Raw genomic sequence first — 57,671 nt, 5'->3', positions numbered from 1 at the left:
ATAAAAAGCCGTTCATCCAGTTAACGGACGACACGGCTTCTTATGATGGTTGGCAATTACAGGTTGGTGTCTCACCGTTAACATCGACGGACGGGAAGGACCAACTGACGGGCGCGCAAATTGAGGTTGGTGGCAGTAACGTGATCAACCAGACCGGTGATAACTCAACGCCCGCCCCAACAGCGCTAAACGTGACCATTCCGACGAATAATCAGAGTGCCACCATTTTTACTGCCCCGGCGGGTACCGGGATGTCGACCTGGCAGGACTACTTTTCCGCCAGTGACACAAAATTACGAATTTATGGCGGCACGGCGAAAGCAAACGTGCATTACACCGGGACGGTTCAGTGGTATCTCATTAATGGTGAAGGAGGGTAACTTATGAAGAAGAAATGGGTGGGTGTCTTAACGTTATTGTTAAGCATTTTCTTGGTTGGGACCCTTCAAGCACATGCGGATGACAATCAGGTCGGTTTCAGCGTGTCACCAGTGTTACCAAGCAACCAATACGATAATCAGGCGAGCTTCTTTAAATTACAGGTTAAACCAAACGAGAAGCAGTCACTATCGTTAGTGATCGCAAATAACACGGATCAGGAAGCCCAGTACACGGTGACGCCAACGTCCGCCACGACAAATGAGAACGGGGCGATCGATTACTCGGCAACGAGCAAAAAACAAACTGCGGACCAAACGACCCCCATGCACACGTTACTATCGGCAAAGCAGACTGTGACGGTGCCAGCGCGGGATAGCAAACGGGTCACGTTTACCTTGTCCACACCGAAAAAACAGTTTGCTGGGGTTATCCTTGGCGGTTTTTTAGTGGAACAGGTGGATCAAAAGAATGCGGATCAAAACAAACAGGACGGCCAATTGAGCCTAACCAATAAGTATGCCTATGTGATTGGTGTCGAAATTCGGGAATCAGCTAAAGCGGTCAAACACGACGTTTCGTTAGGTGCGGTTAAGGCTAGTACCGTGAACGCCCACACAGTCATCCAGACGAACATCGAAAACAAGCAACCAGAAGTGTTAAAGAATCTGACTGTGACCACGACCGTGACGAAGCAAAATGGGAAGGACAAGGTGTCTGCTAAGAAGGAAGCGTTGGCATTAGCACCACAGTCGACAATGAAGCTCGGGACGCAGTACAACGATAAAAAGTTAGCCGCCGGGAAGTATCAGGCAACCGTGACGGTTAAACAGGGCAACCAAACGCTGCTGAACGAAAAGCGTGATTTTACCGTTTCAAAGGACGAAGTTAACCGCGCTAAAAATCAGGCAGTTGCGAGTGAAAGTGTCTCAATGCCGTGGTATAGCTGGTTGATCATTGGATTGCTCGCGGTGGTGATCATCGCGCTTGGAATCATCATTTGGCAGTTGTTTAAGAATAAACGAAAGTGAGGAAGGTCATGCAAAATCACCGGCACCGAAGTCTGTCCATCATCTTGATCCTGCTGATTCTGTTGGCAACGTTCAACTGGCCAGCGCGGGTGATTGTGCATGCGACGGACGCAACGCCAACAGAAACAACAACCGAACCAGCGGCACCAACGGCTGACTTTACCTTAGCGGCAAAAAATGCGGATGGACAAGCCGTTACGTCAACAGATGAACTTGCTGGTGAGAGCACGGTAACGTTAACGGGAACGCTCAAGGTGACAACGGAAAAGGATGCAGACGCCGTTACCATTGTGTTGCCAAGCATTACGGGTGGTCAGTACAAAACGGTCAAGGTGTTGCAAAATAATCATGAAGTTGTTGCAAAGTCGTTTGATGGGAATAACGAGAAAGAGATCAAGCTCAATTCTGATAAGTTAGCGGCGGGGGCCACCACCGTCGAAGTTCAGGCAACGTTACAGCTTCCAAAAAGTGTGGATAAACAACAAAAGCTTGCCGTTGAATGGCAAGCTAAGGGGTTTGATCAAGAGTTCAATACGAATCAACTGACATTAACGGTTGCGCCGGCAGACGAGAAAGAGACAACCGAAACGTCATCATCTAATGGTGATGACCAGGAAAAGACACCAACGTCAGATGAGAAGAAAACCACGGACGATAACGAAACAACAACCAAACGTGATTTAGAACGGGCAGATAGTGACTTTATCGTCACCAAGATGAATCAGCAAGATGTAAATTATGCAGCAACGGCCTCCCATCCGGCAATTGTTCAAACGGTGAAATACCTTCAGACTACCAACACGTTGTCCGGGACGGTGACGACGAACCTAAAAACAATTACTGCAACGGTAAACGGCACCCCAGTTGCAATCCAGGCGGATGCGGGCAAGTGGTCGTTAACACTGACGCCAGACCAACTGAGTACGACGGACTATAACAGTGTTTTGCTCCGAACAGTGGATAACAGTGGAAATCAGCGCCAGATTGCCTTGAGTGGGCCAGTGGGGATGATCACCCTGGTTGATAAGTCTGAAAACATGCGCTTTAACAGCATTTCACTGGGAAGCTCATCCAAATTGGCTGGGCGGATGCAGTCCACACCGATTCTAGGATCGAACAATACGTGGAATTTATCGGTCGTTAGTAATAACGCCCAGGGTCTAAACTGGCAACTTGCGGTAGCGTCCACTCCGTTTGTCGATTCATCAACAGGTCGGACGTTAGACGCCACACCAGTTTATCTACAAACGGATACGTTCGCGACGTTAACAACAACCCCACAAGTGGTGGAAACGCACACGGTCGTTTCCGATAAAGAAACCTACGTGTTGACTAATTCATCGGAAAAAGGGAACTGGGATAAAAACTATCGCGGCGTTGACCTCCTGATCTATCCAGATAACTATTCTGGAACGTATACAGGAACGGTCACATATAACCTGATTGTTGGCGCATAAGGCGTTAATTAGGCGTATTTGGCAGCATAGAGGGCGGTAATTTGATGAGCCAGATTGGTGTAATCCTTTTGGGTCCCATAATTTGAAATGTAGTAGTGGGGACATTGGTGATGAAACGTTGGCACCGAGTGATCAATAAGCATGAGATCGAATTGTTGGTGCCGTGAGTTGGGCAAAAAGACAACGTCGATCCCTGACGAAATTGCGTGGCGGATTTGCTGCGCAATGTTACCATCAAGCGACATTGGGAACGTAAAGTCGATCCCGACCGTAATGTAATGATCTGGATGATGAATGAGATCCGCTGATAACCGGGTGTAACTGGCACGGATGTAGGTCGCTTCACGACTATACGGAACGCCCAGAAGCTTTGTTGCTTGACGAATAACGGGTTCTGTTAGAAACGGTTGATCAAGCAGATTTTTGTGGGCCTCGAAATAGTAGTGGAGGTAGAGCTTGTCCATGATGAAAATGTAACCCGGCAAAACGCGGGCCTGAAAGTGGGTCTTCGTAATGTTTTGGTGAAGCCAGTGATCCTGATTGTCTGAGGTCAGGTGGGACAGGGTCATTTCACTGAGCATGAAGGTGTTCGTCTTCTTGATTCGTGGTTCAAGTGCTTCGATAATGGTGACCATGCGGGTCAGGAGGTCATCATTACTGGTAAAAAGGTCGTCAGTGAAACAGTGACATAGTAACGCGTTGACTTCAAAGGGGAGCGCGTCTTCCCGTTGGTAAAAAAGGGACCGCTTTAAGAGAATGGTGAGGTCGTCAAATTCAGCGAGGGCGCTAAAGTCAGGCGTTGTTTTGTCTGGCGACTGGTTTGCCTTCGTGCGTGTTAACGAGAGCTGGAGCCAAACAATTAGTTGCTGTTCCTGAATGGGCGTTAGGGTAACGTGGAAAAGCCGCTGAAACGCCACGATAAAATCGTTAATGTTGGCTGAAGGTACAGGGAGCGCGCGTCGATTTTCAGGAATTAAATGGGTCATGAATTCAAAGGCAAAGTGACGAATTTGAAGTTCTGAGCCCTCGAGGCGCCCCTGCTGAAAGGATAAATTGAATTCGGCCAGTAAGTCATTAAGATCCGCCAGCCGGCGTTTGATACTGGCATCGCTCACCAATAGCTCAGTGCCTAATTGGGTGATGGTCAGTGTCGGTGCGTGGTACAGGTGCATGATGATTTGAAAGAGATCGGAACGGTGGATAAGCGGGTATAAAAAATCCGCAATGGTACACTGGCCGTTAAGGTTCAACTCAACGGAGCGCGGATTAACCTTGAAATAGATTGCTTCATGATGGTCATCAGCATCAATGAACTGCTGTGTTTCATTTAATAACGCCGCTAATGATGATGCATTGATCTTTAAGTGGTCCGCTAACTCGGCTTTTCGGACGGGGCCATTTTGCGCGTTGACGCGGTTGATGAGTTTAAAAATCAAAGTGTCATGCGGGGTCAATAATTGTTCTCTAAACATGGGTTAATATCCTTATCAGGGTCGAAGGGGATGAACTGGCCGTCTTATTGTCAACGGGGTTGACAGTTCGAGTAATAATCGTATCTTAGTTCATCCATGCCTACTTTGACAAATTTTAGGGCCAGGTACTGGCAAACTATTGGATGGAACAGTAAATGGTTTTTAATTAGATAGTTTAATGTTTTATGTGTCAAGAAGAAGAACTAATTTAAGAAAGTTAATTTTATTATTGCTTCTGGTTAATTGTGGCAATGGTTGATCCATTAACGTTTGTCTTCAATTAAAGGAGTAGCAACGGATCGGGTGGCAAAATTAACGGTTGCTTGATTATGGAAAAGCCGTTACGATGACACCATTGTTATAGTCATGCCAAAGACTGTTGACATGACATCAATTAGTGTTGAAGGTCACCGGTAAGCGTGGATTATCTCCTACGCTTTGTTGAGGGTTGTATCGCCGTGTAAACACACGGGCGAGCTTTTCCCTAATGAATTTCACTTACTTGTTCAAAGCCAATGACATTTAGGTGACCACCTCATGCTAACGATTGACCGTGGGCCGTGGCTGACGGTTTTTTGTTAGGATAACAAGCCAATTAAAATAACGGACGGATCGTCGAGAAGTCACTCTCGATAATCCGTCCGTTATTTTTGGTCTTGAAAATTAAGCTTCTTTGACGATTGTCATGGTATTACGTTCACGAGCCTTTTCTAAAATTTGAAGCAACTCGCCTTGATAATCTTCAAAGTCATCAAAGAGATCAATGGCTGAGGGCTTAAATTTTTTGACGGCAAAGACCCAGTTAACTAGGTCAGCCTCATCTTCTGTGAGTTCAATGGTCCATTTTTCCATCAATGGGTTCCTCCGGTAAGCCAACGTCACGTTGGGATAAAACCTGTGGTTAGTTGCCATGTGTGCATGGTTAAGATTAGCAGATTATGTAGGGCTCAAATAAATTGTGCACTTGTTAATCGTTTACATCATTATAATACCACCAATGAAAGCGACAATCACTTGATAACCGAATGAATTGAATGATTTAATTTAAAAACTACTGATTGGTTTGGCTAATTACGACAGGTTGTTTACAACTAGAATGTCCGTCATGTCAGCATTTTAATGGATAAACAAGAGTGATGAATTTGATTGGTCTATGGGATAAAAAGTTTTTCACTAAAAATGTGATTTAGTGGATAATCCATTAAAAAGTTAACGAATGGGACCGTGCTTTATTTTTTATAAAATATTTTATAAAAAAAAACAGTATCTTTCGTAAAGGTGAGAAAGCACGCAACACCCAATGGCGTATGGTTTGGGTAATTTATTGGATGATAAATGTTTTTGAAAAATGAACGGAGGGGCGGATTATGAAAACGGTTAGCCACGAGCAACCTGTGTATAAGACGGATTTTCCGGTGGGGATTCTTTTACACAAGGGTCAGTTACACCGGGTTGTTGATCCGCATTGGCACAATTCAGTGGAGATGACCTATGTGCTTAAAGGCACGCCCGGCATTGCCCGCATTGGTGAGCAAACATACCAATTAGCGACAGAAATGATGATTCTCATTAATTCCAATGTGATTCATAGCTTTGATACGTACATTACACCGAATGATGAAATACTGACGCTGCTATTTCCGTTAGAGTGGTTGGTGAGCGAACGGGTTCCCCGAAATGAGATTCGGTTCATGGATCAGCCGGTAAGTTTGGTCGGCAGTGACTACGCCCGAATTCGGCAGTGTTTACAAAACATTGCGAGTCAGGAGCGGCAGGGTGAAACGACAACGGTTGCGTCGATCAAGATGTTGCAAGACTTGCATGACATTGCCAGTCAGATTTTACGCCGCTTTTTGATCCTGACAAAACGCGAGGATGATGTCACGGTTCTTCCGGAGGATATTCAACAGATCCAGGCGGAGTTACGCCAACGCTATGCTGAACGGATCGATCTCCAGGCGTTTAGTAATGCCCATAATTTGTCGCCACAATATTTTTCAAAATACTTTCGTTCGTTTGCCGGCGTTTCACCCAGGGAGTACCTCATTTCGGTGCGGTTAGAGCAGGCGGAGAAACTATTGCGAACGACGACGTTAACGGTTAACGAAGTGGCGGAGCAAACGGGGTTTGGATCGGCCAAGAATTTCTTCACCCTGTTTAAAAAGCACTATGAACAAACGCCATCACAGTACCGCCGGGCTCGAAATGAACTCCGGTGACTGGCAATGGTGACATTACGATAAAGCGACTGCTTCTTCAACTTGTTGAGGGAGGCAGTCTTTTTTATGAAGCGATTTTTTGAAGAACTTAACGTTCGGGAACGATTCACTGGTTGCAAATCTTCAATTATTTAAGTTAAAAAACCGGATTAATTCAGTAAGTGAATGGATTTTAACCTAGACCAATTATCGTTATACTCGTATCGAAAACGTTTTCATAAACGATTAAGGAGATGAAATCATGAAGGCAACGGGAAAGTGGCGCCAACGGATTTTCTATGGTGCTACGGATATGGCGGGAAACTTTATCTGGCAAATTGTTGGACTGTACTTGCTGTATTACTACACGTCGGTTTTAGGTCTGACCGCAGCATTTGTTGGGACCTTGTTCATGGTTGTTCGGTTTATCGATGCGTTTGATGGGATGTTTTTCGGGTTTCTAATTGACCATACCAGTACAAAACATGGGCAGGCCCGACCGTACTTTATCTGGTTCGGGATTCCGCTTGGGGTGTTATCAGCAGCGCTGTTTATCAACCCAACGTTTGCCGGCAATAAGGTCTTCGAAATGGTGTGGGTGAGTGTGATCTACACGTTGTTTAGCCTGACCTACTCAGGGGCAAACACACCAATTACGGCCATCCTGCCTAATTTATCAAAGGATCCGGGCGAGCGGGCTAATCTAGCCAGTGCCCGGTTAGTGATGACAAACATCGGGGCCACACTGATGGGCGCCGCAACACTACCGATGGTCAAGTGGCTCGGCGGATCGAATACCAGCCGCACTGGTTGGCAGTTGTGGGGCATCATCGTTGGAATCGGGATTGCGGTTTTGTTCACGCTGGCATTCTTAAATCTGCATGAACAAGTGCCTAAAGTGACGGATGCGGAACCAGGAAAGCAAAAGTTATCAATCGGTCAGTCGCTGAAGGGAGCGGCGGCAAACCGGCCGTGGGTCATTCTCAGTGTGAGCTGCATTCTGGTTCAAACGTTTTGGGTCGTTCGGATGACGACGGAAATTTATTACCTTCAGTTTATTTATAACCGGGTGGATCTAACGAGTTTGTTTGTTAGTTTAAACATCATCGCAGTCATTGGGAACGTGCTGGCACCGATCTTGAGCAAGCGATTCCAGAACCGCCACATCATGGCAGGGGCGTTGGTACTGATGATCATTGGTGAAGGCGTCTTGCCTCTTGGGGTGAAGACCCAAAGTCTAGTGATCCTGTTTGGTGGGAACATTCTGTCCATGATTGCCATGGGCATCATCTTCACCATTATCTTCGTGATGGTGTCCGACACCGTAGAGTATTCGCGGTTGCGGTTGGGAATCAATGAGCCAGGGTTCCTGTCATCAGTACCGATGGTGGGTGCAAAGCTTGGTATGGGACTAGGTGGTGGAATTGCCGGATGGGTTCTGTCATTTGGTGGATTTGCCTCCAAGGCGAAGATTCAGTCGGCGGGTGCCATGCATGCGATTAATCTCGACTTTGTCTGGCTACCAATCATTTTGGCGTTTGTCATCATCATCTTGTTGCAGTTCTACCATTTAAATGAAAAGAAGTTGCCTAACGCTGAATCCGTTGGGGAAGAAGTCGCTTCAGTAACAACAGCAGTAACCGGTGAAGAGATGGAGGGGTAATCCATGCAAATCAAGCAGGTTTCACTCATGAAAACGGGGGCCACAATCAAAATCTATGTCCCAGATCAAGTGGCGGATTTTAACATGACCCGCCGCCGTCCCGTCGTCATCATTATTCCTGGCGGTGGTTTTGAATATCAGTCTGACCGTGAAAAAGAGATGGTTGCGCTGAATTACTTAGCGAAGGGGTTTGTCGCCGTAACGCTGGGATATCGGCTGCTAGAGGACGGGCCCATTTACCCAACGGTGTTGACTCAGGTGGGTAACGCTGTGTTGTATTTGAAACGGCATGCTGGCTCACTAGGAATTTCTTCGAACCACATCTTGTTGGCTGGGTTTTCAGCTGGTGGTCACGTTGCGGCTATGTATGCTGACCGGTGGTGGGCGGAGGAAACGATCGCCCCACTGGAATTGGCGGCTAATGAGGACGTGAAGGTGAGCGCCATTGCGCTAGGTTATCCGGTGATCGGATTGCGCTTAGGCTGGCCAACCGACGCAGGTGTCGCAACAAAAATCCGGGGGGATTTAGAAAACGTCGAAGCTGATGAACTGGTTAATCAAAAGAACCCACCCACGTTTATCTGGGCAACCCAAACGGATGAATTGGTGCCGGTCGTGAACACCATTAAATATGTAGAAGCGCTTAATCAGGCGGGGATTCCGGTTGAAAGCGTGATTTACAATCAGGGGCCACATGGTCTCTCACTGGCAACAGCACAGTCCGCCTTTCCCAAGAACTTTGATCGTGGCCGGCCAACGTTTGGTCATGATTACGTGGTGCCACAAGTGGCCACCTGGTTTGAAAGCGAGCTCCAGTGGCTCACTGAATTATGGCATCTGGATGACTTTTGGCTGGGACAGTAACGAATGGAGGGGCACGAGTTGAGGACAGAAGGGGACATGATTTTAACATTGGCGGAGGTTACCCAACGGGAGCCAAACTACCTAGCGAGTATTTTTACCCTTGCGAACGGCCGGGTGGGGGTGCAGGCCCAAAGCCCGGTGGGGGAACCGATAAATCAGGGGACATTAGTGAACGGCTTTTACGAAATAAGCCCAATTGTGTATGGTGAAACGGCTGTTGGGTACCCAAAAGATCATCAAACCATCGTGAATTTACCGAACCTGCGGCAACTCAGCTTAAAGACCAGTGAAAACCATCCGTTCATAACGGCACATTTGACGAACGCAAAGCTTAATCTCCAAACTGGGGAGCTGATGGAGTGGTATGACGCTGTGACAGCGTTTGATGAAATGATTAAGCTCAAACTTGTGACGGTAATGGATCATGAGGCGGAAACGACGTATGCGATGAAGCTCGTGTTGTCGGCCGGCACCTACCATGGGGATGTGGTGGTGGATAAACGGTTGGATTATCTGACCGCAGAAAAACAGGTGGCGTCGACGGATCCGCGCCAATCACGACACTTATCAACGTTAACGACCCAAAAGCGGTGGTTGGCGGCTGATAGGGAACAGTTGGCCGTGGTGGCCACGCTAAGTGAGCGCTCCGTTTTGCTACAACAATCTGTGCATGATGGCGCGCACCTTCATGGGCAGCGGGTCAACGTAGCGAAACCGGCAACGCTCGTGTACACCACACAAATTTCAGAAGTGGGCGGTAGCCAACCACCGAAAATAACGCGCCAACCTGGGAGCTACGATGAGGTGGCTGCCGCCGCGAAACGCTATTGGGAACAGGTGTGGACGACAGCGACCGTAACGGTAGGCGGCGCACCAGCACTGAACCGGACCATCCACTATGATCTGTTTCAGCTGAATCAAGCGGCACCACGGGGAGGCCAGACAAGTATTCCGGCTAAGGGCCTGACGGGGAGCGGCTATGAGGGCCACTACTTCTGGGACACGGAAATGTACATGTTGCCGTACTTCATTCACACGCAGCCAGCGGTCGCTAAAGACTTGTTGATGTACCGTTACGGGTTGTTGAAAACAGCCCGGCACCGGGCACGGGAACTTGGGGTAACGGCGGGCGCTTTGTTTTCGTGGCGAACCATTGGTGGCGAGGAAACATCAGCCTTTTTCCCGGCCGGAACGGCGCAGTATCACATCAACGCAGCCATTGCGCTGTCAGTGTGGCGCTACTATGAAGGAACAAATGACTTGGGATTTTTGGAAACGGCGGGTTTTGAAATGGTGTTGGAAACGGCCCGGTTTTGGCGTGAATTTGGTTCGTGGGCAACGACCCATGGACACCGCCAGTTTGAATTGTGGACGGTGACCGGTCCGGATGAATACACAGCCATGGTCAATAATAACTACTATACAAACCGGTGTGCGAAAGAGAATTTGCGCCTGGTTCACCAGATTGCGCGGCTCATAACGGAGCGTGGCCACCATAATCTGGCGGACTACGGCACGGACTGGGGGGAAGTGAACGAACTCCTGGCAATTGCGAACGCGATGTACTTACCGTACGACCAGCAGCGAAAAATTAACGCCCAGGATGACGATTTCTTGGATAAACCACGCTGGCCGGTGAAAACGATGGCGACCAATCAACGGCCCCTCCTTCGGTATTACCACCCCTTAGTGATCTATCGCTATCAGGTTGCTAAGCAAGCGGATACGCTGATGGCCGAATACCTGTTTGAAGGTGATGTTTCGCTGGCACAATTGCAACGTGAGTTTACCTATTATGAAGGGGTGACAACCCATGATTCATCGTTGTCACGCTCAATTTTTGGCATCATTGCAGCCCGGCTGGGTGACCGAAAGGAGGTGATGACGTACTTGAAACACACGGCCCAACTGGATTTGGCGAATCTGCAACATAACACGGCGGATGGGTTGCACGAAGCTAATTTTGGCGGCACATGGTTAATGTTAACGAACGGATTGGCTGGTTTGACCGTCACGAATGGGGTGGTTACCATTCAAAACCGGCTCCCAACGGAATTAACGGATCTGACGTTTCGGCTGCAAGCGGGGGCGTCACTGTTAGAAATTCAACTAACACATGAAGCAACAACGGCGGTTTTATTAGCGGGGCCCTCGTGTTGGGTGAACTTGGACGGAACAAAACGGTTGATGAGTGAACCGGTAGTCGTTGAACAAAGTGCATAACGGAAAGAGATACAGGTCAAACACGACGGAAGTCTAGGAGAGGATGATTAAAAATGATGAAAAATGTGACAGAATCAGCTGAAATGGTGAACCGGTTATACCAATACCGTGACGTTTACCTAACGACCATTAAACAGCTGCATCGTTTCGATGTTGGCTTTGCTGAAATTGCTGCTCTAGAAGGACTGCGCGAGGAATGTGGCACATCGGAAATTGGTGAACATTATCAACTAAGTAAGAGCATGTTATCAGCAACGCTGACAAATCTCTTACTAGCGGGCTTGATTGCCCCCGTCCAGGTGATTCATGGTGATCGGCGACTGAAGCACTATCAAGTTACGACTGCGGGTGAAAAGATGTTGGACCAGTGTCTTGGCGTGGTTAATAAAACGATGGTCATGGCCGAGGAACAACTGAATGCGTTAGCCGCCGAGGAAGATCAGCATCATTAAAAACGGTGATTTAAAACTAAAAAAGCAATCGGACTCATTATGAAATGAGTCCGATTGCTTTTTTATGGTGTTACTTAACGACGGTGACCGTTTTGCTTGATTGCCGAATGACGTAATCCGTCACGGAACCAAGAAGGTTTCCCGTCAGGCTATGGGTTCCAAGGGCCCCCATAACGACTTGTTGAACGTCCGCTTCTGACGCAGATTGAACCAACTGTTGCTTGGTGTTGCCTTGAAGGACCTGAATATCAACGTCCGTTTCGGCAAGGCCCTGTTCAGTCACTAACTGGGTCAGGTACCGCTTTGTGTTGTCGATTAGTGAGTGGTTACTTTCGTTGATCTCACCATTCATGGTTACATTACGTGTAATAATGTCGTTTGCTGTGACACTGATGTTGTACGGATTAGAAGTGGAATGAACCACGCTAATGAGGCGAATGCGTAGCTGATCAAGCTTAGCAAGTTTGACCGCGTAGGCTAAAACATCCGTTGCGGTTTGTGAGGTGTCGACAGCAACAAGTAAGTAATTTTCCATGGTAGTATCCTTCTTTGAATTAAATTATGGGATTTGTAAAGCCATAACGCAATGGGTTAGAATGATCGAACGATTTGGGCGATCCCAAAAAACATCAGGTAAAAGGCCAGCAAGAACGTTGCGGTTGATAACGCAAAGGCTGGGCTGAATAAAAGGGCAAACCCAATGATGACACCAAGGATGGCCAATGAAACGCTGAGCCAGTAGTAACTCTTGTCGTTACCACGCATAAAGCGTGTTGCCCAAAGTTCGAAGAGTGAATCTAAAATGAACCAAATGGCTAGTGTGAGCCACATATAAATTGCACCAAAACTAGGAACAAATAAGATCAAAAGACCAAAAATAAGGTCAAAAATCCCACCCCAGAGCCAACCGGTGGGGTTAAAGTTGAAGGTCCGTCGCAACGTTTGCCGTTCAACTAACTTGAAGATCCCTTCAAGCAGCGCGAGGATTCCAATCAGGACGATGAAAGCCCGTAACGTTCCGAGTGGATTACGCAAAACAACGAGTGAAGCAATGACGGCAAGAATCCCAACAATTAGTGAAAAGGGGTCAAATCGTTTTCGTTCATACATAGACAATGATCCTTTCGAGTAATAAATTAACGCCGTTAGCCATTGTTGTCAGGACAATGGTAGCGTTGTACTTAATGTTCACTTTCATTATATGACTTATTTTGACGGGCGCCTATCAATAACCCAGTGAGACGCGCGTTTATGAAAATTCACTTTGGAGCGTTTTAATAATTTTCAGCTGGCATAGCCAAATGAGGTCAAAACGAAAAGGCGATAATGATTATCCTATTTAATGGTAGAAATAAATCAAAAAATTGACGCTTGCTATGCTCAAAAGTGGCCTATACCGGTGGTTTGCCATGATTTATTGATTAACAGTGGCCGTTGCACTCGTTAGCTGGATAAACGCGTTTTTTCTAAGAACGATTTAATCTTAACGGTTTAAAGCAAAATAGATGCGCGCTGAGGAAAAATTAATGTATTAATTTTAACTTAATGCTAGAATTCTGCCTTTGGCAACTTAAACACTGATCCATCAAGGGTTGCGGCGGAACGATTTGAAGCACGCTAATTAATTCTGTGATTTAACAAACGATTAACCCACTAAATCAAATAAAAAATTTCAGTAACTAAACTATTTAGAGAAACCCTGTAAGCAAAAGGGTTTAGAGAAATTAAATTGTACACATCTGTTGTTTTTCCAAAAAAACCTTGCTATTATTTAGTCATCAAAAACAGCAAGTAAGAAAGCTTGACATCTTGCTGGCAGATATAAAGACAAGAAAGCATAGGGGATATTTACAATGAAAAACGTAATTGGTAAGGTACTTATGACTTCAGCCGTTTTGGCTTCCATGGTTGTTCCAGCAATCTCAGCATCAGCTGACGACACTGCTAACTTAACGGGGAGCACGAATGCATCGGCCACGTTCACACCCGGAACGACAACCGTTAACCCTGTTGACCCAACGGATCCGACTAAGCCAGGAACTGACGAAAACAACGGTGCTAAGCCTGGTAGTGGTTTGTCATTGATTTATGTAACGAACGGTTTGGACTTTGGTTCACACCAAGTTGATGTGGTTAACAAGAATGATTACGACGCAAGCACTTCAAAGACGTTGTGGAATGGTAAGGCTGTCGTTCAAGTTGCTGATTCTCGTGGGACGAACGCTGGTTGGAACCTCTCTGTTGCAGCTGACCAATTTGCAACGACGAGCGGTGACAAGTTGACTGGGGCAACGTTGACGTTACCTGGTGCGGCTAGTCAAATCACGACCAACACTGGGACTAGTAACGGGGTCACTTCTTCAGCCTTGTCAGGCTACGCATTAGATAACTCATCCGCAACTGTTATGAATGCCACTGATGGTAATGGGTCAGGGATCACGATCGACCAAATGGACCCATCTGCCATCAAGTTGACTGTTCCAGCCAACGTTGCTAAGGCTGAAGCTTACTCAACAACGATGAACTGGACTTTGTCTGCTACAGCGGTCAAGTAGAGTTCGATCCAAATAATCGCATAGTTCGCGTGATATAATAATCACAAATAGAAGGCCGAGTTCACGCTCGGCTTTTTCTATACTGAACAGATTAACTTTGGGACGATTTGGAGGAATGGATTCATGTCGAAACGGACAGTAGGGTCTTGGTTAACGGTCATCATTGCGATTACGGTGATTTTCTTTGGCGGTGTTACTAGCGGGCACGCGGCAGATAAAACAAACAATGTTGGGTATAGTGTCAAAGCTGAGTTGCCGGATAATCAGATCCATAAAGATAATACATTTTATGATCTCAAGATGACGCCGGGACAAGAAGAAACACTGAAGGCCACAATCTATAACTTAACGAATAAGGACATCACGGTATCAACGGCCATTCATACGGCGTATACCAATAGCAACGGGGTCATTGAATACGTTAAGACAACGAAGACGTATGATTCAACGCTAAAATACAAAATGAGCGACCTGACGAAATTACAGGGACCAGCAACTGTCACAGTTCCTGCTAATGGCCATAAGGAAGTCACGGCGCAAGTGACCATGCCCAAAGATGATAAGTTTAAGGGTGTTATTCTCGGTGGTTGGTACTTTAAACGAACCGATCAAACGGCAACTGGGAACGTTAAAGGCAGTATGAACATCCAGAATGAATACTCATATGTCATTGGGATGAAGTACACCGTAGATAAAGAGGTGGACCCCACGATGGCCATGGGTTCGGTCTCTGCAGGGATGACAAACGCCCATAAGGGGGTCTTCCCGACCATCCGGAATACCAGTGCCAGAATCATCCCGAACATGACGGTTAAATCAAAAATCATTAACAAGCAAACGGGAAAGACAGTGAAGACGCTGACCAAAAAGAATGTGCAAATGGCGCCTAACTCTGGTTACCGGATTCAAATGTTATATAACCAAGATACATTGCAGCCAGGTAAGTACAAGGTTGACATTACGGCTAAAAATGCCGACCACGCTTGGCACTTTACAAAGGACTTTACAATTAGCCAACAAGAAGCCAAGACTTACAACAAGAAGGATGTTAACAACAAAGGAATCAGTATTTGGTGGTTCATTATCGGTGGTGCATTAGGAATGCTGATCTTAGTGCTCCTCGGAATTTGGATTTTCTTCTTGATTCGCAACCGCGGCAAAAAGTCACGGAAACATTAGCCGTTAGCTAAGTCTTTGGCAACTTAAGGTGAGTGGACTTAAGTGGTGATTAAGATGAAAGCAAACAAAGTGGTACTATTAATAAGTACAAGTCTGGTGCTTGCACTTCTAGGGGCACAGATACAATCGGTTCATGCAGATAATGATGGACAAACAACGGCACGCGTTTCGTTTTACGAAACACCCGAGTCGGTTAAAGCAGCAATGGGGGATGGCAACGTTGAAATCCCTGGTGGAACGGTGGCCACCGTCCAAACAAGCACAACACCAGCAGGACATTCGTTTTTTAGCGGCCGCGTTGTGAATGGTGAACTTCCCGAAACGGGTCAAAAGGCAACCGTTCACGCGTGGATCATGATCGAGCTGATAATTATGGGCCTGTTGGCCTTTGCGGTATGGCAGAACCACCGTCCTGATGATGACGAAATTGACGAGCTGTAACAGACCTTGAATGCTTAAAGTAAATAGCGAGCGACAGACCGGCGTTTAAACCGGTTTGCCGCTCGTTGTTGTTAAGAGAACATTTTAATCGTTAAATGTTTTGATAAATCGAAGACTGAATGAGTCAATCGTTGGATTAAGTATGATCATCGTCATTACTTCTAAAACGTGCCTAATGTTGTTATGGCAAAAAAAAGAGTGTGATGAGCGAGGAACAGCTGATTTAGACGGAAAGGAGCGTAAAATGAACCTTTTTTTTAAGGAAAACCGACAATTATGCAAAAATTTTATTATTAATCTGTGGTGGACTTTTGCTAATGTTACTGCAAATGATAACAACGGCGAGCGCGGATGATGCCCGTGATACGCAGTATAGTCCGATTACATCTGGACTAACAACGAACGTTAATAAGCAGATTTTTTCAAGCTCACAAACATCATCCACGAATCCGGTGGGAACGATGACGTGGCCGACAATTACGGGGGTTACGGCGAACTATGCTGTCGATGGCCAGATTACGATGCGGACCAGTATGGTCAACATGACAACGACAGGGACGTTTTCTGCCGGGACCTATAAAAGTGGAATTTTTAGTACATCGCCGTATTCCATTAGTTCTGCGAGACCGGCTTTGTTTATTCCGAGCTTAACGAGTAGTGGTCAAGGTGACCAAATGAACAGCGGGACCGTTTCTTCAATTAACTTTAACACCACAACAGGTATTGTGTTATGGATGCAGATCCTTGGTACCGGCCCTTACTACCTTGGGGTGACAACTAACATTACGTACCCAAGTAAGCGGAGTGCAGATTTCTTTGCGTTTGGGCAGATTAACAAGGCAATCTTGTACCCATTAGCCCCATCGGTGACAACAACGGTTGGCTCAGGAGTCAAGGATACAGATACGACGATCACCGGGAAGGGAACCTTCGAAGGGGACGTTATTACAAGCGATGTCAGCAGTGCCACGGCCACGGTCAACAGTGATTTAACTTACACCTTGAATGTTGGTAGCTTAAAGGGTAAATCTGATGTAACTGTTACTGAAACGGGGACGAAGGGCGTAGATACGCCAGGGACTAAAAAGGTTTCTGTTACGCACGTCCCAGATCTTTCCGTCAGCACCACGACCAATGCGTTAACGTTAAGTCCGGATGATTACACGAGTGTTAGTGCGATGTCTGACACTGACGCAGTGGCTTGGCTTGTTAAACAGGCTGGCATTACAGCGGTTGATAAAAATAATGATAACAGCAGTGACGGGATTACCTTTGCATCCAGTCAAACGGGGATTGGGGCCAAGATTGCGGCTCTAGGGATCGGCGACAGCATGACGATCCCAATTCACGCGGTGTTGGGTTCAACAAATTCGGCTGACGTGGCAATTGTCGTGACACGTTCGGCAGGGATGATAACCTTTGAGACGGTCTCAGATGCGGTTGACTTTGGAACGACAGAAGTCCCGAATAAACCGACGACACTGCCACTGGCGACCCCGCTAGCGTTAGATGTTTCTGACACACGTGCTACTGGTAGCCGTTGGGGATTAATGGCGAGTGCGTCATCACTATCTAATGAGGATGGTAAGGAATTGCCAGGAGGGATCGTGTTTAATGACGGGAGTTCATCAACACCCTTGACGGATGAAACAACAACGATTGCAACAGGAACAAAGGCAGCGGGTCAGAATACATTTAATATCGCAAGTAGTTGGTCTGGTTCGAAAGGAATTTTCTTACAGGTTAGCCCAGGTGTTTACGCGGGTTCCGAGTATTTTGGTACAATTCGTTGGATATTAAATGAGTCACCAGAAGAATAAAGAACATCATGTTGCGGAAGGTAGGTGACTTCCATAACATGATGTTTTTTTGTGGACTGTTAGGGTGCAATCCAATAGGATAAAATTGCTTATAAATTGGTAATATCGTATGATATTAATAAGTAATAATCGGAATTTTAATTATGCTAAATGACAAATTTGTGCGTCAATGATGACTCATGTCCCCATGAAGGTGAGGAAGTGAAGATGAAAGCGAGCAAACGAGATGTTCAGTTAATAATGAAGAGTACGGTTGTTTTAGTGGTTATGTTGCTGATAGTCGTGACACGCAGTACGATCCGGTAACGAGCGGCGCCGCTTTTTCGAATGCGCGGGTGATTTCCTCCGGCGGATCAGTTGGGACGGTTAAGTATCCAACTGAAAGTAATCTGAAGGCAAACTATGTTGTTAATGGTCAGGTTACGAAGCGGACAACGAGTTTTCAAATGACGTTGGGTGATACTTTTTCAACGGGTTCAAAGTTTATATTTGCGTCGGCCTATAGCTTTACAACTGGGATTCAGGCAAGCTCTGGCGCGCTCTTTCCGATTACAAATGGGAATACCATTAATTTCAACGCGAGTTCGCCAACCACATTCACGCTTAATCAGGCAACGTTTAACAACGCTGGTTTTCCAATTTACCTTGGATTAGGGATTAAACTGTCTTCAACGAATAAGAGCGATTACTTTAGTTTTGTAAAAATTGACAATACCGTTCTCTACCCGCTCCAGCCAACCGTGGCGAACACTACAGACACGGGGATTAGCACAACTGACACAACGATTACCGGGAAGGGGACGTTTGCCGGGGATACGATCACAAGTGACGCGAGCAGTGCCACGACAACGGTTAACAGCGATTTGAGTTATACGCTAAACGTCGGCAGTGCTTTGAAAGATAAAACGAGTGTTAAGGTGACTGAAAGCCCTAAGAGTGGAAATACGACTGATACAGCAGGAAGCGCAACGGTGGCTGTAAAATATGTCCCTAAACTAGCCATCAGTAGCACGACGAATGATGTAACGTTGCAGCCGAGTGATTATGAAAACGTCAGTGGCATGTCTGATAGTGACGCAGTGGCCTGGCTGGTCAAGCAAGCTGGCATTACGGCGGTTGATCAAAACAACAATAATAGTAGTGCAGGGATTGCGTTTGCTTCAAAGACAACGGGTATCGGCGCCGCAATTAAGGGGTTAGCGGAAGGTGATCATCTGACGATCCCCATTTACGCAACGTTGGATTCAGCGACTTCCAGTGAGGTGAACATTACGGTAACCCGGTTTGCTGGCATGCTTTCCTTTGGCACCGTTTCTGAAGCGGTTGATTACGGGACGGATTCAATTCCGACAACGACGAAGGTTCTGGCACCAACGGTCACACCAACAGTTGAAGTGACGGATACCCGGAGCGCTGGTAGTGGTTGGGCGGTTACGGCCTCAGCGTCCGAACTGGTTGATGAAGGCACCAATAGGATCCTTTCCGGTGGGCTGGTGTACAACGACGGCACAACGGACACGCCACTGACCGATAACGATGTTGTTGTCGCAACCAGTGCTGATAAGGGCGGGCAAACAACCGTTAACATTGCAAGCGGGTGGTCAAGCACAAAGGGAATCTTATTGCAGGTGAACCCCAATGTGTACGTAGGGACTTACAGGGGGATTATTTCATGGACATTAAACGATGTGCCTTAATACGAACCAAATAACCGCATTACTAATGATGATGAAAGTCACCGTCAGTAATGCGGTTATTTAGTCCTCATGGCTTGCGTCAACGATGCTGTTGATGCAAACAAGTGCTTCAGCCAGAATCCGTTGACCAGATGGTGTTAGGTGGTACTCTTTGAATCGGCGATCTGTTTGTCTCAGCGGGCCGTTTGGTGCGATGAACCGCTGGGCCAGTAAATGGGTAGTGGCTGTGGAAATTGCGCCCCGGGTCAACCGCTGTTCATCAGCGATCTCGTTACCGCGGAGGTGCTTTTGGAAGCATTCAAGGCAAAACACTTCGGTTAGGCTAAGGTGATAATCGTGCAAGCGTTCAATCACCTGTTGCTCCAAAATCCGGTTAGCCGCCAACTGTTCAAGTGCCTTTATTGACGGTTGTTCATTTGACACAATCATAAACAACACCTCGTAATTCCTAGTGAGTTCGTTTAAAGATAAAGGGTAATGGGATAAAAAATGGGCGGCGCGTGCGCCTTTGTGGCGATAAAAACCACCCTCCCGGAAAGCAATCGACATCGATCCGAGGGGGCGGCCTAACCTAATGTGTTTGATGGGTCCGACAAGCACGACGAACAAACATCGTCTCTTAAGTGATGGGCATCGCCTCCTCTCGGTGGCGATCATGAAGCGGTGAAACATCCAGTTGTAAACCTGAATCGACACTTAGTGAGGTATTGCCGGTGGTGTGAATCCAACCGTGTCATCCATAAACTGGGAAAGTTCGGTGATTGAATTGCGGACAATTCATTGTCGATTCGTCTACGAGCATAACAGATTATCTGTTCAAAATTATGTCATCATTATTAGTTAATAATCCTTATTTGACAAGGAAGGTCAAGACAACAGAATGATTAAGTTGAAAAATAAATGATGTCGGCGCGAATAACGGGTAACCATTAGTACCACCTTTGATTCACGCGAAGCTTATCCTAACGATAATATGGCAATATTGGGGTTGATTGCAAAGAAAATGAATGAGAAATAAGCGAAAATTAAGGGGGTTACTGATTTTTAATGTTTGGAACGGTCGCAACAATTAAGCGAATTAATTCATGAAGCGGAGCAATATTGTACACGCTTACGATAAGAAACGTGTTAAACTTAAACAAGTAATTATTTCTCTGATGGGGGAGTAGTTGGAATAATTAGTGTTTTTATTTAACTAATTGCTTTACTAAATTACTTGTTCACTAAAGAGACAGTGAACACCTGTTAACGAGGTTGGATAGCATATGAATAAAGAGGATTTGCTAGAACCGTTTGAACGCCGACAGATTAGGATTCTTCAGTACGTTTACCGGAATAATGGGCGTGCTCAAATCGGCGACATTGCGAAAGAAATGCGCTTCTCCAGCCGCCGGTTATTGATGGATGATCTGCAATCAATTAAAAACGTCTTGGAAGAAAACCTAAAAAAGTACCGGGTTTTGTTTGAATGGGACGATAACACCGTCACATTTGAAATTAATGGTCGGGTTAGTTTAAAGACACTTATTTTCCCGTATTACTTGCAAACAGCTAAAATTCGGCTCATTGAGCATCTGGTTTTGGATAACAATTTAACGAACATTCAGCTGGCACGCGAATTGAACCTTAGTGTCGCCACGTTGTATCGAAAGATTGGGGAATTGAACGAACTGTTTGAAGTCTTCAATGTGACGATCACCCACTTTGAACTAACTGGTGATGAGGTAAACGTGCAACTTTTGCTGTTTGAGTTGTTGTGGAACGTTTGCCCGAAAGATCAGTTTATTTATAAACGGTATTTGCTAAAAAATACACGTGCCGCACAAGCCGTGCGCCGATTAACGGATGATCCGCATTACCAGAACCTTCAGTTATCTGTGGATGCACCGCGCAAGCTGTACACGTGGTTATTGATCATCCGGACGCGCCGCCGGAACGCCTCACAGTCACAAGACCTGGAGGGGTGGTCCACGCCGTATGCCATTATGACGAGTCATTTAATGCGGGACAATTCGCAGTTTGAACAACTGTGGTCATTAATGGATCAAACTGCGTTACTACCACCATCAGAGACGTTAAATCGGCGAATCAAGCAACACTTTTTGATGTTTTGCTTAGCTCACGAGATCTTCTCGTCTAAATCCAACTTTTGGACGCCACTCTTAACGGCGCCGGCTGATGAGGACCAACTTGTGGCAATGACCCACCAAATTCAGGAACGCTACATGACGTCACTGTTGAAAAAGCAAAGTGTCGAAACAAAACAGTACACGTTGAAGTACTTGTACCATGTGTTGGTGAATGTCGTTGTTTTCCCAGGGCACGTTAACCTGCTACGACCGGCCACCACGCGGCGGTACTATGAACGCTTACAAAACGAACAGATTATTCATTGGGCTCAGGATCTGTCTGAAAAGATTGCAGCGTTGGTGAAGGAACAGTTTGAAATCGACGTTAATTTGGATTACTTAGTTCAATTAATGGTGGTGTTACAGCTGAACGCGCGGCATTTGTTTGCGACACACTTGCGGGTTGCCGTCGATCCAGGAATTGGCGCGATGTGGCTCCAGCCGTTTATTCAGGCGTGCCAGAGCTTTTTGAACCAAACACTTCAGGCGACGGTGGAAGTATTCCAGCCCCACCGACACTACGATTTATACTTATCCGATCATTTTTCGGACCGGCCGATTGAACAGGCTGACCGAACCTACATCTTAACGGATTTGGGGTCAGAGGCTGACTTTAAAAAGATCGTTGCACTCCTGCAAGCCCTTTAAGACGTGTGATTAAATGAAACCGCTCTCTTAATGAGCTGGATATAAAAAAGCTTGTGGCGAAATAATGCCACAAGCTTTTTTGCGTTGCCTAGCTTAACGCGTATTTGTTAATGGCCGCAGCCACGCCGTCCTCGCTATTAGGTAAGGTGATTGCCTGTGCGGCAGCCTTGACATCGTCAATGGCATTGCCCATTGCAACACCCAATCCGGCGGCAGTGATCATTGAAAGGTCGTTGCCCTGATCGCCGATCGCCATAACGTCAGCCATGTCGATGTGTAAGTCCTTTGCCAAACCAGTAATGGCGTTCCCCTTTGAAGCAGATTTATTCATGGCCTCGAGGAAGAAGGGTTCGCTTTGAACAAAGTAAAATTTGTCCGTGAAGGCTTGAGGGAGGTTGGCTGCTGCCCGGGAAATAATCGCCGGGTCGTCAATAAACATGCACTTAGAAACGACCAAATCTTCGGGCATTTCAGCCACGCTCCGGTACCGAATTGGCATTTTAACTAAGAAAGATTCGGCAATCGTGTAGGGGCTGATGTCCTTGTTGGCCGTGTAAATGTAGTCGTTTGTTTCAGTGTGGAAATGGGCGCCAAATTGTTCAGCCAATGCTTCTAATTCACGGTAGTCAGTGTAGGTTAAGGTGTGGTGTACTAAGACGTCACCACTAGTAGTTTGGGCTAGCGCGCCGTTAAACGTCACGACGTACTGATCAGCACCAATGAGGCCAAGCTGGTCGAGGTAATCCTTAACGCCGGTTAGTGGTCGACCGGTACAGAGGACAACCTTGATGCCAGCGTCACGGGCGGCTTGAACAGCGGTAATGGTTGCCGCCGCGAGTTCGTTTTTTTCATTCAAAAGGGTTCCATCAATGTCGATTGCAATGAGTTTAATTGTCATGGGTCGCTCCTTTAGGGTCAATAAGTTGATCGTTCATAATGTAGCTTTGAAATTCGGTGTAGATGGGACTAAAAAGGTCATTTTCCGCGTTGACGGTGAGCATTTCCCGCGGGAAGAAGAAACGCTGGTCGCCCAATTCGCGGTCGGTAATTGCTGCCACAATGGGACTTAGTGCGGATAGTTCGCTGGTCGTCCCGTCATGATTCATGAGTAAAATTTCTGCGGCGGCCTTGTGGGATTGCCGGTTATTGGCGTTATACGGAAGGTCATAACTGTCGTTTGTGGCGGTGTAATACGTGACGTTATAGCCTGCCGTTTCGATTTGCTCCCGCAACGGTGCCAAGAGTGGCGCTGTCGTGGCAGTGTATTCAATGGACTTGAACGGCCGCCGGTTCAAAAAGCGGTTTGCGAGGTCAGCTAAGACAACGTCATCACTGTCCGCCCAGTGAAGAAAGTAGGTGTTAAGCACGCCGTCATCCAGCTTTAAATAATCCGTCAGCGTCCAGGTGTGGTTGAAAAAAGGTTCCAATAATAGTGGTCGAAACGCTTCTTGCGTCACTGGCTGATTATCGTAGCGCTCCTTTGCGCGTAACAAGAGGTGGTCTAAGATGACTTCCATGGCCCGGGAAACGGGGTGGAAGTACACCTGTTGATACATTTGGAAGCGACTTAGAATGTAGTCTTCGACCGCGTGCATCCCGTCAATATCAAACGCGATCCCACCTTTGAATGGGCGAATCACCCGTAAAATCCGGGTTAAGTCAAAGCGCCCGTAGTCGGCCCCTGTGAAGTAGGCGTCGCGCAGGAGGTAGTCCATCCGGTCAGCGTCTAACTGGCTGGAAATGATCTGAACGACCTGCGGATTGGGATACGTATGTTGAATGACGCTGGCCACCTGCTGGGGAAAGTCAGGGCTGACCTTCCGCAAAACGGCGTTAACTTCCGTGGTCGGGGAGGTCAAAATCTGTGCAGTGATGGCCTCGTGATCAGTGTGGAAAATGTGTTCAAACGTATGCGAGTATGCGCCGTGACCAATGTCATGAAGCAGGGCCGCACAGAGTGTCACCAACCGTTCGTTGTCATCCCACAAGCCGTCGCCTGGTTCAACGGATGGATAATCATGCTGAAAGGTGTCACAGATGCGTTGCGCAATGGCGTAGACACCCAGTGAATGGCCAAACCGACTATGTTCAGCGCCGTGGAAGACTTCTTCGGTCACACCAAGTTGTTTGACCCGGCGAAGCCGCTGAAATTCCTTTGTGTCAATTAAGTCCAAAATAACCTGTGATGACACGGCGATGTAGCTGTGAACAGGGTCGCGAAAGACACGTTCGCGCGGTAATGATTGGTAGCGGTAATCCATATGGTCCTCCTGGTGACAAAGGTGACGTAACGATAAGTGGTCTTTAAGGGTGCATTGGTGTTGCTGGTTGGTGCTGAAGCAAACGCTGCTGTTCAAAATCAAACTGTGCCGCGTATGTTGGCTCCTGCATCAGCGTTGCGAGGTGTTGCTCAGCTAGCTGGGTACCCGATTGTTTGGCAGCATCAATGAACCGTTGCCGGGCTGCTTCAATGGTCAATGTTTCGGGTAACAAGTCCCCGACGTTCATCATCGTGCCGGGGTCCACGTCAGGAAAGTTCCACCGATTTTGTTCATTACCAAGGCCAGCTTCATAAAAATCATGAATCAGCTGGGCCCGGTCAATTTGACTGCCGTTGACGCTAAGGTATAACATCACGACAATGCCCCCGTTCCGGCGGCGTTGTGACATGCCGGCAATTTTGTGGCCGTTGACACTGAGGTCGTAGGTTCCTGGACAGTATGAGCGGCTAATTTCACCAGCGACGATCGGTAGTTCTGGAAACGCGCGGTCAACCAGTAATTTCATTTGGTCGTAGGCGGCGTCCACCCCTAATTTAACGAGGCTGGGTGGGAAAAAGAGGCTGATGTTGAGCACGCCCTGATCGGCAACGACGGCTAAGCCACCGGAATTGCGGACAAAGCCCGTGTATCCGTGATCAGTTAACACCGTTGTGGCGTCATCCAAGTGGGGGAGATCCGCATCGCGGAGCCCTAAGATAACGTTATGATCTAAGCGCCAGAAGTGAAGCAATGGTTGGTTTTCATGTTCAATTAAACTTAGTAAGGCGTTCATGTGGGCAAATGTTGCGAGTCCGTCTGCCTGATTGAAGTGTTGGGATAGGAGCATGGTGGTTGGCGCAAGGCTAAGCGCGTCCGTCATGAAAATCACCTGGTTTCTTTTGAGTTGGTCATTTGGGGTAATGAACAGGATGTCATTCCCATTGTGACGGTCAATAAACTGCTTTCATTATACCGAATCTGGAGTCGTTCTGCATGGTTGATTGGGCGCAACCCGTTCGACGTGGTAATTTAAGCGAAATGCGTTATAATTTCTTGTTAGCTTATATTGTCGTTTCGGATGATTTTAATGATAATCGTCCAGGTGACTCGTGTGTGAAACGGGGGATGAGTGTGTCAGAACGATTAGAGCAAGGCGTCACGGTTCACTTGGTGACAAACATCAAGCAGGATGGCGAGACGGAAACCTTTGATTTTACAGTTCCAGGACGGTTGATTTTAATTAATGGCAGTGCGTACTTACGCTATGCAGAAGAAGATCAGGGGAAAACAACCCAGGTGACCTTTAAACTAAATGGTCATCATGATGTACTGCTAACGCGGAGTGGTGAGACCGGATTACGGTTGCACTTTTTGGCAGGTAAAGCAGTGAAAACCACGTACCAAACAGCGTACGGCCCCTTAAACATCGAGGTGGCAACGTCAGGACTAAACGCAGCGTTGGCCGACGATTTAAGTAGTGGGCGGATCAACGTTGATTATCAGCTACTAGCCGGCGAAAGTTTACTGGGCGATTATCAAATAAGATTGCAATTTACCGCTTAACCCCTTATGATGAAGTGTACACTCTCGAAAGGATGGGCCTGATTTTGGAACTTAAAATTTTCGAAGGTCAAAATAAAAAAGAATTGTCAATGATTGAGGTTGCCCATGCAATCCTCTCTCAACACGGTGAAGCAATGAGCTTCGCTGACCTTACCAACCAAGTTCAACAGTATCTCGATACGAGTGACGAAGAAATTCGTGAACGGTTGGCACAATTCTATACTGACTTAAACGTCGACGGTAGTTTTATTTCCTTAGGTGACAACACCTGGGGCTTGCGGACGTGGTATCCATTCGACTCCATTGATGAAGCAACAATCAATGGTGAAGAAGATGAGGACCAACCAAAGCGCAAGAAGCGTCGTAAGGTTAACGCGTTCTTGGCTGACGCAGCCGATGACGACGACGTGATCGACTACGATGACGACGATCCAGAAGATGATGACTTCGGTCAAGATGCAGCTGAAGATGACGATACCACTGATGCGTCCGAAGATGACGATGATGATACCGAAGACACTGAGAACATCGCTGACGATGAGGAACTCCCTGATGGGATCGAAGGTCAACTCGCTGAACTTCATGATGAAGATGACGAGGATGATGAAGACGACGATGACGATGATGATCAAGGCTAATTTGCAGAAATAAGAATTCCTGCTTGACCTCATGCTTAGAAGTCGTTATTATATTTTTTGGGCACCGTTCAGATGAACGGGCACGATAAAGAGCAATTAAGGGCTCCCAATTCCTAGGAATTGGGAGCTTTTTCATTGTTGATGGCATCCCCGAAAAAAACAGAAGGAGCGTTTATTTAGATGACTAAATACATTTTTGTCACCGGCGGTGTGGTTTCGTCAATTGGAAAGGGGATCGTGGCTGCATCACTTGGCCGCCTCTTGAAGAACCGTGGCCTTAAAATCACGATTCAAAAGTTTGATCCCTACATCAACGTCGATCCAGGAACGATGAGTCCCTACCAACACGGTGAAGTGTTTGTGACTAATGACGGGACCGAAACGGACCTTGATTTGGGTCACTACGAACGTTTTATTGACATTAACCTGAATAAATACTCAAACGTCACAACGGGGAAAATTTATCAAGAAGTTCTACAAAAGGAACGTCATGGGGACTACCTTGGTGCAACGGTCCAAGTAATTCCGCACATTACGAATGCCATCAAAGAAAAAATCATGCGGGCCGGTCAAACGACGGACGCAGATGTCGTTATCACTGAAATTGGTGGGACGGTTGGGGACATTGAATCCCTACCATTTATTGAAGCACTGCGTGAAATGAAGTCTGACATGGGTAGCGACAACGTTTTCTACATTCACACCACATTAATTCCGTACCTGCGCGCGGCTGGTGAAATGAAGACGAAGCCAACGCAACACAGTGTAAAGGAACTCCGGGGGTTGGGCATCCAACCAAACATGCTGGTGGTTCGGACCGAACAACACATTACACAATCCATGCGAAACAAAATTGCGTCATTTTGTGATGTGGAACCAGAAGCCGTTATTGAATCAATGGACGTGCCAACGGTCTACACAATTCCGTTAGCGCTGCAAGAACAACACATGGATGACATCGTGTTGGACCACTTTAAGCTTGCAGCGCCAGAAGCGAACATGACGGAATGGCAAGAATTAGAACAACACGTTCAAAACTTGCACAAGACCATTACGATCGACCTGGTTGGGAAGTACACGGATCTGCAAGATGCCTACATTTCTGTGAACGAAGCACTCAAGTCTGCCGGGTATGTGGTGGATGCTGACGTTAAAATCAATCACTTTAATTCTGAAGAAATCAACGCGGATAACGTTGAAGAAGTGTTAGCAGGGGCCGATGGGATTCTCGTTCCTGGTGGCTTTGGTAACCGGGGAATCGAAGGAAAGATTTTGGCCATTAAGTATGCTCGTGAAAACGACATTCCGTACTTAGGGATTTGTCTGGGCATGCAAATGGCGTGTGTAGAATTTGCCCGTGATGTGGTGGGGTTAGCGGACGCAAACTCCAAGGAAATCAACCCAGACACACCATACCCAGTGATCGACTTGATGCATGATCAAGAAGATGTTTCCGACATGGGGGGGACGCAACGGTTAGGGGCGTACCCATGTAAGCTGAAACCAGGAACGGTTGCGGCTGCGGCGTACAACAACGAAGAAGTGATTTCCGAACGGCACCGGCACCGGTTCGAATTCAACAACGCCTATCGTGATCAAATGGCTGCGGCAGGATTGGTCTTCTCCGGAACGTCGCCAGATAACCGGTTGGTGGAAGTTGTTGAACTGCCAACGAACAAATTCTTTGTGGCTGCTCAGTATCACCCTGAGTTCTTATCACGGCCAAATCGTCCAGAGGGGCTGTTTAAAGCCTTTGTGGCAGCTGCCGATGAAGAACACATGGCTAAAAATTAATGAAGCATTAACCGAAAATAACGGTCAGGCATTAGTCCTGGCTGTTATTTTTTTGTTTATAAAAATAATAGTAATTAACCCGGTTAATTTTCAATTTCTAAAAAACATCGGAAATTGCCGAAACAGAGTTGTTTTTTGGTCTGGTGTTCATTAATATTGTAGGTAATTGCGTGCTCCCGGAAACGGTTGAGCTGCAGAAGTAATTAAGTTAACTGAAATGGATTAATGAAAGAGGACTAGACTGCATGAAATCAATGATCATCCAAGGAGGGCACCGGCTTAGCGGGTCTGTGTCCATCGGTGGCGCAAAAAACAGCACCGTGGCCTTGATTCCCGCTGCAATTTTGGCGGACACACCAGTACAATTTGACTCTGTTCCTGACATTTTAGATGTTCATAATCTAATGGCAATTTTAGATTCAATGAATGTATCCTCACGTTTTGAAAATGGGGTTTTGGACATTGATCCAACCCACATTGAGGAAAATGCACTTCCCGGTAAGGCCATCAAGAGTTTACGCGCGTCGTACTACTTCATGGGGGCATTGCTAGGGCGGTTTAAACGGGCGACCGTTTCATTCCCTGGTGGGGACAACATCGGGCCACGGCCCATTGACCAGCACATTAAGGGCTTCAAAGCCCTTGGTGCTCAGGTGACGGAGATCGGCGATTCGGTCAACATTGACGCGAGCGAAGGTCTGCACGGCGCCCGGATTTTCTTAGACATTGTGTCCGTTGGGGCCACGATGAACATCATTTTAGCGGCCGTTAAAGCAAGTGGCTTAACGGTTATTGAAAATGCCGCCAAAGAACCAGAAATCATTGATTTGGCAACGTTCTTGAACAACATGGGGGCCAAAATTCGGGGTGCAGGGACGGATGTGATCCGGATCGAAGGTGTTCCAAGCTTAAAGGCAACGAACACACACACGATTATTCCTGACCGGATTGAAGCAGGAACTTATCTTTCCATGGCCGCAGCCTATGGAAATGGCGTGAACGTGCAAAACGTCATTCCAGAACATTTGGAGGCTTTTACAGCCAAACTGCTCGAAATGGGCGTGAAGCTTGATATCGAAGAAGACAGCATTTACGTTCATGCAAGCAAGCACCTGACGCCAATTCAGGTTAAGACAATGCCGTACCCTGGGTTTGCGACGGACCTTCAACAACCAATTACGCCGTTAATGAGTTTGGCAGAGGGGTCAAGTATCATCATTGACACCATTTACCCAGAACGAACAAAGCACATCCCTGAATTAAACCGCATGGGTGAGAACATTCGGTTGGAAGACAACATGATCGTGGTTAACCACGCGACGGCGTTAACGGGAACAACGGTTTCGGCGGGCGAAATTCGTGCCGGGGCAGCGTTAGTCATTGCCGCTTTGATGGCTGATGGAAACACGATCATTACCAACGCGGAGAACATTTTACGCGGCTATGACCGGATTTCCGAAAAACTGAAGGGCATGGGTGCCGTGGTTCAGATCCTTGAGGACACGGATGCCGGTGTGTTTGAGTTCTAGTCGTTTTGTCGTTGGCTCTATTGCAAGCAATCTTGATTCATGGTATATTACATGGGTTGATGATAAGAAACTATGACTCAGCAAATGACTCATGGCAAAGGAGATATTCATAATGAAACAAGGAATTCACCCAGATTACCACCAGGTTGTGTTCATGGACTCAACCACTGGTTTCAAGTTTATGTCAGGTTCAACTGCTACTTCACAAGAAACCACTGAATGGGAAGATGGCAACACGTACCCATTGATCCGTGTTGAAATCACTTCAGATTCACACCCATTCTACACTGGTAAGCAGAAGTTCACTCAAGCCGATGGTGCTGTTGACAAGTTCAACAAGAAGTACGGTTTGAAGTAAGCTTAACCACATGATTTTGGTATCTTACCGATGCCCCGTTTGCGACTTTACGCTGACGGGGCGTTTTTTATTTAGTTGAACAATCGAAAGAATGAGAGGGAATCATGGCAACAGAAACAACAGATCGAATCCCACGCTTCGTGGTTTTAGCAATTTTAGGGACGGCGCTCCTGTCTTTTTGCGGTATTTTGACGGAGACGTCCATGAACGTCACGTTTCCAACGTTAATGGCCCAGTTCCATGTCCAAATCGACACAGTTCAGTGGTTAACAACGGGCTATTTATTGGTGGCAGCCCTTGTGATGACCATGGCGTCATTTATTCATAAACGGTTTACGTACCGTGCGGCGTTTGCGACGGCAGTGCTCCTCTTTTTAGTGGGGTTGTTGATGTGTGCGTTGGCCCCAACGTTTAGCGTACTTCTGGTGGGGCGGTTGATTGGCGGGATCGCGACGGGCTTATCGACCCCACTGATGTTTAGCATCATTACCGATTTTATTCCGCACGCAAAGCTGGGGCAGAGCATGGCAATCGGTGGGACCATCATCGGCTTGGCGCCAACGCTTGGGCCAACGTATGGTGGGCTGGTCTCGTATTACCTTGGTTGGCGGACGATTTTTTGGATTATCTTACCGATTGCTTTGGCGGCGTTTTGCATTGGGTACTTTAACATTCAGCAACGGCACGCCACGAGTAAGGCTCACTTTGACAGCATTGGCTTTTTACTGATTGCGACGGCATTTGTAACAATTTCGTTGGGCTTTAATGACGCCTCCATTCATGGCTGGGCCAGTGGCTTGTTCATTGGTTTAACCGTGGTGGGCGCGGTGGCGTTAGGATTGTACGCTGTTTGGGCCAGTCACACAGCGCAACCGTTGATCAACGTGACGATTTTTAAGAATCCGATGTTTGTTCTGAGCTTTTTGACCTACATGATCCTTCAGCTAAGCAACATTGGGTTGGGGTTCCTCTTGCCAAACTACGCCCAGCTGGTTATTGGGGCAAACGTCATGACGGCTGGCTTATTGTTACTACCAGGAAGTCTTCTCCGAACGGTTTTGATGCCGTTTGCCGGCGGGTTACTGGATCGACGGGGCGCACGACTGCCAATTTTAACGGGGCTAACGTGCTTAGTGGTGGCGATACTCGGGTTTGTGGTTATGGGCAGTCGCCTTTCCGTGGGCTGGGTGCTTGGAATCTACATCGTGTACAGCGTGGGCTTCTCCCTAACGTTTAGTAACACGCTCACTAACGGGATGCAGCAGCTGGAACCAGCTGTTATTGGTGATGGGAACGCGGCGTTTAACGCGATTCAACAGTATGCAGGGTCCATCGGGACGGCCATCATGGCAACGTTAATTGCGATTAGTCAAAACAAAGCAGGGCACCTGTCAAAAACGGCCGCCACAGCGCGTGGTGGTCACGATGATTTTATCCTGATTTTGGTATTGGCAATCATCATGCTGATCCTTGCGACGGTTAATTTTCATTTGCAGGCGCAAAAACGAACCAACTAAAAAATGCATGGTCGCTCAGCTCGAGTGATCATGCATTTTTTAGTTGGTTGATTGACGAAGATCGTGCGTATTAAACGTGAAGAGCGCAAGGTTTAAGGCGACAATCACCCCTGTCGAGAGGAAAACAGCACCGTAACCCCAGGTTCCAGAAACTGCGGAACCAATCAGCGGGCCGATGATACTCCCCATGGCCATGAAACTTTGGTTCCATGAGAAGACCCGGCCAGTCGTCGACATGGGCGAATTTTTGGCCAGCAGGGTTTGGACGGCGGGCATCATTGTGGCATCAGAGATCCCAATGAGAAAGCGGAAGAACCCGAGTTCCCAGACGTTTTTAACAAACGCCATGGGGATGAACACACAGATGGCAAAAATAAAGCCGATGGTGAGGATCCGTTCCGTCCCAATGCGGTCACCGAGGACGCCGAGCCGTGGGGCCGCAATGATGGTGGCAATTCCCGGAATCGCGGCAATGATTCCGGCAATGAGTGAGACGGACCCGTGACCGTGAAGAAGCTGCCGGACGTATAAACTAAGGATCGGACTGATGGATTGGTTGGCGACCTGAATGATGGTCGTCGTGATGAGCATGGCAAAAATGAGCCGCGGGTGCGCAAACGATTTTATGACCTCTTTGGTTGACTTCAACGCGGTCTTTTCAACCGGGGTAAAGTGTTCGTGAACAAAGAACCAGCTGAGGAAGAACACGATGAGCAGCAGGCCGCCGGTGATAAAGAAGGTAAAGCGATAGCCAAAACTGGCAGCTAAAGCACCACCCAGAAGTGGTCCTAACAGGTTCCCAGCGGTAAAACCGGTAACCAGGGTCCCTAGAGCCTGGCCGGAGTGTTCCTTGGGCGATTCAGTGGCGACCAGCGCATTAGCGTTAGAAATATAACCGGAGAAGACCCCTTGAATCAGCCGAAGGGCAATTAATTCCCAGACGTTGGTTACGAGTCCCATGGCACCGAGAACAATGGCCATCCCGAGAGAGGCACGAAGAATCATTAACTTGCGCCCCTTACGGTCAGCTAAACGCCCCCACAGTGGGGAGGCGATGGCGGTCACAAAGTAGGTCGCAGAAAAGGTGATCCCGGAATAAAAGTTAAGCTGCGCGGTGGAAAAATGGCCAAGGGTGTCGATGTAAAGTGACATGAAGGGCATAATTTCACTGAAGCCCATCCCGGCCATAAAGGTGCCAAACCAGAGGACAAAAATGTTTTGTTCCCAGGGGAGCCGTTTCCGAAATAATTGATGTTTAAGTTTTTTGAGCAATGGGGGTCCTCCTTTTACTTTGATGAGTGGCATTATTTTTTCAGATAAACAATAAACTATTCTACACCATTTCAAAAAAAGGGCCTGTGTTCGTTTCCGCGTTTTCAATCCTTCGTGGACGGTTACTGATTAGCCGCGCTGATTTTAGTCAACCAGGCGGGCAACACTTCGTTTAGCTGCCGGTAGGTCAGTTCGAAATTATGGGAGTACCACGGGTCAGGAATTTCCTGGTCAGACCGATCTGGCAGAATTTCGTAGGCCATGTGGAGTTTAGCCTGGGCGTTTGCCGGGGCCATGTGCTTTAGATTAGCCAGGTTGGAGCGATCCATGGTGATGATCCAGTCAGCCCACGCAAAGTCTTGTGGTGTAATGGGTCGGGATCGGTGGGACTCGGCGTTTAAACCGTGCTCGGCCAAGGCGTGACGGGCGCCAGGGTGAGCCTGATTGCCCTCCTCCCAGTTGCTGGTGGCGACGGAATCAACGTGAATTTGATGACTTAATCCGGCTTCGTCAACCATGTGCGTAAAGATGACCTCGGCCATTGGTGAGCGACAAATGTTGCCAAGGCAAACGAATAGAACATTTTGCATAAGGGTCCTCCGTATGTTGAATCAAAGTAGTGCTTCTATTTTGCCGTGTGTTGCGGTGAAGCGCAAGGGTGACGGCTTGAAAAATGGGCCGTGGTCTAGGTTGTGATTTGCTTGCCGTTTAGTGAGCATGGTATAATTTACTCCGATTGTGATTAAATAACTGGTTAACGGAAACGGTGACCAGTAGGAATGAAATGATCACCAAACGGTAGAATGTGCAACCATGCACTGTGAGGATAACAAATGAAAATGCAATTGGCAGAAATCGCGAAGGCGGTAGATGCACAAAATGAACTTGGCGATTGGGCGGATGTAACGGTAACTTCCGTCAATTTTGATAGTCGTCAATTAACGCCTGGTGGTTTATTTGTGCCACTCGTTGCGGACCATGATGGTCATGACTATATTGAGAGCGCAAAAGATCACGGCGCAGTTGCTAGCCTGTGGGCAAGCGACCACGAAGCGTCAATGCCAACCGCTTTTCCGGTACTGGTTGTTGACGATCCGTTGGCGGCCATGCAGGCGCTGGCTCAGCACTGGTTAAAAAAGATCAATCCGCAAGTGGTTGCGATCACTGGAAGTAACGGGAAGACCACGACAAAAGACATGACCGCCAGCATTTTAGGAACGGAGTTTAACGTTGTCAAGACCTATGCTAACTACAATAACGAGGTTGGTGTGCCATTCACGGTTTTGTCGATGGATGCTAACACTGAAGTGCTGGTCGTTGAAATGGGCATGGATCGGTTCGGTCAGTTGGACGAATTAAGCCGGTTAGTTCAACCAGATGTGGCGGTCATCACAATGATTGGTGAAGCGCACATCGAGTTTTTCGGAACCCGGGATAAAATTGCAGATGCAAAGCTAGAAATCACCCACGGCTTGAAGGAAGACGGCCGGTTTGTTTTTGATGGGGATGAACCCTTACTTCAAGAACGGGCTGAAACGGTTGCAAATGATGGCCTAACGTTTGGTCAGCGAAGTGCGAATGCGCTATACCCAACGGCAATCAAACAAGATAACGCCACTCATGAAACAACATTTACGGTGAACGCTTGGCCGGATGAAACGTTTAGTATGCCGTTACTGGGCGAGTATAACGTGAACAACGCGCTGGCAGCCTTGACGGTTGGAAACCTGTTTCATATTCGACCTGCTAACCTCGTCAAGGGGTTGGCAAATGTTGAACTAACGGCTAACCGCACCCAGTGGTTAACGGGAGCGGTTGGTGAAGCCATCCTGAGTGACATTTATAATGCCAACCCAACGGCAATGAAAGACGTTTTGGTGATGTTTGCAAAGACACCAGCGATCGGCCGCCACATTGCGGTACTGGGTGACATGCTGGAGCTTGGCGTGAATGCGGATGCACTTCATGCTTCTGTTTCAGAAGCACTAGACCCTGAGACGGTTGAGGAATTGTACCTGGTTGGGCCGCACATGAAGGCATTAGCTGAAGCAGTGGCTGATCGTTACGATGCCACAGCCGTCCACTATTACACTAATGATGCGAAGGACCAGCTGATTGCTGATTTGTTGGCGGACGTCACCAGTGCGGATGAAGTGTTATTAAAGGCGAGTCATGGTGAACATCTCGACGTCGTCTTGGAAGCTTTGCAAAACAAGTAACCGATTTCGTAAATAATTGAAAATAAAGTCCGGCACCATTGGCTCACCGACAGGGAGCTGATGGTGCCGTTTTGATTCATGGTTGCCAGTCAAACTTAGTTGCCAAACAACGCGTGACGCGTTAAACTAGTACAGTTGCGTTTTTAAACGCATCCACGATAATAACTCACTAAACAATGAAGAAAGACAAATCGAAACGGCCGTCCTCACGCGTTCGCAGACGGATTTTTGTGAGTGTTGATGAAACCTTTCGATTGTAGGAGGAACTAATTTGAAGTTTGCAGAACTAGGTCTGAAAAAGGACCTGTTGAAAGCCATTGACGAAAGTGGTTTTGAAGAAGCAACGCCCATTCAGGAACAGACGATTCCGCTGGTAATGGACGGTAAGGATGTTATCGGTCAGGCCCAAACCGGGACTGGTAAGACAGCAGCCTTTGGTTTACCGATCTTGGATAAGATCGACGTGAACAACCCGAACGTTCAAGCACTGATCGTTTCACCAACCCGTGAACTTGCCATCCAAACGCAAGAAGAATTATACCGGTTAGGTAAATACGAACGGGCTCGTGTTCAGGTTGTTTATGGTGGGGCCGACATTCGTCGCCAAATCAACAGCTTGAAGAACCATCCACAAATCGTGGTTGGGACACCAGGGCGGTTGCTTGACCATATCAACCGGAAGACAGTTCGGTTGGACCACGTGGAAACACTGGTTTTGGATGAAGCTGACGAAATGCTCGACATGGGCTTCCTTGATGACATCGAAAGCATCATCAAGCAAGTTCCTGAAACGCGGCAAACGCTGTTATTCTCTGCAACAATGCCTGATAAGATCAAACGGATTGGTGTTCAATTTATGCACCAACCCGAAGAAGTTCGGATCAAGGCCAAGGAATTGACAACAGACCTTGTTGATCAGTTCTACGTTAAGTCAAAGGAATTTGAAAAGTTTGATTTGATGACACGTTTGTTTGACGTTCAAGCTCCTGATCTGACCATTGTGTTTGGTCGGACAAAGCGGCGGGTCGACGAACTGTCGAAGGGACTAGAAGCCCGTGGCTACAACGCTGCTGGGATTCATGGTGACCTGACACAACAACGGCGGTCACAAATTCTGAAGCAGTTCCGGGATGGTAAATTAGACATCTTGGTTGCAACGGATGTGGCAGCCCGTGGTTTAGACATTTCTGGTGTCACCCACGTGTACAACTACGACATTCCTCAGGATCCTGAAAGCTATGTTCACCGGATCGGCCGGACCGGCCGTGCCGGACATCATGGCACAAGTTTGACGTTCGTAACGCCAAACGAAATGGATTACCTGCGTGAAATTGAAAAGTTGACCAAGGTGCGGATGTTACCATTGAAGCCACCTTCGGCTGCTGAAGCCTTTGCTGGTCAATTGGCTGCTGCAGAAACGAAGGTTGCTGAACTGGTTGACCGGACAGACACCACGAAGTTTGAAAAAGAAGCCAGTGAATTGTTAGATCACTACGATGCGCAAGAACTTGTTGCTGCATTATTAAGTAACCTGACGCCTGGTGATGAACATGCTGTGCCTGTTCACATTACACCAGAACGCCCATTACCTCGTCGTCATGGCGGTGGTAACGGCGGTCATGGTCGCTCAGGTCATGGTGGTGGTTACCGTGGTAACAACCGTAATGGTCGGAGTAACGGTGGCAGTCGCGGCGGTTACCGTGGCGGAAGTAGCCGCGGTGATAGCAGTCGGGGACATGGGGATCACAAACCAAGTTCACGCGGCGGCAACGGCAGTCGGAGTAACGGCAGCCGCAACGGTGGTAATGGCGGTAGCAGCAAGCGAAGCTACTCAATCAACCATAAGTAAACAAATTAACGCACGTTTAAACGCGTTTAACTGATAAGAACCCGTGATTGATGGACACTAACTGTCTGTGGATCACGGGTTTTTATTGTTTCTGATGTAAAATGGCGCGTTGAGGTTGATCCATGACCAGTGGGTTTACAGGTTAACTGCGGTTGGTTTCGCACGAGCAACCGAGAAATTATGCTATAATTTCGGTTAGACAATCAAGGCGGCAGGCGGGATTAACGCCTTGTGACGCGAAGCAGGAGGTAGCCATGATTAGTGGTGTAGGAATCGATTTGACAGAAATCAGCCGGGTGGCGGCGCTTGCAAAGCAGCATGACTCGTTTATTAAAAAAGTGCTAACGCCAGCTGAACGTGAGGTGTTGGCAACGTTTAGTGGGACTCGGTTTGATGAGTTCTTGGCTGGTCGGTTTTCCGTTAAGGAAGCGTACAGTAAGGCCTTTGGCACGGGAATTGGGAAAAACGTTGGGTTTCAAGACATTGAGGTTTTAGATAACGCGGTTGGTCAACCACACGTGGTACGCCATCCGTTTGCTGGGCAAGCGCACGTGTCCATTTCGCACACGGACAGTTTGGTCATGACAGAAGTTATTTTAGAAACAACTGCGGAATGAGTAGAGGGGAAAGTACATGGCAGGATTAGCACAAATCATTGGAACCCACCGGCCGACGGTGGCTCATATTGACCGGACGGCCATCACGGCTAATATTGGTGAGGAACTTAAACGAACAAAGCCAGGCACGGAGATGTTTGCTGTGATTAAGGCAAACGGGTATGGTCACGGACTGTTAGAAATGGCGAAGACCTGTTTAGCAGCTGGTGCAACGGGCTTGTGTGTGGCCATTTTAGATGAAGCACTGGCATTGCGTGAAGCTGGCTTTACGGTGCCGGTGTTGGTTCTCGGGATTACTGAAACAAAGTGGGCACGCTTGGCCGCAGACCACGATGTGTCACTAACCGTGGGCAGTACAGCGTGGTTGACGGCGGCACTGCCTGAATTAACGGCCACCAAACCGTTAAAAGTTCACCTTGGTTTAGACACTGGGATGGGGCGGATCGGATTCCAGTACCCGAACGAACTAGCGACGGCAGTGGCATACCTGAATGAGCACCAAGCAACGTTTACTTTTGAGGGGATCTTTACCCACTTTGCGACGGCTGACGAAATCGACCCAACCTACTTTAACCAGCAGTGTGACCGGTGGCAGGCCTTTATGGATGTGCTACCAGAACGGCCCCGCTACGTGCACGTTTCTAACACAGCTACGTCATTATGGCATGATGCCTGTAACGGAAATATGATCCGGTTTGGGGTGGGCATCTACGGGTTGAATCCTTCAGGGGGGACGATCGAGTCACCGTACCCGTTGCGGCCAGCCATGCGGTTAACAACCCAGTTAGCATTCGTTAAGTACCTCAAGGCCGGACGGTCCGTTAGTTATGGCGCGACCTACACGGCCAGTCAGGACGAATGGGTTGGGACCCTGCCCGTTGGCTATGCGGATGGGTATCCACGCCGGATGCAAGGGTTTCATGTGCTGATCGATGGTCGTGAATGTGAAATTATTGGGCGGGTGTGCATGGATCAGATGATGGTCCGGTTACCGCATGAATTTCCCGTTGATACGCTTGTGACCCTGATTGGTGAAGACGGTGAGCGCACGATTACCATGCAGGACGTGGCGGCTTACGCAGAAACGATTCATTATGAAATTGCGACAAATTTGGGGATGCGGGTGCCCCTCGTGTATGACTGACCGCTTGGAAGGCGACTTTGTTACAAAATGATGGGGAGCCAGATTTTCGCAGAAAAACATGCTAAACTATTAAAGAAAATGAGTGACAACTAATTTGTGATGATGCGGGGGCGGTTGGAATGACAAATGACGCGCAGCAGGTTCCAGTAACACTGAGTGATGAGACAATGACGGAACTGACAGCATATTGTGAATTCTTTGGACTGGAACGAAATCAGTTGATCGAAAAAGTTCTGACGCATTTTTTTGTGGATCAAAAAGCCACGGATTTCTCGCTGTTGATGAAGGGGTACACGGACATGAGTCAGCTTAACGAAGAAATTGCTGATGAGTTCTGTGCAACGGAAGCAGAAGCCGCAACGCTTGACCGTTAGTTAATAACGGCTATGATGGAACTAGGAGCCTTGTGCTCCGAATACATACGTTAAAGAGAAGGTGTCCCACTTGGCAACACCAGTTGATATCAAACGGGGCGACATATTTTATGCGGATTTATCACCAGTGGTTGGATCCGAACAGGGCGGCATGCGGCCCGTTTTGATCATTCAAAATAACATTGGTAATCACTATAGTCCGACGGTAATTGTGGCCGCCATTACAGCACGAATTAGCAAACCAAAGATGCCGACGCACATCGGGATTCCCGCGGCTGCAACGGGAATCGGTAAGGATTCTGTGATTTTGTTGGAACAGGTTCGAACCATTGATAAACAGCGGCTGCGTGACCGTGTGACCCATTTAGATGATGCCATTATGCACCGGGTGGACCGGGCGCTAGGAATCAGTGTTGGGTTAGTCGCGCGTAACGATAACTAAGTATCTAAAAAAAGCAGTCTTGATCGACAGGAAATGTCGATCAAGACTGCTTTTTGCGTTGCGTTCGTTAATGGTCACTATTCAATGCGGAGATCTTCAACTTCAGAAACGCGGAAGTGATGGCGGTTCAGAGCTTTAATGATCTTTTCGCACCGTTCTTTATCAACATCAGCAGGGAGGGTAAAGAGGGTCCGGTGGACGAGTTCACCAGCCTGAACGTCAAGTGTCATACAGGAAGCAATCGATGTGTACTTCGTGATGATCTTAGCGATGTTGGCTAAATCGCCACGCTCACCCTGCGAAACAACGGTCAGAACATAGCTCCCCACGTTGAAGTTCCAACTTTGTGATAGCATGTCGAGCAAGCGGGTGTGGGTAAGGATCCCGTAGAAGTAGTTGTTATCATCCAGAACGGCGATGTAGGGGAGGTCCTTGATGGAGAAGAAGATTTTAAAGAAGGCGTCGTTAATGGAAATAAACTTGGTCGCGTTCTTTAAAAGGCTTGTGACGGGTAAGTCCATGTCGCCACCACGAGACTTATGACGGTAAATGTGCATCTTGTAGATGTTTCCCCGGAAAATCTTGCCGGTTTCATCCAGAACGGGCACACAACGGAAGCCGGATTCTTCAAGCACGGTGAGTGCTTCGGCTAATGTTGCGTCTTCCCGGACCGTTGTAATGCTGTCGTAGGGCTTCACAAGAGTTTTTAAAAGCATAGCAATACCTCCGAATATTAAAAAATGGTAAGAATATTTATCATTATCATACCACAGTTGTCGTTACGGCGGGGGATAAAATTCCGTGAACGCGGTCATCATGGGAACAAGCGGCATTTAACCGCGCATAATCCTAGATGTTCGGACATTAAAAAACGGCGTTACACCCGATTAATTGAGTGTAGCGCCGTTTTGATTAAACAAAATGATTAAAGGCCAGTTTCCTTAAAGCCGTTTTCACGAACTTCTTTTAAGGTTGCGGCTGACTTTTGCATCTTAGCCATTTCATCAGCTGATAATGGCACTTCGATGACGTGGTCAATCCCCTTGCCGTTAACAACGGCTGGTGTGCCGATGAACGTATCTGTCAAACCGTATTCACCATCAAGTGGTGCACCGATTGGCAGAACAGAGTTTTGGTCACGCAGAACAGCGGCAGAAATCCGCATCAAGGCAGTGGCAACACCGTAGAACGTTGCGCCCTTGCGGTTGATGATTTCGTAAGCTTTGTTCCGTGTTTGGTCTTCGATGGTTGCTAAGTCGTCACGAGTAACGCCGGCTTCTTCAGCAATCTTCAACAATGGCTTGCCACCGATAGTAGCTTCGTCGTAGTTGGCGAATTCTGAGTCCCCGTGTTCACCCATGATGAAGGCGTTCACGTCGCGGGCATCAACGTTAAACTTCTTACCCAAAGCAACACGTAACCGTGAAGTATCAAGTGAAGTTCCTGAACCGATGACACGGCTCTTGTCGAAGCCAGAGAACTTCCACGTTGCGTAAGTCAAGATGTCAACTGGGTTAGCAGCAACGATAAAGATGCCGTTGAAACCAGAGTCAACGATTGGCTTAACAATGGTTGATAAGATCTTCAAGTTCTTGTTAACTAAGTCAAGACGGGTTTCACCAGGCTTTTGTGGTGCACCGGCAGTGATGACAACTAAGTCGGCATCGCTAGCGTCTGAGTATTCACCAGAGTAGATCTTCTTTGGTGATAACCATGCGAGGGTGTCCTCTAAGTCCAAGGCGTCCCCTTCAGTCCGGTCTTTTAAGACGTCGACGATAACGAATTCTTCAGCCAATCCTTGTTGTGCCATTGCAAAGGCATAACTTGAACCAACCGCACCGTCACCGACAAGTACAACTTTTTGATGATTTGCAGCCAAAATAATCATCCTTTCAAATAAAAGATTTGTTAGTTTTTCGAACCGTGCTCATTATAGCATAGGAACCAATGATAAATATAGCGTTAACGGCTGAATGTTAAGCCGTCCAAAAGTGTTCCAGACCGGGCGTTGTGCTATAATGGACGCTATCAATAGGACATAACAGTTGCGTGGTGTTGACAAATTTCCACCACGTCAATGCGTACTCGCTGGGCGATCCGTTAATTCGGACTGTCCAGCACTTTTGCATTGGTTAAAAACGACAAAGTGAGGATGCTTGGCATGAAGATGATTGTTGGTTTGGGAAACATTGGTCCAGAGTATGACCGGACACGTCACAACGTAGGGTTTATGGTTGTGGATCAAATTGCAGAAGAATACGGTGTTCGGTTTAAACGTGCCAAGCAAGAAGCACTGGTTGGCTCCGCCCTCATCAATGGCGAAAAGGTTTTGTTGGTTAAACCCACGACGTACATGAACGATTCTGGGCGGGCTGTTCGGCCACTGATGGATTATTATAACGTGGCCTTGGAAGATGTCGTCATCATTCATGACGACATGGACCTCCCCGTGGGAAAGATTCGACTCCGTCAAAAGGGGTCAGCTGGTGGACATAATGGGATCAAGAGCATTATTGCTTACGTGGGCACACCTGCATTCAAACGGGTTCGGGTCGGCATTGATCACCCCAGCAAAATGAGCGTTGTCGACTATGTCCTCGGCCATTTTGCGGCCACCCAAAAAGAGGGGATTCGTGCTGGAATGGATGACGCTCAGGGCGCCATCGAACGGTGGCTTGACGGGACAAAGTTTGATGAAGTGATGAACGAATTTAACTAGCTGCTTGGCACTATCCGTGTCAGACGGCGGGAGGTCGGCAGTGATGCCGGCCGTTTTCAACGAAAGGGTTTTTATGGAATTACAGGATTTTATTCGGCAAACACCAGAGTATCAACAGATTATTGCCGGAACAAATTTAAGTCGTCAGTTAATTACCGGGATTGCTGGCTCCGCACGAACGTTATTAGTCAGTACGATGTTTGCGGAACTACAGCAATCGTTACTGATTGTGACGGACACCGCGTTTCACGCCGGCCAGGTTGTTGATGACTTAGAAAACTTACTCCCGGATGAGCAAGTCTTTAATTTCCCAGCAGAAGAAATGCTTGCGACGGAAATTGCAACGAGTTCCCCAGAATCCCGGGCTGATCGGGTGGCTGCACTCCATGCCTTGCAAGGGGACCAGCCCGTTATTGTGGTTAGTGACCTGGCTGGGTTACGGCGTTACTTACCGCAACCAGCAGTCTTTAAGGCGGCCACGGTGACCATTGCAAGTGGGCAGGATTACGACATGAAGGCGCTCCAAAACAAGCTGCATGAAATGGGGTATGCCCACGAACAACTTGTGGCGCGGCCTGGTGACTATGCTGTGCGGGGGTCCATTATGGACGTTTACCCGCTGAATGCTGATTATCCCGTCCGGATCGACTTTTTTGATACAGAAGTTGATTCTATCCGGACGTTTGATCCAGAAAACCAACGGAGCCTGGAAACGATTGAATCCGTGAGCGTGTTGCCTGCAACAGAATTTGTGGTGTCTGATGACGAACTGGCTGCCGGAAAAGCGCGGTTAGGCGAACTGGTCAAGGCGCAGGCAGAAACACTGACGGGGGACGAGCGGGCCAGTTTTGTGGCACACTTTGACGCACTGACAGCGGCGGACGCCACCCCCAGTGCAACACCAGAACTAAGTTTGTATGCCAGCCACTTTTATCAAGAAGCGGCTGGTTTGATTGATTACCTTGATTCTGATGGGCTGGTGTTGATCGATGATTACACCAGGTTGTTAGAGACTGATCGGCGAATCAACGAAGATGAAGCTGGGTGGGTGACTGATCGGTTGCGAACCAACGAAATGTTGGCTGAGCAAACGTTTGGCCATGATTTTCGTGATGTGGTGCGGGCCATCAAGCAACCACAACTGTTCTTTTCACTGTTCCAAAAGGGCATGGGAAACGTTCGGTTTAATCAGCTAACAAACGTTGCTGTCCGTGACATGCAGAAGTTCTTTGGCCAACTGCCCGTATTGAAAACGGAGGTTGATCGGTGGCAAAAGCAGGATCAAACCGTTGTGATTATGGTCAACAACGAAGAACGGATCAGTAAGGTTAACGATACCCTGCATGATTTTGAAATTCAGGCTGGTTTGGATAAGGTCACGAATTTAACGGCTGGCACGGTGCAGGTCGTTCCGGCCACGTTGCAAAACGGGTTTGAACTGCCGAGCGGCAAACTGGTGGTCATCACTGAAGCAGAAATGTTTGCGAAGGTGACCAAAAAGCGCGCCCGGCGGCAAACGCTGGCTAATGCTGAACGGCTGCGGAGCTATACGGAGTTGAAACCCGGCGACTTTGTGGTCCACGTTAATCATGGGATTGGTCGGTTTGAAGGCATGCAGACCATGGAAGTGGATGGTGTGCACCAGGACTACATCACGATTGATTACCAAAACAACGCGAAGATCTTTATTCCGGTGACCCAGCTGAACTTGATTCAAAAGTATGTGTCTTCGGAGGATAAAAAGCCGAAAGTCAACAAACTTGGCGGGACCGAATGGGCGAAGACCAAACGTAACGTTGAAAAACGAATTGAAGACATCGCCGACGAACTGGTGGAACTGTACGCCGCCCGTGAATCCCAGACGGGTCACGCGTTCCCGAAGGATGATAGCTATCAAGCTGAGTTTGAGGGGGCCTTTCCATACGTCGAAACACCGGATCAGTTACGCAGTGTGGACGAAATTAAGCATGACATGGAAAAGGCGAAGCCAATGGACCGGCTGTTAGTGGGTGACGTTGGGTTTGGGAAAACGGAAGTGGCGTTACGCGCAGCGTTTAAGGCCATTGAAGACCAAAAGCAGGTGGCCTTTCTAGTGCCAACCACGATTTTGGCCCAGCAACATTACGACACGATGACGGCCCGGTTTGAGGGCTTTCCGGTTAAGATCGGGATTTTATCCCGGTTTGATACACCGGCACAAGTGAAGGAAACGGTCGCGGGGTTAAAATCCGGTGAAATTGACATTGTGGTTGGGACACACCGCCTGCTATCGAAAGACGTTGAGTTTAAAGACCTTGGCTTACTGATGGTCGATGAGGAACAACGGTTTGGGGTCAAACATAAGGAACGAATCAAGCAGATGCGTGAATCCGTTGACGTGTTGACACTAACGGCGACACCGATTCCACGGACGTTGAACATGTCCATGATCGGTGTCCGGGACCTGTCGGTGATCGAAACGCCACCAGCAAACCGGTATCCAATCCAAACGTACGTTATGGAAGCAAGTCCGGTAGCCTTACAAGACGGCATTGCACGGGAAATGGCGCGCGGTGGTCAGGTCTTTTATCTGCACAACCGGGTGGATGACATTGAACACGTGGTCGATCAGATTCGTGAACTGGTTCCAGATGCGCGTGTCGGCTACATTCACGGTAAGATGGGAGAAAGTCAGTTAGAGACCATTCTCTACGATTTCATTCGTGGTGAATACGACGTGCTGGTAACGACGACCATTATTGAAACCGGGGTCGACATTCCCAATGTCAACACCCTGTTTGTGGAAAACGCGGATCACATGGGTCTTTCCCAGTTGTACCAACTCCGGGGCCGAATTGGCCGAAGCAACCGGGTGGCATACGCGTACTTTACGTACCAGCCAAACAAGGTGCTGACCGAAGAAAGTGAGAAACGGTTGGAGGCCATTCGTGACTTTACGGAGTTAGGGTCTGGCTTCAAAATCGCCATGCGGGACCTGTCCATTCGTGGCGCCGGGAACCTGCTCGGGCAACAACAGCACGGTTTCATCGATTCTGTGGGGTACGATCTATACACCCAGATGCTGTCCCAAGCGGTGGCTAAGAAGCGGGGACAAACGGTTCAAGTGCGGTCTGATGCTGAAATGGAACTGGGCGTTGAAGCGTACTTGCCAGAGACCTACATTCAGGATCAACGGCAAAAAATCGAAATTTACAAACGGATTCGTGAGCTGGAAAATGAAGATCAGTACGTTGAGGTCGATGAGGACCTCCTGGATCGGTTCGGTGACTACCCACGTGAAGTGGCTAATTTATTGGCAGTGGGCCACTTGAAGATGAGTGCGGATGCCGCCCTGGTCAGCAAGATCCGGCGTGAGGATGACATTATCAGCGTCACCTTGTCAACGCAGGGGACAGCGCAATTTTCCGGTGAAGAAATCTTTAAGGCGTTATCAAAAACAAAGTTACGGGCGACAGTGGGAACGAACGCTGGTAAAATGGTGGTCAAATTGGTGATTCAGCCAAAAATGACCGAGACCGATTGGTTAACAGATCTGTCCGCTTTTGTGGCGGCGTTAGCTGATCAGGTTGTGGATGCATCAATGGCCACAACAGAAACGGGTCGAAAGGAGTAACCATGAACACAAAGCCCCAGCGCCCAAAAGGAAGTCAACGACGGGGGCTCATTAACGGCGCGTTAATGATGTCTGTGGCGGCACTTGTGGCTAAGGTGCTGAGTGCTGTTTACCGAATCCCACTACAAAACTTGGTCGGAAATACCGGATTTTATGTTTATCAGCAGGTTTACCCGCTGTATGGAATCGCGATGACGTTTGCGCTCAGTGGGTTGCCTGTCTTTATTTCAAAGCTCATTGCGGAAATTGACGATCGGGCAAAACAACAAACGGTGGCCAAACGAATTTTTGTGATCCTTGTTGTCGTCAGCGTGCTGTTGTTCGTTGGTTTGTTTGGCGGGGCTCAGTTGATTGCCCGGGCAATGGGTGATAGCGGCCTTACCCCGTTAATTCAAGTTGTGGCAGGCATGGCCCTGTTCATGCCGTTTCTGGCGGTCGGTCGGGGGTTCGCCCAGGGGCAATTCGATATGCGACCAACCGCAATTTCTCAGGTGTTAGAGCAGGTCGTCCGGGTCGCCATCATTGTGGTGGTGGCGTGGTGGGCTGCTCATCACGCATGGCCCGTTTACAAAATGGGTGCATGGGCAATGAGTGGGGCTTTGTTCGGTGCGGTGGTTGCCGTTGCTGTTTTTGCGGTGTTCTACCAAGAGCTCTTTTCAGCACCGACCGTTGCCGTTTCTCAGGCCTACGATTGGCCGGTTTTAGTTAAACGACTGTGGCGCGAGGGGGGCACGATTTGTCTGTTTGCCGCCGTGGTCATTTTGTTACAGTTGGTGGACTCATTCACCGTCAAACGGGGCCTTGTGACCATGGGGCTCTCGCAAGATGATGCGAAGTCACTAAAGGGGGTCTACGACCGGGCCCAACCCTTAATTCAGTTGGGGTTGGTCGTGGCCACCAGTTTTTCGGCAACGTTATTGCCGACACTCAGCGCTGCCATTGCCAACCGGCGGGCCCACACCGTGCAAACCACGTTGACGATGCTGATTCACGTGAGCTTTGCATTATCAGTGGCTGCGACGGCGGGACTTGTGGTGTTGATGCCCAGTATCAACCACGTTTTATTTGGAAGTTCAACGGGGAGTTTAGCGTTGGCAATCTACTGTTTGAGCATTGTGTTTGCAAGTTTGATCAGCACCTACAACAGCATTTTGCAGAGTATGAACCAGTACCGCTTATCGTTAGTTGCGTTGGTCAGCGGGGTGGCGGTAAAGGGGCTATTAAACTACGGTGCGGTCGTTCGCTGGGGCATCAACGGGGCCAGTTTCATAACGGTGGTCAGCCTTGCCGTCATGTTAGGTGTATTGTGGCTAGGAAGTCCGGAAGCGATGCGAGAAGCCCTGACGCGGGGGATGTTTATCCGTAAACTTGGGTTTGTGACGACGCTAATGGCCATTGGCGCCGTGGCCGCCAGCACGCAGATCCAGTTGTGGTTGGGACTGGGGCGTGGTGCAGCAGTCGTGGTGACAACTGGCGGTGTCTGTCTCGGCGTGGCCGTGTTCATCGGTGCCGCATTGTGGACCCGGTTGTTTACGCCGCGTGAGTGGCTGACGCTTCCAGGTGGTAAGACGTTACTAAAAGTGGTGGCCAAGATGAAGTGGCCATCAGTTCATTAATTGAAAATGAGGATAATAAAATGCGATTAGATAAATTTTTAAAAATTTCACGGATTATTAAACGCCGGCCAGTTGCCAAAGAAATTGCTGACCAGGGCCGAATCACCATTAACGGGACAAAGGGAAAATCATCCAGCAACGTGAACGTTAACGATGAACTTGTCATTTCATTTGGGAATAAAACGTTGACGGTTCAGGTCTTGCAGCTGTTAGAGACGACTAAAAAAGAGGATGCCGAAAAGATGTATAAAATCGTTTCGGAAGACTACGCTAAGGATTATCGGAATCAAGATCTAAATAATTAGTGATTGAAATGCGAAAATACGTTCGCATTAAAAGAGTGTTAATCCTTACAGCTGTAACGTGTTTGACATTTACATCTAAAATTGACGTTGTTATACTTTAGGTGAAATCATTAAATGGATAACGTTGATTATCAAAAGTTGCGGACCCGTCTAGTTGAGGTGTAAATAGCATGCAAGATGAGCATTCGATTCATCAACTGAACAATGATTATGTGAAGCGGCTTCGGGCAAGTGAAGTTGCGCATAACCAAACGCAGGCACAGTTATCACGACGGCGCCGCGGGCGGATGTGGCGGATCTTGCTAGCATTTGCTGTGGCCATGGTGTTGTGTTTTTGGGCGTACGGTCGGAATGTGGCCAGCTTAAAGAAGCTGAACCACGAAAATGCACAAGCAACCACCCAGTTGCAGACGGCGAAGCAGAAAAATTCGAAGCTGAACCAACAGGTGGGTCAGTTGAATAATGATAATTATTTAGAAAAATTAATTCGCGATAAATATCTGTACACGAAAGACGGGGAAACCGTTTATAATTTACCGACAGATGCGAAGTAAAGAATTAAGCAATTAACAGCCGTGGGCGGTGCCCGCGGCTGTTTTATGGTACAATCATGATGTTTTAAAGCGTTAACAACGCAATCTTCAGGAGGATAAATCTTTTTATGGCAGTGGCAATCGGTAGCAAAGTTTCAGGCAAGGTGACAGGCATTACTGGGTTTGGTGCGTTCGTTGATCTAGGCGAGCACCAGAGTGGTTTAGTTCACATTAGCCAGGTCTCCAATGAATACGTTAAGGACATTCACGATGTACTCACCGTGGGCGATGAAGTTACGGTTAAAGTGCTATCGATTGAAAATGGCAAAATTGCTTTATCCATCAAGCAAGCCGCTGACAATGCGACGGCACCAAGTGCACGTGAACACCATGGGCATAGCAATGACCATCATGAAGTGAATCGTGAACCGCGGGCTGAACACAGAAGCAGCAACCGTGGCGCAGGTCGGAAACCCCATGCTGTTGATAACAGTTTTGATGGGATGATGGCAAGTTTCTTAAAGGATAGTGAACAACGGTTAGCGACCATTAAGCATAATACTGAAGGAAAACGTGGCGGTCGTGGTGGCCGGCGAAGTTAAATTGAACTAAAAGCGCCTGTCACTTCTATGTAATTAAGGAGCGGCAGGCGTTTTATAATCCAAAGAAAGGTGGAACCTGGTAACGAACATGAACGAAGTTAGACAGCAACTCCGGGCAGCTAACCAAATGCACGGATTATGGCAGGCGAGTGACACGGTTGTCGTGGCGGTCTCGACGGGCGTGGACTCGATGGTGTTACTGGATGTGCTCCGCCACCTTCCAAAAAGTGAGCGCCCGACGCTTGTGGTTGCACATGTTAACCATCAATTGCGGGCTCAAAGCGACGTTGAAGAGGCTAGCTTGCGGGCACAGCTGGCGTCAACGGATGTGCCGTTAGTGGTGACCAGCTGGCCCAAAGAAGACCACCCACAAATGGGTGTCGAAGCAGCGGCACGGGCGTTTCGCTATGATTTTTTTGAGCGGGTGATGAGAAAGTATGGGGCAACGGTGTTGATGACCGCACACCAGCAGGATGAACAGGCCGAAACAATCATGATGCGGGTGATCGAAGGCCGAAGTTTTACCGAACCACTTGGAATCGCGTGGCAGCGCCCGTTTGGCCCCGGACGATTAGTGCGGCCATTGTTAGGAATCAGCAAAGCCGCCATTCGCGCGTATGCGGATGATCACCAGGTGATGAGCTTTGAGGATGAAACGAACATGTCGCTGACGGTTCTACGTAACCGAACGAGACACCAGGTGCTGCCACAGCTCCGGGCAGAAAATCCGCGGTTTGATGACGACCTTGTGGCGAACGCAGCAGACTTAGCAGAAATGATGGCGGTTATGGGAAAACAGGCCCATGAAGTCGTCAGGCATGCTAACGGGAGCTTACAAGCGTTGATGAGTGACGCACTCCCGATCAGTTTGTTACTGAAAACAGCGTTTAGTGAATGTGCACCAGAGGTCTCTGTTAGTGCAAGTGTGTGGCGGCGACTTGCAGTTAACTTGCCGACGATGCGCCCCCAAGCAACCATTGATTTAGGTCGCGGGTGGCAATTGCAGCGTCATTACGATCAAATTATGTTTGTTAAACGGGAATCTGGTCCTCAAAAAATCCGTGCTCAAACGCTACCAGACCAACAAACTATGGTACCATTGAACAAATGGCAGTCAGTGACAGAAGTGGGTGCTATCGGTGCGTGGTCAGCTGAGCAAACCGTCACAATGTGGCCGGCGTTTCGAAGCGTTCATGTCCGAGTTTCACCAACTGACTGGCCGTTAATTATTCGGCCAGCACGAGGGGATGATCGGCTTGCCTTGGCAAACGGCGGTCACCAAAGTGTTCGGCGGATTATGATCAACCAAAAGGTCGCGACGGCAGAGCGCTCACAGCAATTGCTGGTGACGACAGTAACCGGAACACCGTTATGGTTGGTTGGACGTAAAGTGGCGGCAACCGCCATGTCCGGTCAGGTCATTGAACTATGTTTAAAACCAACGCAAGGAGTAGAGTATGGATAACGATATTGAAAAAACGTTGTACAGTGCGGAAGAAATCAAAGAAGCAGCCCACCGGTTGGGAATGCAACTAACCGAGGACTATCGGGATAAAAAGCCGATCATGGTGTCCGTGTTAAAGGGTGCCATTTTATGGACGGTGGATGTCATGCGTGAAATGGACATCATGGCAGAGATGGATTTTGTTGATGTTTCAAGTTATCACGGTGGGGTTGCTTCTGCCGGTGAAATTGAGCTGATCCATGATCTAAGCGTTGATGTGACAGATCGAAATATCATCATCATGGAAGACATTATCGACACGGGCCGGACCCTACAATACTTGATCGACCTGTTAAAGAAGCGACACGCAAAGGACATCAAAGTCTGCACGCTGCTTGATAAACCAGAAGGCCGGGTTGTCCCTGCTAAGGCGGATTACGTTGGTTTTCAACTCCCAAAGGAATTTGTGGTGGGCTATGGGCTTGATTACAAGGAGTTTTATCGAAACCTTCCGTATGTTGGGGTGTTAAAACCGTCCGTTTACGAAGAGGACAAGTAGGCAGTCACGGCCTGAGCAATCAGAAAATTGGTGCGTTACTGTAACGGGTTTCACGCCCGTTTTACTGGGCGATTGAAAAAATCCGTTGTGGGCGTCATTTTTGTTTGGTCAAGATAGGTCAATTGTGCTATTATATGATTCATTAGCAGGGGGTAACCCCGCTTTATCCCGTTTTAATGGGATGAAGAAATGAAATACACTGTCAGGAGGCACTGTATGAACACACGCCGTAACGGGCCGGTTCGTAACAGTTTGTTCTGGATCGTGATCTTTTTGTCATTTATGGGAATCTTGTATTTCTTCTTTGGCAATAACACGGGCTCACAGACCCAGAACATTCGCTCGAGCGAATTTGTCCAGGAATTAAATCAAAACAAGGTCAAGAGCTTCCAGGTTCAGCCATCCGGTGGGGTCTATAAGATCACCGGGGACTACCGGACTGCTCAAAAGGCCTCCAGTACAGGCAATTCTTCACTAGGACTAGGCGGAAGCCAATCCACAAAGGTGAAGAGTTTTACCACTTCTGTTCTGGAAAATGATGCCAGCGTGAAGCAAATCACTGACGCAGCTAGTAAGCACAACGTCAAGATGGACACAAAGGCAGAAGAATCAAGTGGCTTCTGGATCAACTTAATTAGTTTGATCCTGCCAGTTGTTCTAATCATCTTCTTCTTCTACATGATGATGGGCCAAGCTGGTCAAGGTGGCGGCGGTCGTGGCGGTGTCACGAGCTTTGGGAAATCTAAAGCAAAGCCTGCAGATCCTAAGACCAACACCGTTCGTTTTAGTGACGTGGCCGGTGAAGAAGAAGAAAAGCAGGAACTGGTTGAAGTTGTTGAATTCTTAAAGGATCCGCAGAAGTTCACGACGCTGGGCGCACACATTCCAGCCGGTGTTCTGCTCGAGGGCCCGCCAGGTACTGGTAAGACATTACTTGCCAAGGCAGTTGCTGGTGAAGCTGGCGTACCATTCTTCTCCATGTCTGGATCTGATTTCGTCGAAATGTTCGTCGGGGTTGGGGCTAGCCGGGTTCGTGACTTGTTCGATCAAGCCAAGAAGAGTGCACCATCAATCATCTTCATTGATGAAATTGATGCCGTTGGTCGTCAACGTGGCACTGGCATGGGTGGTGGTCACGATGAACGTGAACAAACACTGAACCAGTTGCTGGTTGAAATGGACGGGTTTACTGGAAACGAAGGGGTCATCGTGATGGCCGCAACTAACCGGTCTGATGTCCTTGACCCAGCCCTGTTACGTCCAGGCCGGTTTGACCGGAAGATCCTTGTGGGTCGTCCTGACGTTAAGGGCCGTGAAGCAATTTTGAAGGTTCATGCAGAAGGCAAGCCATTGGCTGCCAGTGTTGACCTTAAGGAAATTGCCAAGCAAACACCTGGGTTTGTGGGTGCTGATTTAGCGAACCTGTTGAATGAAGCCGCATTATTAGCTGCTCGTCGTGGGAAGACGCAAATTGACGCTGCCGACTTAGATGAAGCGGAAGACCGGGTTATTGCCGGGCCTGCCAAGCATGATCGGGTTATTTCTGATCATGAACGGCAAACCGTGGCGTACCATGAAGCTGGGCATACCATCGTTGGGCTTGTGCTTAACGACGCCCGGGTGGTCCACAAAGTAACCATTGTGCCTCGTGGTCGTGCCGGCGGTTACGCCATCATGTTGCCACGTGAAGACCAGATGCTGATGAGTAAGAAGGATGCGAAGGAACAGATTGCCGGGTTAATGGGTGGTCGTGCTGCAGAACAGATCATCTTTGATTCAGAATCATCTGGTGCTTCAAATGACTTTGAACAGGCAACACAAATTGCCCGTTCAATGGTGACGCAGTACGGGATGAGTGACAAACTGGGCATGGTTTCACTGGAAAGTGATGGCCAACCATTCTTGGGTGCTCAGTATGGCCAACAACCACCATACTCACAAGAAACAGCTGCTTTGATTGATGAAGAAGTTCGTCGTTTAACTGCTGAAGGTTACACAGACGCACAAAACATTATTCAAAGTCACCGTGAACAACACAAGTTGATTGCGGAAGCCCTCTTGAAGTACGAAACGTTGGATGAAAAGCAGATCTTAAGTTTATTCAAGACTGGAAAGATGCCTGAAAGTGCAGCTCCTGAAGCTGACCCACAGGCAGCAACCTTTGAACAAGCGAAGAGTGCTTTGGAACAACGTGAAGCACAGCGGGCTGCTGAACATGAACCAGCAACATCTGCGGCAAGTCAGACAAGTGCTGACACAACGAGCCAGGCAACTAGCGCTGCTAGTTCGGCGAGTGAACCAGCAGATTCAACTGATTCACATCAAGATTAGTCTTTACGAAACACACCGTTGGCGATTACGTCGAAACGGTGTGTTTTTCTTTACATGATGACGCAAACGTTAGCTTTGGCTAACGTTTTTCCGGTAAATGCGGTATACTAGCTTTCAGAATTTTTGAGGAGTATGACATGGCGAATTATTTAGTGAAAAGTATTATTGATGACGGTAACTTTCGGGCATACGCAGTGGATACAACAAACGTTGTGGCGGAAGCGCAACGGCGCCACGACACGTGGAGTGCCTCATCTGCGGCCTTAGGACGGACCATGACTGGTGCCATCCTGTTGGCAACATCCCTGATGAAGGGTCAAGAAACCATGACGGTCAAGGTGCAGGGTGATGGCCCGGCCAAGGGGATCGTTGTGGACGCGGATGCACAAGGGCACGTAAAGGGCTACATTATGAACCCCCACGTGCATTTGCCACTGAACGAACAGGGGCACATTGATGTTAGTGGGGCCGTGGGTAAAAACGGAGCCCTGTCGGTGACTAAGAACCTTGGTTTAGACCAACCGTACACGGGTCAGGTTGGCCTTGTTAGTGGTGAGATCGGTGATGATTTCACGTACTACCTGGCGCAATCCGAACAAATCCCGTCAGCCGTTGGGGTGTCTGTGTTTGTTGAAAACGACAACACTATTGGCGTTGCTGGTGGCTTTATGATCCAAGTCCTTCCTGGTGCTTCCGATGAAGCAATCACAAAATTGGAAGCAACGTTGAAAGAAATGCCGTTGGTTTCCCAACTGTTACGGGATGGTAAGACGCCAGAAGACATTTTGAATGACCTGTTTGGCGAGGACCGGGTGAAAATTTTGGAACGGGTTCCCGTTAGTTTTGAATGTAACTGTTCAAAGGAAAAGTTTGCCGGTGACCTGGTCAGTTTACCAACTGCCGACATTCAAGAAATGATTGATGAAGATCATGGTGCGGAAGCGGTCTGCCGGTTCTGTGGAAACAAATATCAGTTTAGCGAAGCGGACTTAAAGCAACTGTTAGTTGATCGTGAAGCCTAACGTTTTGGTAAGAGACGCCCCATTGGAGGAGTAAACATGAAGTGGAACATTGGCGGAATTGAAATTCCCAATCAGATCGTTGTCGCACCGATGGCGGGAGTTACGAACTCCGCGTTTCGGGTGATATGTAAAGAGTTTGGTGCCGGCCTAGTCGTTTGTGAAATGATTTCTGACCGTGGCATCCTGTACAAAAACAAGAAGACGTTGTCCATGATGAAGGTGGAAGAAGTAGAACACCCGATGAGCATCCAGATTTTTGGGGGAACAAAGGAAACGTTGGTTCAAGCAGCTCAGTATGTTGATCAACACACTGAGGCAGATATCATCGACATTAACATGGGTTGTCCCGTAAATAAGGTGGTTAAAACGGACGCTGGTGCACGGTGGCTGTTAGACCCTAATAAGGTCTATGAAATGGTTTCTTACGTCACAGATGCTGTTAAAAAGCCGGTGACGGTCAAGATGCGGACTGGCTGGGATCCTGACCATGTGTACGCGGTTGAAAACGCGCTTGCCGCAGAACGTGGTGGTGCTGCCGCGCTAGCAATGCATGGCCGGACCCGGTTCCAATTTTACGAGGGTCACTCAGACTGGGACGTGCTTCATCAGGTCGCTGAGCAAATCCACATTCCGTTTATGGGAAATGGGGATGTTCAGACACCACAAGATGCAAAGAAGATGATTGACGAAGTAGGCGCAGACGCTGCCATGGTTGGTCGCGCTGCTGAAGGAAATCCGTGGGTTCTGGGGCAGATGGCTCATTACCTCGAAACAGGGGACTTACTCCCCGAACCAACGGCAGCAGAAAAGGTGGCTACGGCCAAGGAACACTTACAGCGGTTGGTTGACTTGAAGGGTGAACACGTTGGTTCTCACGAATTCCGTGGGCAGGCAACTTACTACCTGAAGGGGATCTCACACTCTGCTCGGACAAAAGTTGCGTTGAACAATGCCGAAACCCAACAGGAGATGATCGATATCTTTGACGGGTTCTTGGACCAGTTGGCGAAACGCGATGAACGGGAAAGTTCAGAAGTTGTTCGGTAACCAGGCACTGTTTTAGTGTAAAATGGTGAATGTGAGAAATTGACAGAAGTGAGGGATTAAATTGGCAAAGCAAGAAGCAAGCATGAACGACCAGATGAAGGTTCGTCGTGATAAGTTGCAGGAACTGCGTGAAGACGGCGTTGAACCGTTTGGTCACCGGTTTGACCGGACCCATTTGGCAGACCAAATCCGTGAACAGTTTGGCGATGAAGATAAAGAGACCCTGGAAGAACAGGCGAACGTTGTGACCATTGCTGGGCGGATGATGTCAAAACGTGGTAAGGGTAAGGTTGGGTTTGCTGACCTGAAGGACCGGAGCGGTCGGATTCAAATCTACGTGCGAAAAGATGTCATCGGCGAAGAAATGTATCACGTCTTCAAACGGTCTGACCTTGGGGACTTCATCGGGATTACTGGGGACGTCATTAAGACAGACATGGGTGAACTGACGGTTCGGGCCCAGAAGTTGACGTTTTTGAGTAAGGCATTACGGCCATTACCAGATAAGTACCATGGATTAACAAACCAGGAACAGATTTATCGGCAACGGTATCTGGACCTGATTGCTAATGATGACAGCTTTAAACGGTTCCAACAACGGACGAAGATCATTACGGCCGTTCGCCGCTACTTGGATGGCTTAGACTTCCAAGAAGTGGAAACGCCTGTATTGCATAACATCCCTGGTGGTGCTGCTGCCCGGCCATTCATTACGCACCATAATGCGCTGAACATTGAATTGTACCTGCGGATCGCGCTTGAGTTACACTTGAAGCGGTTGATTGTTGGTGGGATGGAACGCGTGTACGAAATCGGGCGTGTGTTCCGTAATGAAGGGTTGGATACAAAACATAACCCTGAATTTACCATGCTGGAGTCATATGTTGCCTACTGGGACTTCCATGATGTTATGGATGAAACAGAAGGAATCTTTAAGGCAGCCGCTAAGGCGGTTGCGCCTGATGCCGTTGTAACGTACCAGGGGACCACACTAGATTTAGCTAAGCCATTCAAGCGGGTCCACATGGTGGATGCAATTAAGGCGGAGACTGGTGTTGACTTCTGGGAGCCGAAGACGCTTGAAGAAGCTCGGCAGTTGGCTACTGACAATGGTATTCACTACGAAGACTTCTGGTCAGTGGGGCACATCATTAACCAGTTCTTTGAAGATAAGGTCGAGGACACATTGGTGCAGCCAACGTTTATTTATGGGCACCCAGTGGAGATTTCACCACTTGCAAAGAAGAATGAAGATGACGCCCGGTTTACAGACCGGTTTGAACTGTACATCGTTGGAAATGAATTTGCCAACGCCTTCTCTGAATTAAACGATCCAATTGATCAACGGGAACGTTTTGAACAACAGGCCGCAGAACGTGCTGCCGGTGATGACGAAGCGCAGTTGATCGATGAAGACTTCGTTGAATCATTGGAATACGGCATGCCACCAACTGGTGGTCTTGGCGTTGGGATCGATCGGTTAGTCATGTTACTGACTGATGCGGCATCAATTCGTGATGTCTTATTGTTCCCAACAATGCGCGCAGAAGACAATGTAACTGATTAGTTTTTGAAATAAAGAAAGAGCCACCACCCGGTGATTACGCCGGGTGGTGGCTCTTTCTTTGGTCGTTAGTGAAATTGATTTAAGAAAAGTGTTTATTAGCTCTTGCAAATACACCCTAACATGGTATGATGTAACTCCGGTTGTTCGATTGACCGGTTTGAAAACAGACGTCGTGCTGGTTCGAAATGCTTATGCAACGGAGCAGACGACGAACAGTTGGCCGTCAAATGAGAAAATCGTTAAAATGATAATTCTCCCTTGACCGAAGCCGACTGACCTGTTATTCTTAATAACGTTGTCAAAACAGCTTATCACTTTTGAATAAGTTGTTTTCACAGCTATACCAATTCAATCTTCGTCAACAATTAATTGAAATTAGTTGTTGACACAGCAAGGAAAGATTGGTATTCTAATTAAGTCGTCTGATACAAACCAATTTGTTCTGACGGTGATAGATCTTTGAAAACTGAACAACGTTTCGACGAATCAAATGTGTAGGGTCTTTGAACGAAAGTTCAAAACAATACAA

General features: G+C 48.0%; 50 protein-coding genes (1 of these 50 running past the window's edge). 38 read left to right on the top strand and 12 right to left on the bottom strand.

What is annotated here, in order from left to right; translation table 11 throughout:
- The 3 genes in view from ACRYI5_RS05785 to ACRYI5_RS05775 are tightly spaced (at most 8 nt apart) and all read left to right on the top strand, a layout consistent with a single transcriptional unit that may run on beyond the window.
- On the top strand, window positions 1-380 hold the 3' portion of the coding sequence (locus ACRYI5_RS05785) for a WxL domain-containing protein (RefSeq protein ID WP_448224595.1). It extends 313 nt beyond the left edge of the window; 380 of the gene's 693 nt are visible here — the last part of the coding sequence; its start codon lies off the left edge, out of view; the stop codon is at window positions 378-380.
- 3 nt (window positions 381-383) lie between these two features.
- Complete coding sequence (locus ACRYI5_RS05780) at window positions 384-1,409, top strand: DUF916 and DUF3324 domain-containing protein (RefSeq protein WP_407879071.1); 1,026 nt, start codon at window positions 384-386, stop codon at window positions 1,407-1,409.
- An 8-nt stretch (window positions 1,410-1,417) separates the two neighbouring features.
- The gene (locus ACRYI5_RS05775; RefSeq protein ID WP_448224594.1) at window positions 1,418-2,866 is read left to right on the top strand and encodes a hypothetical protein; all 1,449 of its coding nucleotides are present in this window, start codon (window positions 1,418-1,420) and stop codon (window positions 2,864-2,866) included.
- Between the two features lie 8 nt (window positions 2,867-2,874).
- Here the strand turns inward: ACRYI5_RS05775 and ACRYI5_RS05770 are convergent, their stop codons facing one another.
- Together ACRYI5_RS05770 and ACRYI5_RS05765 are read right to left on the bottom strand one after the other, a co-directional pair.
- Window positions 2,875-4,338 (bottom strand): helix-turn-helix domain-containing protein, encoded by a 1,464-nt coding sequence (locus ACRYI5_RS05770; protein WP_448224593.1) that lies wholly within the window; start codon window positions 4,336-4,338, stop codon window positions 2,875-2,877.
- A 663-nt stretch (window positions 4,339-5,001) separates the two neighbouring features.
- Window positions 5,002-5,190: a hypothetical protein gene (locus ACRYI5_RS05765; protein WP_407879076.1), complete on the bottom strand. Its 189-nt coding sequence runs from the start codon at window positions 5,188-5,190 to the stop codon at window positions 5,002-5,004.
- A gap of 515 nt (window positions 5,191-5,705) precedes the next feature.
- Between ACRYI5_RS05765 and ACRYI5_RS05760 the strand changes: the two genes are divergently transcribed.
- From ACRYI5_RS05760 to ACRYI5_RS05740, 5 genes are all read left to right on the top strand, one after another.
- On the top strand, window positions 5,706-6,557 hold the full coding sequence (locus ACRYI5_RS05760) for a helix-turn-helix domain-containing protein (RefSeq protein WP_448224592.1): 852 nt from the start codon (window positions 5,706-5,708) through the stop codon (window positions 6,555-6,557).
- Between the two features lie 241 nt (window positions 6,558-6,798).
- Window positions 6,799-8,199, top strand: coding sequence for an MFS transporter (locus ACRYI5_RS05755; RefSeq protein ID WP_448224591.1), 1,401 nt, complete (start codon window positions 6,799-6,801; stop codon window positions 8,197-8,199).
- A gap of 3 nt (window positions 8,200-8,202) precedes the next feature.
- Window positions 8,203-9,063, top strand: a complete 861-nt coding sequence (locus ACRYI5_RS05750) for an alpha/beta hydrolase (protein WP_448224590.1) — start codon at window positions 8,203-8,205, stop codon at window positions 9,061-9,063.
- Between the two features lie 18 nt (window positions 9,064-9,081).
- Window positions 9,082-11,286, top strand: a complete 2,205-nt coding sequence (locus ACRYI5_RS05745; protein ID WP_448224589.1) for a glycoside hydrolase family 65 protein — start codon at window positions 9,082-9,084, stop codon at window positions 11,284-11,286.
- Window positions 11,287-11,339: 53 nt separating this feature from the next.
- Window positions 11,340-11,738 carry a hypothetical protein gene (locus ACRYI5_RS05740; RefSeq protein ID WP_448224588.1) on the top strand — a complete coding sequence of 133 codons (399 nt, stop codon included), beginning with the start codon at window positions 11,340-11,342 and terminating at the stop codon, window positions 11,736-11,738.
- A gap of 70 nt (window positions 11,739-11,808) precedes the next feature.
- On the opposite strand, the gene ACRYI5_RS05735 is transcribed toward ACRYI5_RS05740, so the two are convergent.
- A complete protein-coding gene (locus ACRYI5_RS05735) occupies window positions 11,809-12,273 on the bottom strand; it encodes a universal stress protein (protein ID WP_448224587.1) in 465 nt (154 codons plus the stop codon).
- 56 nt (window positions 12,274-12,329) lie between these two features.
- Window positions 12,330-12,848, bottom strand: a complete 519-nt coding sequence (locus ACRYI5_RS05730; protein ID WP_407879087.1) for an HdeD family acid-resistance protein — start codon at window positions 12,846-12,848, stop codon at window positions 12,330-12,332.
- Between the two features lie 743 nt (window positions 12,849-13,591).
- Between ACRYI5_RS05730 and ACRYI5_RS05725 the strand changes: the two genes are divergently transcribed.
- From ACRYI5_RS05725 to ACRYI5_RS05705, 5 genes are all read left to right on the top strand, one after another.
- Entirely contained in the window at window positions 13,592-14,293 is a 702-nt protein-coding gene (locus ACRYI5_RS05725; protein ID WP_448224586.1) for a WxL domain-containing protein, read from the top strand.
- 123 nt (window positions 14,294-14,416) lie between these two features.
- Window positions 14,417-15,472: a DUF916 and DUF3324 domain-containing protein gene (locus tag ACRYI5_RS05720; protein WP_448224585.1), complete on the top strand. Its 1,056-nt coding sequence runs from the start codon at window positions 14,417-14,419 to the stop codon at window positions 15,470-15,472.
- A gap of 54 nt (window positions 15,473-15,526) precedes the next feature.
- Window positions 15,527-15,913: a hypothetical protein gene (locus ACRYI5_RS05715; RefSeq protein WP_448224584.1), complete on the top strand. Its 387-nt coding sequence runs from the start codon at window positions 15,527-15,529 to the stop codon at window positions 15,911-15,913.
- A gap of 317 nt (window positions 15,914-16,230) precedes the next feature.
- Window positions 16,231-17,733: a hypothetical protein gene (locus ACRYI5_RS05710; protein ID WP_448224583.1), complete on the top strand. Its 1,503-nt coding sequence runs from the start codon at window positions 16,231-16,233 to the stop codon at window positions 17,731-17,733.
- 335 nt (window positions 17,734-18,068) lie between these two features.
- Window positions 18,069-19,430, top strand: a complete 1,362-nt coding sequence (locus tag ACRYI5_RS05705; protein ID WP_448224582.1) for a hypothetical protein — start codon at window positions 18,069-18,071, stop codon at window positions 19,428-19,430.
- 60 nt (window positions 19,431-19,490) lie between these two features.
- On the opposite strand, the gene ACRYI5_RS05700 is transcribed toward ACRYI5_RS05705, so the two are convergent.
- Window positions 19,491-19,859 carry a hypothetical protein gene (locus tag ACRYI5_RS05700; protein WP_448224581.1) on the bottom strand — a complete coding sequence of 123 codons (369 nt, stop codon included), beginning with the start codon at window positions 19,857-19,859 and terminating at the stop codon, window positions 19,491-19,493.
- 836 nt (window positions 19,860-20,695) lie between these two features.
- Between ACRYI5_RS05700 and ACRYI5_RS05695 the strand changes: the two genes are divergently transcribed.
- Window positions 20,696-22,207 (top strand): helix-turn-helix domain-containing protein, encoded by a 1,512-nt coding sequence (locus ACRYI5_RS05695; RefSeq protein ID WP_448224580.1) that lies wholly within the window; start codon window positions 20,696-20,698, stop codon window positions 22,205-22,207.
- Between the two features lie 88 nt (window positions 22,208-22,295).
- Here the strand turns inward: ACRYI5_RS05695 and yidA are convergent, their stop codons facing one another.
- Genes yidA through ACRYI5_RS05680 form a run of 3 tightly spaced genes read right to left on the bottom strand, consistent with a single transcriptional unit; the run spans window position 22,296 to window position 25,348 of the window.
- Window positions 22,296-23,105, bottom strand: a complete 810-nt coding sequence (gene yidA / locus ACRYI5_RS05690; protein WP_407879103.1) for a sugar-phosphatase — start codon at window positions 23,103-23,105, stop codon at window positions 22,296-22,298.
- Window positions 23,095-24,468, bottom strand: coding sequence for an HD domain-containing protein (locus tag ACRYI5_RS05685; RefSeq protein WP_448224579.1), 1,374 nt, complete (start codon window positions 24,466-24,468; stop codon window positions 23,095-23,097). The genes yidA and ACRYI5_RS05685 overlap by 11 nt, the downstream gene beginning before the upstream one ends.
- 43 nt (window positions 24,469-24,511) lie before the next feature.
- Entirely contained in the window at window positions 24,512-25,348 is an 837-nt protein-coding gene (locus tag ACRYI5_RS05680) for a lipoate--protein ligase family protein (RefSeq protein WP_407879107.1), read from the bottom strand.
- A 113-nt stretch (window positions 25,349-25,461) separates the two neighbouring features.
- On the opposite strand from ACRYI5_RS05680, the gene ACRYI5_RS05675 reads away from it, so the two are divergent.
- The 6 genes from ACRYI5_RS05675 (at window position 25,462) to ACRYI5_RS05650 (ending at window position 31,867) form a co-directional block, all read left to right on the top strand.
- The gene (locus tag ACRYI5_RS05675; protein ID WP_448224578.1) at window positions 25,462-26,031 is read left to right on the top strand and encodes a DUF1934 domain-containing protein; all 570 of its coding nucleotides are present in this window, start codon (window positions 25,462-25,464) and stop codon (window positions 26,029-26,031) included.
- A 44-nt stretch (window positions 26,032-26,075) separates the two neighbouring features.
- Window positions 26,076-26,669: a DNA-directed RNA polymerase subunit delta gene (gene rpoE, locus ACRYI5_RS05670; RefSeq protein WP_448224577.1), complete on the top strand. Its 594-nt coding sequence runs from the start codon at window positions 26,076-26,078 to the stop codon at window positions 26,667-26,669.
- 180 nt (window positions 26,670-26,849) lie between these two features.
- Window positions 26,850-28,463, top strand: a complete 1,614-nt coding sequence (locus ACRYI5_RS05665; RefSeq protein WP_448224576.1) for a CTP synthase — start codon at window positions 26,850-26,852, stop codon at window positions 28,461-28,463.
- 245 nt (window positions 28,464-28,708) lie between these two features.
- Window positions 28,709-29,992: a UDP-N-acetylglucosamine 1-carboxyvinyltransferase gene (locus tag ACRYI5_RS05660; protein WP_407879113.1), complete on the top strand. Its 1,284-nt coding sequence runs from the start codon at window positions 28,709-28,711 to the stop codon at window positions 29,990-29,992.
- A gap of 112 nt (window positions 29,993-30,104) precedes the next feature.
- Window positions 30,105-30,350: a type B 50S ribosomal protein L31 gene (locus ACRYI5_RS05655; protein WP_407879115.1), complete on the top strand. Its 246-nt coding sequence runs from the start codon at window positions 30,105-30,107 to the stop codon at window positions 30,348-30,350.
- 104 nt (window positions 30,351-30,454) lie between these two features.
- Window positions 30,455-31,867, top strand: a complete 1,413-nt coding sequence (locus tag ACRYI5_RS05650) for a DHA2 family efflux MFS transporter permease subunit (protein WP_448224575.1) — start codon at window positions 30,455-30,457, stop codon at window positions 31,865-31,867.
- Between the two features lie 39 nt (window positions 31,868-31,906).
- Here ACRYI5_RS05650 and ACRYI5_RS05645 read toward each other — a convergent pair whose 3' ends face one another.
- Both ACRYI5_RS05645 and ACRYI5_RS05640 read right to left on the bottom strand, forming a co-directional pair.
- Complete coding sequence (locus ACRYI5_RS05645) at window positions 31,907-33,139, bottom strand: multidrug efflux MFS transporter (RefSeq protein WP_448224574.1); 1,233 nt, start codon at window positions 33,137-33,139, stop codon at window positions 31,907-31,909.
- A 122-nt stretch (window positions 33,140-33,261) separates the two neighbouring features.
- A complete protein-coding gene (locus ACRYI5_RS05640; protein ID WP_448224573.1) occupies window positions 33,262-33,729 on the bottom strand; it encodes a low molecular weight protein-tyrosine-phosphatase in 468 nt (155 codons plus the stop codon).
- 243 nt (window positions 33,730-33,972) lie between these two features.
- Here ACRYI5_RS05640 and ACRYI5_RS05635 point away from each other — a divergent pair, with 243 nt between their 5' ends.
- The 6 genes from ACRYI5_RS05635 (at window position 33,973) to ACRYI5_RS05610 (ending at window position 39,784) form a co-directional block, all read left to right on the top strand.
- Window positions 33,973-35,358 carry a UDP-N-acetylmuramoyl-tripeptide--D-alanyl-D-alanine ligase gene (locus ACRYI5_RS05635; RefSeq protein ID WP_448224572.1) on the top strand — a complete coding sequence of 462 codons (1,386 nt, stop codon included), beginning with the start codon at window positions 33,973-33,975 and terminating at the stop codon, window positions 35,356-35,358.
- 271 nt (window positions 35,359-35,629) lie between these two features.
- Entirely contained in the window at window positions 35,630-37,207 is a 1,578-nt protein-coding gene (locus tag ACRYI5_RS05630; protein WP_448224571.1) for a DEAD/DEAH box helicase, read from the top strand.
- A 254-nt stretch (window positions 37,208-37,461) separates the two neighbouring features.
- Entirely contained in the window at window positions 37,462-37,824 is a 363-nt protein-coding gene (gene acpS / locus ACRYI5_RS05625; protein WP_448224570.1) for a holo-ACP synthase, read from the top strand.
- Window positions 37,825-37,840: 16 nt separating this feature from the next.
- The gene (gene alr, locus ACRYI5_RS05620) at window positions 37,841-38,968 is read left to right on the top strand and encodes an alanine racemase (protein ID WP_448224569.1); all 1,128 of its coding nucleotides are present in this window, start codon (window positions 37,841-37,843) and stop codon (window positions 38,966-38,968) included.
- A gap of 119 nt (window positions 38,969-39,087) precedes the next feature.
- Window positions 39,088-39,342, top strand: a complete 255-nt coding sequence (locus ACRYI5_RS05615; RefSeq protein WP_407879130.1) for a hypothetical protein — start codon at window positions 39,088-39,090, stop codon at window positions 39,340-39,342.
- A 70-nt stretch (window positions 39,343-39,412) separates the two neighbouring features.
- Window positions 39,413-39,784, top strand: a complete 372-nt coding sequence (locus ACRYI5_RS05610; protein ID WP_407879132.1) for a type II toxin-antitoxin system PemK/MazF family toxin — start codon at window positions 39,413-39,415, stop codon at window positions 39,782-39,784.
- A 77-nt stretch (window positions 39,785-39,861) separates the two neighbouring features.
- Here the strand turns inward: ACRYI5_RS05610 and cbpA are convergent, their stop codons facing one another.
- On the bottom strand, window positions 39,862-40,500 hold the full coding sequence (cbpA, locus tag ACRYI5_RS05605; RefSeq protein WP_448224568.1) for a cyclic di-AMP binding protein CbpA: 639 nt from the start codon (window positions 40,498-40,500) through the stop codon (window positions 39,862-39,864).
- Between the two features lie 209 nt (window positions 40,501-40,709).
- Window positions 40,710-41,672: an L-lactate dehydrogenase gene (locus tag ACRYI5_RS05600; protein WP_407879135.1), complete on the bottom strand. Its 963-nt coding sequence runs from the start codon at window positions 41,670-41,672 to the stop codon at window positions 40,710-40,712.
- A gap of 273 nt (window positions 41,673-41,945) precedes the next feature.
- On the opposite strand from ACRYI5_RS05600, the gene pth reads away from it, so the two are divergent.
- From pth to lysS, 12 genes are all read left to right on the top strand, one after another.
- Window positions 41,946-42,503 (top strand): aminoacyl-tRNA hydrolase, encoded by a 558-nt coding sequence (gene pth / locus ACRYI5_RS05595; protein ID WP_407879137.1) that lies wholly within the window; start codon window positions 41,946-41,948, stop codon window positions 42,501-42,503.
- Window positions 42,504-42,576: 73 nt separating this feature from the next.
- Entirely contained in the window at window positions 42,577-46,116 is a 3,540-nt protein-coding gene (mfd, locus tag ACRYI5_RS05590; protein WP_448224567.1) for a transcription-repair coupling factor, read from the top strand.
- A 2-nt stretch (window positions 46,117-46,118) separates the two neighbouring features.
- Window positions 46,119-47,732, top strand: a complete 1,614-nt coding sequence (locus tag ACRYI5_RS05585; protein WP_448224566.1) for a putative polysaccharide biosynthesis protein — start codon at window positions 46,119-46,121, stop codon at window positions 47,730-47,732.
- A 20-nt stretch (window positions 47,733-47,752) separates the two neighbouring features.
- Complete coding sequence (locus tag ACRYI5_RS05580; RefSeq protein ID WP_407879143.1) at window positions 47,753-48,037, top strand: RNA-binding S4 domain-containing protein; 285 nt, start codon at window positions 47,753-47,755, stop codon at window positions 48,035-48,037.
- 170 nt (window positions 48,038-48,207) lie between these two features.
- Window positions 48,208-48,591 carry an FtsB family cell division protein gene (locus ACRYI5_RS05575; RefSeq protein ID WP_448224565.1) on the top strand — a complete coding sequence of 128 codons (384 nt, stop codon included), beginning with the start codon at window positions 48,208-48,210 and terminating at the stop codon, window positions 48,589-48,591.
- Between the two features lie 107 nt (window positions 48,592-48,698).
- Window positions 48,699-49,172 (top strand): S1 domain-containing RNA-binding protein, encoded by a 474-nt coding sequence (locus ACRYI5_RS05570; RefSeq protein WP_448224564.1) that lies wholly within the window; start codon window positions 48,699-48,701, stop codon window positions 49,170-49,172.
- Between the two features lie 88 nt (window positions 49,173-49,260).
- Entirely contained in the window at window positions 49,261-50,637 is a 1,377-nt protein-coding gene (gene tilS, locus ACRYI5_RS05565) for a tRNA lysidine(34) synthetase TilS (protein ID WP_448224563.1), read from the top strand.
- Window positions 50,630-51,175, top strand: a complete 546-nt coding sequence (gene hpt, locus ACRYI5_RS05560; protein ID WP_407879150.1) for a hypoxanthine phosphoribosyltransferase — start codon at window positions 50,630-50,632, stop codon at window positions 51,173-51,175. The genes tilS and hpt overlap by 8 nt, the downstream gene beginning before the upstream one ends.
- Before the next feature lie 216 nt (window positions 51,176-51,391).
- On the top strand, window positions 51,392-53,506 hold the full coding sequence (gene ftsH / locus ACRYI5_RS05555) for an ATP-dependent zinc metalloprotease FtsH (protein WP_448224562.1): 2,115 nt from the start codon (window positions 51,392-51,394) through the stop codon (window positions 53,504-53,506).
- A gap of 137 nt (window positions 53,507-53,643) precedes the next feature.
- Window positions 53,644-54,528 carry an Hsp33 family molecular chaperone HslO gene (gene hslO / locus ACRYI5_RS05550; protein WP_448224561.1) on the top strand — a complete coding sequence of 295 codons (885 nt, stop codon included), beginning with the start codon at window positions 53,644-53,646 and terminating at the stop codon, window positions 54,526-54,528.
- A 36-nt stretch (window positions 54,529-54,564) separates the two neighbouring features.
- Window positions 54,565-55,575, top strand: a complete 1,011-nt coding sequence (gene dusB / locus ACRYI5_RS05545; RefSeq protein ID WP_448224560.1) for a tRNA dihydrouridine synthase DusB — start codon at window positions 54,565-54,567, stop codon at window positions 55,573-55,575.
- Between the two features lie 82 nt (window positions 55,576-55,657).
- Window positions 55,658-57,142, top strand: coding sequence for a lysine--tRNA ligase (lysS, locus tag ACRYI5_RS05540; protein ID WP_448224790.1), 1,485 nt, complete (start codon window positions 55,658-55,660; stop codon window positions 57,140-57,142).
- The last annotated feature ends 529 nt before the right edge of the window (window positions 57,143-57,671 follow it).

The organism is Furfurilactobacillus sp. WILCCON 0119 (assembly GCF_053471565.1).
This window is presented reverse-complemented; position numbering and strand designations above follow the sequence as displayed.

Excerpts from the sequence above, each read along its gene's own strand:
- ACRYI5_RS05780 (WP_407879071.1), top strand. The coding sequence starts at position 384 with ATGAAGAAGAAATGGGTGGGTGTCTTAACGTTATTGTTAAGCATTTTC.
- ACRYI5_RS05775 (WP_448224594.1), top strand. The coding sequence starts at position 1,418 with ATGCAAAATCACCGGCACCGAAGTCTGTCCATCATCTTGATCCTGCTG.
- ACRYI5_RS05770 (WP_448224593.1), bottom strand. The coding sequence starts at position 4,338 with ATGTTTAGAGAACAATTATTGACCCCGCATGACACTTTGATTTTTAAA.
- ACRYI5_RS05765 (WP_407879076.1), bottom strand. The coding sequence starts at position 5,190 with ATGGAAAAATGGACCATTGAACTCACAGAAGATGAGGCTGACCTAGTT.
- ACRYI5_RS05760 (WP_448224592.1), top strand. The coding sequence starts at position 5,706 with ATGAAAACGGTTAGCCACGAGCAACCTGTGTATAAGACGGATTTTCCG.
- ACRYI5_RS05755 (WP_448224591.1), top strand. The coding sequence starts at position 6,799 with ATGAAGGCAACGGGAAAGTGGCGCCAACGGATTTTCTATGGTGCTACG.
- ACRYI5_RS05750 (WP_448224590.1), top strand. The coding sequence starts at position 8,203 with ATGCAAATCAAGCAGGTTTCACTCATGAAAACGGGGGCCACAATCAAA.
- ACRYI5_RS05740 (WP_448224588.1), top strand. The coding sequence starts at position 11,340 with ATGATGAAAAATGTGACAGAATCAGCTGAAATGGTGAACCGGTTATAC.
- ACRYI5_RS05735 (WP_448224587.1), bottom strand. The coding sequence starts at position 12,273 with ATGGAAAATTACTTACTTGTTGCTGTCGACACCTCACAAACCGCAACG.
- ACRYI5_RS05730 (WP_407879087.1), bottom strand. The coding sequence starts at position 12,848 with ATGTATGAACGAAAACGATTTGACCCCTTTTCACTAATTGTTGGGATT.
- ACRYI5_RS05725 (WP_448224586.1), top strand. The coding sequence starts at position 13,592 with ATGAAAAACGTAATTGGTAAGGTACTTATGACTTCAGCCGTTTTGGCT.
- ACRYI5_RS05720 (WP_448224585.1), top strand. The coding sequence starts at position 14,417 with ATGTCGAAACGGACAGTAGGGTCTTGGTTAACGGTCATCATTGCGATT.
- ACRYI5_RS05715 (WP_448224584.1), top strand. The coding sequence starts at position 15,527 with ATGAAAGCAAACAAAGTGGTACTATTAATAAGTACAAGTCTGGTGCTT.
- ACRYI5_RS05710 (WP_448224583.1), top strand. The coding sequence starts at position 16,231 with ATGTTACTGCAAATGATAACAACGGCGAGCGCGGATGATGCCCGTGAT.
- ACRYI5_RS05700 (WP_448224581.1), bottom strand. The coding sequence starts at position 19,859 with ATGATTGTGTCAAATGAACAACCGTCAATAAAGGCACTTGAACAGTTG.
- ACRYI5_RS05695 (WP_448224580.1), top strand. The coding sequence starts at position 20,696 with ATGAATAAAGAGGATTTGCTAGAACCGTTTGAACGCCGACAGATTAGG.
- yidA (WP_407879103.1), bottom strand. The coding sequence starts at position 23,105 with ATGACAATTAAACTCATTGCAATCGACATTGATGGAACCCTTTTGAAT.
- ACRYI5_RS05685 (WP_448224579.1), bottom strand. The coding sequence starts at position 24,468 with ATGGATTACCGCTACCAATCATTACCGCGCGAACGTGTCTTTCGCGAC.
- ACRYI5_RS05680 (WP_407879107.1), bottom strand. The coding sequence starts at position 25,348 with ATGACGGACGCGCTTAGCCTTGCGCCAACCACCATGCTCCTATCCCAA.
- ACRYI5_RS05675 (WP_448224578.1), top strand. The coding sequence starts at position 25,462 with ATGGTTGATTGGGCGCAACCCGTTCGACGTGGTAATTTAAGCGAAATG.
- ACRYI5_RS05665 (WP_448224576.1), top strand. The coding sequence starts at position 26,850 with ATGACTAAATACATTTTTGTCACCGGCGGTGTGGTTTCGTCAATTGGA.
- ACRYI5_RS05660 (WP_407879113.1), top strand. The coding sequence starts at position 28,709 with ATGAAATCAATGATCATCCAAGGAGGGCACCGGCTTAGCGGGTCTGTG.
- ACRYI5_RS05655 (WP_407879115.1), top strand. The coding sequence starts at position 30,105 with ATGAAACAAGGAATTCACCCAGATTACCACCAGGTTGTGTTCATGGAC.
- ACRYI5_RS05650 (WP_448224575.1), top strand. The coding sequence starts at position 30,455 with ATGGCAACAGAAACAACAGATCGAATCCCACGCTTCGTGGTTTTAGCA.
- ACRYI5_RS05640 (WP_448224573.1), bottom strand. The coding sequence starts at position 33,729 with ATGCAAAATGTTCTATTCGTTTGCCTTGGCAACATTTGTCGCTCACCA.
- ACRYI5_RS05635 (WP_448224572.1), top strand. The coding sequence starts at position 33,973 with ATGAAAATGCAATTGGCAGAAATCGCGAAGGCGGTAGATGCACAAAAT.
- acpS (WP_448224570.1), top strand. The coding sequence starts at position 37,462 with ATGATTAGTGGTGTAGGAATCGATTTGACAGAAATCAGCCGGGTGGCG.
- alr (WP_448224569.1), top strand. The coding sequence starts at position 37,841 with ATGGCAGGATTAGCACAAATCATTGGAACCCACCGGCCGACGGTGGCT.
- ACRYI5_RS05615 (WP_407879130.1), top strand. The coding sequence starts at position 39,088 with ATGACAAATGACGCGCAGCAGGTTCCAGTAACACTGAGTGATGAGACA.
- cbpA (WP_448224568.1), bottom strand. The coding sequence starts at position 40,500 with ATGCTTTTAAAAACTCTTGTGAAGCCCTACGACAGCATTACAACGGTC.
- ACRYI5_RS05600 (WP_407879135.1), bottom strand. The coding sequence starts at position 41,672 with ATGATTATTTTGGCTGCAAATCATCAAAAAGTTGTACTTGTCGGTGAC.
- pth (WP_407879137.1), top strand. The coding sequence starts at position 41,946 with ATGAAGATGATTGTTGGTTTGGGAAACATTGGTCCAGAGTATGACCGG.
- mfd (WP_448224567.1), top strand. The coding sequence starts at position 42,577 with ATGGAATTACAGGATTTTATTCGGCAAACACCAGAGTATCAACAGATT.
- ACRYI5_RS05585 (WP_448224566.1), top strand. The coding sequence starts at position 46,119 with ATGAACACAAAGCCCCAGCGCCCAAAAGGAAGTCAACGACGGGGGCTC.
- ACRYI5_RS05580 (WP_407879143.1), top strand. The coding sequence starts at position 47,753 with ATGCGATTAGATAAATTTTTAAAAATTTCACGGATTATTAAACGCCGG.
- ACRYI5_RS05575 (WP_448224565.1), top strand. The coding sequence starts at position 48,208 with ATGCAAGATGAGCATTCGATTCATCAACTGAACAATGATTATGTGAAG.
- ACRYI5_RS05570 (WP_448224564.1), top strand. The coding sequence starts at position 48,699 with ATGGCAGTGGCAATCGGTAGCAAAGTTTCAGGCAAGGTGACAGGCATT.
- tilS (WP_448224563.1), top strand. The coding sequence starts at position 49,261 with ATGAACGAAGTTAGACAGCAACTCCGGGCAGCTAACCAAATGCACGGA.
- hpt (WP_407879150.1), top strand. The coding sequence starts at position 50,630 with ATGGATAACGATATTGAAAAAACGTTGTACAGTGCGGAAGAAATCAAA.
- ftsH (WP_448224562.1), top strand. The coding sequence starts at position 51,392 with ATGAACACACGCCGTAACGGGCCGGTTCGTAACAGTTTGTTCTGGATC.
- hslO (WP_448224561.1), top strand. The coding sequence starts at position 53,644 with ATGGCGAATTATTTAGTGAAAAGTATTATTGATGACGGTAACTTTCGG.
- dusB (WP_448224560.1), top strand. The coding sequence starts at position 54,565 with ATGAAGTGGAACATTGGCGGAATTGAAATTCCCAATCAGATCGTTGTC.
- lysS (WP_448224790.1), top strand. The coding sequence starts at position 55,658 with ATGAACGACCAGATGAAGGTTCGTCGTGATAAGTTGCAGGAACTGCGT.